Genomic DNA, 57671 nt, shown 5'->3' with positions numbered 1-57671 from the left:
GCGGGGGCGAATCTGCAAAGTCGGCACCCTGCGCGGGCCGGCGAGGTATAGCGCGGCCGGCCTGTCGCGTCATCCCTGTTGGGGTGTCTTCTTGGTGCCTCGCCTGTCGTATCTGTTGGTAAGCCGGGAGATCGGGCCACGCCCTTCGCCATCTGCCCCGGTCGGCGGGGCGATCCGCTGGCGTGGCGACGGATTGGCGTCCCCCGAGGCAGGTACTTGCCGGCGCGTGAGCAGGGGGAAGCTGGCCGGCAGAGCCGGAGATGCCCGCGCCCCCTTCCTCACGGCAAGCCCTTCTGGGCCTCCCCGCGTGGGCTAGGCCTCTTCCACCGCCCGCGGGCTCCGCCGCGTCCCGCGCGCGGCGATGCCGGCGACCAGATCGGCCAGCGAGCCGATGACGTCGAGCGGGATCGGCGACGCGCCCCCCTCTCGTTCTTTACCCCCGCGTTCCTTGTTCTTGGCGTCCGGGAGCACCGCGCGGGCGAAGCCGAGCTTGGCGGCTTCCTTCAGCCGCGCCGGGGCATGCGGCACCGGCCGGGCGGCGCCGGTAAGGCTGATCTCGCCGAAATACACGCTGTCGGCCGGCAGCACCGCCCCGGAGAGCGACGATACCAGCGCCGCCGCCACTGCGAGGTCGGCGGCCGGTTCGGAGATGCGGAAGCCGCCGGCGACGTTGAGATGCACGTCGTGGCCGCCGAGCTTGATGCCGCAGCGCGCCTCCAGCACCGCCAGCACCATGGACAGCCGCGAGGGGTCCCAGCCGACCACCGCCCGGCGCGGCGTGCCGAGGCTGGTCGGCACCACCAGCGCCTGGATTTCCACCAGCACCGGCCGGGTGCCCTCCATGCCGGCATAGACCGCGGTGCCCGGCGCGCCGCGATCGCGGTTGGAAAGGAACAGCTCCGAGGGATTCGCCACCTCTTCGAGCCCCAGCCCGGTCATTTCGAACACGCCGATCTCGTCGGTCGGCCCGAAGCGGTTCTTCTGCGCCCGCAGGATGCGGAACTGATGCGCGCCGTCGCCCTCGAAGGACAGCACCGCGTCGACCATGTGCTCGACGACGCGCGGGCCGGCGATCTGGCCGTCCTTGGTCACATGGCCGACAAGGATGACGGCGGCGCCGGCCTGCTTGGCGTAGCGGATCAGGATCTGCGCCGAGGAGCGCACCTGCGTCACCGTGCCGGGGGCGGATTCGGCGGTGTCGGTCCACATGGTCTGGATGGAATCGATCACCACCATCGCCGGGGTCCTTCCCTGGGAGAGGGTGGCGGCGATGTCCTCGACATTGGTCTCCGCGGCCAGCTCGACGGGCGCGTTCGCGAGGCCGAGCCGCTCGGCGCGCAGCCGCACCTGCTCCACCGCCTCCTCGCCGGAGACATAGATGACGCGGTGGCCGGCGCGGGCGAGCGTCGCCGAGACCTGGATCAGCAGCGTCGATTTGCCGATGCCGGGATCACCGCCGATCAGCAGTACCGAGCCCGGCACGATGCCGCCGCCGGTGACGCGGTCGAATTCGGCGATGCGGGTCTGGGTGCGCGGCGGGCTTTCGCTGGAGCCGGCGAGCGATTGCAGTTCGATCAGCCGGCCCTTGCGGCCGGAGCGGTGGGCGACCGGCAGGCTGACCGTGGCGGGGGATTCTTCGGCGATGCTGTTCCAGGCGCCACAGGCATCGCATTTGCCCTGCCAGCGGGAATGCACCGCGCCGCACGCCTGGCAGATGAAGGACGGTGATTTCTTGGCCATCGGCGGCGGGTCCGTGCGGGTGGGAAGGCGTTCCCCTATGTTGCATGCCGCGCGCTGGGCGCAAGCCTCCCGATCGCGCGGCCTGCTCTCGCGCCCCGCTATTTCCAGCGCCGGTGGAAGCGAGGGCCGAGCGAGGTCAGCACCTCGTAGCCAATGGTCTGCGCGTGCGCTGCAAGGTTGTCGACGCCGATACCCTCGCCAATTAGCGTCGCCCAGTCGCCGGGGCGGACGGCATCGTCCGGGAGGTCGGTGATGTCGACCGTCATCAGGTCCATGGAGATGCGCCCGACGAGCGGGCAGCGCCGGCCGGCGATCGCCACCTCGGCGCCCCGCCGCGCATCCGAGGAGCCGGCGAGGCGGGGAATGCCGTCGGCATAGCCGGCGGCGAGGATGGCGATCCGCGAAGGCCGCCGCGCCGTCTGCACCGCGCCATAGCCGATGGTCCCGCCTTCATGCACCTCACGGATCTGCGCGATCCGCAGGTCGAGCCGCACCACCGGCCGCAGCGGCGCGACATCCCTGCGGGCACGTCCGCCATAGAGCGCGATGCCGGGCCGCACCATGTCGAAATGCAGCGCGTTGTCGCCGAGCGCCGCCGCCGAATTGGCGAGCGAGGCACGCACGTCGGGGAACAGCGCGGCGACGGCGCGGAAGTCCTCCAGCTGGCGGGCGGTGAGCGGGTGGCCGGGATCGTCGGCGCAGGCGAGGTGGCTCATCACCAGCACCAGCGGAAAGCCGAGCTCGTCGCGCCCCTCGGCGAGGTTGATCGCCTCCGCCGGCGACACGCCGAGCCGGTTCATGCCGGTATCGACATGCAGGGCCGCGGGGAGGGGGCGGTCGATCCGGGCGCAATAGGCCCGCCAGCGCTCTATTTCGTCCAGGCTGCCCAGAACCGGCCTGAGATCGTACGCATCGTACGCCTCACTGCACTCGGCGAAGAGGCCGTTGAGCACGAAGATCTCGGCCTGCGGCAGCAGGTTGCGCAGCCGCCGCGCCTCGCAGAGCAGGGCGACGAAAAACGTCCGCGCCCCGGCCGCCCAAAGCGTCGCCGCAACGGGCTCCAGCCCGGTTCCGTAGGCGTCGGCCTTCAGCACGGCGGCGCAGGCAGCGGGAGCCGTGCGCGCGGCAATATCGGTGTAATTATCTGAAATCGCTTGCAGATCGATGGTGAGGCGGCCGCCGGCCTCGGCGCTCTGCACGTTGGAATCAGCCATGGAATACCTCAATCATGCGCGGGTAGGTGATCCTGGCGGGCCAGCGTGGAGAAGCGGGTGAACTGTGCCTCGAACGCCACCTTCACGGTGCCCGTCGGGCCGTGGCGCTGCTTGCCGATGATCACCTCGGCGACGCCCATGGCGGCCTTCATGTCCTGGTCCCACTTGAACCATTCCTCGGTGCCTTCCTTCGGCTCCTTGTTCTTCAGATAGTATTCCTCACGAAAAACGAACATCACCACGTCGGCATCCTGCTCGATCGAGCCGGATTCGCGAAGATCAGAGAGCTGAGGCCGCTTGTCGTCGCGCGATTCGACCTGGCGTGACAACTGGGACAATGCCATGATCGGTATCGCGAGTTCTTTCGCCAGTGCCTTCAAACCGGTTGTGATCTCGGTGATTTCCTGCACGCGACCTTGAGATGAGCTCTTGGATGAACCGGTCAGCAGCTGGAGATAGTCCACGACCATGAAGTCGAGGCCGCGCTGGCGCTTCAGCCGGCGGGCACGGGCGCGCAACTGGGCAATGGAAATGCCGCCGGTGTCGTCGATGTAGAGCGGAATCGTCTGCATCATCTGAGCGCAACTGGCGAGCTTGTCGAACTCGGGCTCGGAGATGTCGCCGCGGCGGATCTTGTAGGAGGCGATCTCGGCCTGCTCGGCGAGAATACGGGTAGCCAGCTGTTCGGCCGACATTTCCAGCGAGAAAAAGCCGACCACCCCGCCATCGGTCGCGCGGATGGAGCCGTCCGGCAGCGTCTCGGATTGGTAGGCCGCCGCGACGTTGAAGGCGATGTTGGTGGCGAGCGAGGTCTTTCCCATCGCCGGGCGGCCGGCGAGGATGATGAGGTCGGAAGGTTGCAGTCCGCCCATCATCTGGTCGAGATCGTCGAGGCCGGAGGCGGTGCCCGACAGGTGCCCTTCGCGCTGGAAGGCGCGGCTCGCCATGTCGACGGCTTCCTTCAGCGCATCGTTGAAGCGCAGGAAGCCGCCATCGTAGCGCCCGGTCTCGGCGAGTTCGTAGAGGCGCTTTTCTGCCTCCTCGATCTGCTGCTGCGGCGTCGAATCAATAGGTGCGTCAAAGGCTTCGTTCACCACCTCCTCGCCGATGGCGATGAGGTCGCGCCGTACCGACAGGTCGTAGATGGTGCGGCCGTAATCCTCGGCATTGATGATGGTGGTCGCCTCGGCGGCGAGCCGGGCGAGATATTGCGGCGCCGTGAGCCCGCCAATGTCGAGCTCGGCGGGCAGGAAGGTCTTGAGCGTCACCGGCGTCGCCACCTTGCCGGCGCGGATCAGGGCGCTGGCGGTCTCGTAGACGGCGGTATGCACCGGATCGAAGAAATGGCGCGGCTGCAGGAAGTCGGAGACGCGATAGAACGCCTCGTTGTTCACGAGAATGGCGCCAAGCAGCGCCTGCTCCGCCTCGATATTGTGAGGAGCCGTGCGGTAATGCGGTTCGGACGCGGCCGCGGGGCGCGCGGGGGAATCGAGCATGACGGTTCCGGGTGCGAGTGATTAGCCGCTAGCTAACGCCGCCCCGGCGCCCGAGTCCGGAGCGAATCGCGCATGGCCATTTTGTCCTGTGGAGCGCCTGTGGAAAGCGGAATCGGCCTTGACCGTGTTCCACCTTCCCTGGCGGTTCCCGACTACTACTCGCCGGCCAGCCGCAGGCCCGGTCGATTCTGCTTCTCCATCGCCTTCAATGCTGCTTCGGCTTCGGTGATGTAGTTGCGGGTCATCGGCACTACGCCCTCGCGCTTGGCGAGCTGGATCTGGAAGATCATCATGCCCTGATGTCGGAACGCCATCTCGGATGCGGCGAGATAGAATTCGAACATTCGTACGAATCTCTCGTCATAGATGCGCTCTACCTCCTCGCGATGGGCGAGGAAGCGTTCGCGCCAGGCCTTCAGTGTCTCGGCATAGTGCAGCCGTAGGAGTTCGACGTCGGTGACAAACAGCCCGGCCCGCTCGATCGCCGGCAGCACCTCGGACAGGGCGGGAATATAGCCACCGGGGAAGATGTATTTGGCGATCCACGGGTTGGTGATGCCAGGACCTTCCGAGCGGCCGATGGAATGGATCAGCGCGACGCCGTCATCCTTCAGCAGCTGAGCGACCTTGGTGAAGTATTCGTCGTAATGGCCGATGCCGACATGCTCGAACATGCCAACCGAGACGATGCGGTCGAACGGGCCGGGGGCATCGCGATAATCCTGCAGCCGGAACTCGGCGCGGTCGGTGAGATTGCGCTCCTCGGCGCGGCATTGGGCAACGCCGAGCTGTTCCTGTGAAAGAGTGACGCCGGTGACGCGGGCGCCGGCATTCTCGGCAAGATAGAGCCCCATGCCGCCCCAACCACAGCCGATGTCCAGCGTGGCGAGATCCGGGCGGTCGAACAGCAGCTTAGCGGCGATGTGGCGCTTCTTGGCGAGTTGGGCGTCGTCAAGCGTCTGGTCCGGGCGCTCGAAATAGGCGCAGGAATATTGCCGGTCGGCGTCGAGAAACAGCGAATAGAGCCGCCCGTCGAGATCGTAGTGATGGGCGACGTTCTTCTGGGCCCTGTCGCGCGGATTGAACTGCGCCAGACGCCGGAACAGAAAACGTAGCTTCATCAATCCCTTGGCCGGTGCGCTCGGCACCTGGAGGCCGACTTGGGACATCAGTAGAGCGAGAATCTCGGCGATGTCGCCACGCTCGATGACGATCCCGCCTTCCATATAGGCCTCCCCGAACTTGAGTTCGGGATCGAGAGCGACCTGCTTCTGCCACGAAGGTGACGTGAAGCGCATGACAGGCGGGCTGCCGCTTCCGTCTCCGAAGATGACTTTCTCGCCTGAGGCGAAGACGACAGTAAGTGAACCACGGCGGATAACGCGCGCGAGCGCGCTCCTGAGCAACCGTTCCATCGGCCGGCTCCACGGTACCAGCAGTCCCGCTCCCGAGACTGCTTGCCCAATCGCGGGGCATGTCTGCATTTGATGCTTTTCATTGCATCACAACATCGCCACCCTCGCAACACTCCGGTTTTCCATTCAGAACGCAAAAAAGCCCGGTCGCGAACGACCGGGCTCAACATTTTGGCGTATGACGTAAGGTTACTTACGTATGGTCAGGCTCAAGCCTGCTCGGCTTCTTCGACCTCGGTCGATTCGATCTCGTCGGCGACTTCCTCGTCCTCATCCTCGTCACGGATGATCGAGAGGTCTTCGCCGCGCGACTGGCGGGCGGCCTCTTCCGCGCTGCGGGCGACGTTCGCACGGACCGTCACTTCCACTTCCGGGTGCAGGGTGACCGGCACGGTGTGGACGCCGATGGTCTTGATCGGATGGTTGAGGACGATCTGCGAGCGAGCGACGGTGAAGCCGGCAGCGGTCAGGCCGTCGGCGAGGTCGCGGCTCGACACCGAACCATAGAGCTGGCCGGTTTCGCCGGCCTGGCGCACCAGTACCACTTCGGTACCGTTGAGCTTTTCGCCGACCTTGGCCGCCTCGTTCTTGAGCTCGAGGTTGCGGGTCTCGAGCTGGGCCTTCATGGACTCGAAGCGGGTCTTGTTGTCCTTGGTCGCGCGCAGGGCCTTGCCCGACGGCAGCAGGAAGTTGCGGGCGAAGCCGTCCTTCACCCGGACCACTTCACCCATCTGGCCGAGCTTGGCCACGCGTTCCAGCAAAATCACTTCCATCTTGGTTCTCCTTCAGTGCATTCGATTCGAAAAATTCATATGTCGTTGGCGGCGGGCGGGCCGCCGCGGCCGCCTTTGCGGGGGAAGCGGGCGCGCACGCCGAACAGGGTTTCGACCAGGCCGAGCAGCGCCAGCGCCGCAAACGGCCAGCCGAGGGCGAGGGCAGCCAGCCACACCGTGCCGATGACAAGGCCACGCCCCGGTGCACCGCGGGTGACCGCATGCACCACGGCGATGCCGAGCAGGCCGAAAGCCAGCAGAAGCGTGGCGGCGAGCAACTCGACCAGCAGGCCGATGAAGCCGGAGGCCACGATCGAGGCGAGGAATGCGCCGGCGAGCAGCGCCGCCGCCGCCTTGGGCAGCACCATCGCCGAGAGGTCCGGCCAGGGACGCATCAGCCGCCCCGACATCCTGGCGACATGGGCGGCAAGCCAGAGATTGACGAGCTGGGTCGCCATGGTCACCACCGCCGCGGCCGGCGGCATCACGGCGACGAGAAGGTCGGCGAGGCGCTCGGCGTCGGGCCCGGCTTCGCCGGCGCGCTCGGTAAGCATGGCGAGAAACAGGCTGCGCAGCGCCGCTTCATATTCGGCAAAGTCGCCGGCAACGAGCGGAATCAGCGAGGCCACCGCCAGGCTGCCGACCACCGCCGCCGCTAGTACCAGGCGGCCGACGGGAAACCATTCAAGCGGCGCGTCCGGCGCGCTCTGCCGCGCCATCAGCGCCAGATAGGCCATGACATAGGCCGGCAGGCCGACGCCGGCGACATAGGCAAGGGTCAGCTCGACGCCGAAGAACAGGCCGGTGAGCACGGCGGCGGTCGACGCGGCGACGAGGGCGGCGAGGTGCGACCAGCCGAGCCCGGCGATCAACACCGGCAGGGGAGCGAGATAGAACAGCGGCACGGCCAAGGCGCTGCCGGTCGCGACGGCGGCAACCATCAGGGCAGACGCCGCACCGGCGCCGAACGCTATGAGCCAAAGCATCATCATCGACGAGCTGTCCCGCTCCTTGGGGCGGTTAGAAGCGGAATCAGAAGTCCGCCTCAGCTGTGGGTCCAACGGGACATCCCGCGGACCGGTCGGAAATATTTCAGGCGAAAGCCCCCGGCATGGTTGCCGGAGGCCGAAAGTCACGCGATCAGCGGATCACGAAAGGCAACAGGCCGAGGAAGCGGGCGCGCTTGATGGCGGCCGCGAGCTCACGCTGCTTCTTGGCGGAAACCGCCGTGATGCGGGACGGTACGATCTTGCCGCGCTCGGAAATATAGCGCTGCAGCAGACGCACGTCCTTATAGTCGATCTTCGGCGCATTGGCGCCGGAGAACGGGCAGGTCTTGCGACGACGGAAGAAGGGACGGCGCGCGCCGCCCGCGGCGGAACCGCCGGTGCTACCGAAAGCCATCATTCACTCTCCACATTGGCGTTGGCTTCTTCGCGGTCACGGCGCGGGGGACGGTCGTCCCGACCACCGCCGAAGCCGCGGCCGCCGCCGCCGAAGCCGCGATCGCCACCGAAGCCGCGCTCGCCACGCTCGCCGCGATCGTCACGATCACGCTTCTGCAGCATCACCGACTGACCTTCCTCAAGCTCCTCGACCCGTATGGTCAGGAAGCGCAGGACGTCCTCGTCGAGCCGCATCTGGCGCTCCATCTCCGCGACGGCCGGAGCCGGGGCGTCGATGTTGAGCAGGGAGAAGTGGGCCTTGCGGTTCTTGCGGATGCGATAGGTGAGCGTCTTCACGCCCCAGTACTCGTTCTTGGAAACGGTACCGCCATTCGCCTCGATCACGCCTTTGAAACGGGCGGTCAATTCCTCGACCTGCTGCGCCGTCACGTCCTGGCGCGCGAGGAACACATGCTCATAAAGAGCCATGTCTCGTGCCTTTCCTTTTGTTTCCGCACTATTGCGGCTATCGTCCCGACGCCGAGCCCTTCGAGCCCCGGAAAGGCTCGAACAATCTCGAAGGCGGGGACACGGGACGCGCGGAACGCACATGGAATTCCGACATCGCGGCAAGCGCGACCGTCCGTTCAGCCCCCGGCCGGGACCGACAGTGCGCGCGCTTATACGCGAAAATGTCGGGAAATCAAGATTGCCGGGGCGGGCCCGCAAGCCTATCCCGGTGCCTTGGTCGCCGTCCGCGAGGGTTGTGCCTGTGGGCGAGCGGCGCCTTCCCGCCGCTTTCGGAGCCGCTCGCGCTTGACAGGGCAGGCGGGCCGGTGTTCCTGCCCGCGCTTAATTCGTTAACCTGCGGACAACATCTGCATGAGCACAGCTTTCGTTTTTCCTGGACAGGGCAGCCAAGTCGTCGGCATGGGCAAGTCGCTCGCCGACAACTTCGCGAGCGCCCGTCTCGTCTTCGCCGAGGTCGACGAAGCGCTCGGCGAGAAGCTGTCCGCGGTGATGTGGGACGGCCCGATCGAGACGCTGACATTGACCGCCAACGCCCAGCCGGCATTAATGGCGACCTCGCTGGCGGCGATCCGCGTGCTGGAGGCGGAGGCCGGGCTCGATCTCGCCCGTGACGCCGCCTTCGTGGCCGGCCATTCGCTCGGCGAATATTCGGCGCTGGCCGCCGCCGGTGCGTTCTCCGTTGCTGACGCTGCCCGTCTCCTGCGCCTGCGCGGTATCGCCATGCAGGCGGCAACTCCGGTGGGCACCGGGGCGATGGCGGCGATCCTCGGCCTCGACTACGACAAGGTGGTCGCGGTGGCCGAGGAAGCGGCGCAGGGCCAGGTCTGCGACATCGCCAATGACAACGCGCCGGGGCAGGTCGTCGTTTCCGGCGACGCGGCGGCCGTCGAGCGTGCCGTCGAGATCGCCAAACGCGAAGGCGCCGCCCGTGCCATTCTGCTTTCGGTTTCGGCCCCCTTCCATTGCCGCCTGATCGCCTCCGCCGCCGAGGCGATGCGTGAGGCGCTCGCTGCGGTTGCCGTTGCGACGCCGAAGGTGCCGGTCGTGGCCAATGTGACTGCCGCGCCGGTAGCCGATCCCGTCGAGATTCGCGATCTGCTGGTGCGCCAGGTGACCGGCACGGTGCGCTGGCGCGAATCAGTGACATTCATGGCCGGCGAGGGCGTGACGCGCCTCGTCGAAATTGGCGCCGGCAAGGTGCTGTCCGGCCTCACCAAGCGCATCGCCCGGCAGGTCGCTTCGACCAATGTAGGCACAGCGGAAGACGTGGCGGGCTTCGCGGTTTCCGCCGCTTCCGCCTGAGCAGCAGGAGTTTTCATGTTCGACCTGACCGGCAAGACCGCTCTCGTCACCGGCGCCACCGGCGGCATCGGCGGCGCCATCGCCACGGCGCTGCATGCGCGCGGTGCCACCGTCGCCATTTCGGGCACCCGCCGCGAAGCGCTGGACGCGCTTGCCGGCGAGCTCGGCGAGCGGGCCGTGGTGCTGCCCTGCAACCTCGCTTCCACCGAGGAGGTGGAGAAGCTGGTGCCGCAGGCTGAGGAGGCGTTCGGGGGCAATCTCGACATCCTCGTCAACAACGCCGGCATCACCCGCGACGCGCTGTTCGTGCGCATCTCCGACGAGGCGTGGGACACGGTGATCGCGGTGAACCTCACCGCCGGCTTCCGGCTGATGCGCGCCGCCGCCCGCAACATGATGCGTCGCCGTTCCGGCCGCATCATCGGCATCACCTCGATCGTCGGCGTTACCGGCAATGCCGGCCAGGGTAATTATGCCGCCGCCAAGGCCGGCATGATCGGCATGTCGAAGGCGCTGGCCAAGGAAGTGGCGGCGCGGGGGGTGACGGTAAACTGCATCGCGCCCGGCTTCATCGCCACGCCGATGACCGACGTGCTCAACGAGAAGCAGCGCGAAGCGATTCTCTCGGCCGTTCCGGCTGCGCGGCTGGGCACGCCGGAGGACATCGCGGCCGCCGCGGTCTATCTCGCCTCCAACGAGGGCGGCTATGTCACAGGCCAGACGCTGCATGTGAATGGCGGAATGGCGATGATCTGACGAAAGCTACTGAAATCCGGGCATTCCAGCGCCGTCCGCGTGCTGGTTTTACCAGATGAAGTGTGCTAACGACCGCCTCGGCTCACAGGGGGCCGGACACCGCGCAGAACAAGCGAGTCGTCCGCGACATCCTCTAATCGGGGCAAATAACAGGTCGTTGTCCGGGGCTTCCGGATGGCGACCGTGATGGAAATAACGTAGCAACCTCCTGATACGGACGAGGGTGAACCGATGAGCGATATTGCCGAGCGCGTGAAGAAAATCGTCGCCGAGCATCTGGGCGTGGAGCCCGAGAAGGTGACTGAGAATGCCAGCTTCATCGACGATCTCGGCGCAGACAGCCTCGACACCGTCGAGCTGGTGATGGCCTTTGAAGAGGCTTTCAATTGCGAGATCCCCGATGACGCCGCCGAGACGATCCTGACCGTCGGCGACGCAATCAAGTTCCTTGAAAAGAACGCCGCCTGAGGGTGGCGAGACGCGGCCGCGATGGCCGGTTTTCCCTCGGGGAGAACGCCGTCGCGGCACGCCGTGCTCCTGGTTCCGGAGAGATTGAATGAGGCGTGTCGTCGTTACCGGCCTCGGCATGGTGACGCCGCTCGGTTGCGGCGTCGAGACCAGCTGGAAGAACATCCTGGCGGGGAAGAGCGGCGCACGCGTCGTCGATAACTTCCAGGTAGATGACCTACCCTGCAAGATCGCCTGCCAGGTTCCGCGCGGCGATGGCTCTGATGGCAGCTTCAATCCCGACCAGTGGATGGAGCCGAAGGAGCAGCGCAAGGTCGACGATTTCATCATCTATGCGATGGCGGCTGCCAAGCAGGCGCTGGACGATGCCGGATGGCATCCCTCGACTTATGAAGAGCAGATCGTCTCGGGCGTGATGATCGGCTCCGGCATCGGCGGCCTGCAGGGCATCGCCGAGACCAGCCTCCTGTTGCAGGAGCGTGGTCCGCGCCGGGTTTCTCCCTTCTTCATTCCCGGGCGCCTGATCAATCTTGCCGGCGGCTATGTGTCGATCGCCCACGGGCTCAAGGGGCCGAACCACGCGGTGGTGACTGCCTGTTCGACCGGGGCTCACGCCATCGGCGATGCCGCGCGCCTGGTCGCGCTTGGCGATGCGGATGTGATGGTGGCCGGCGGCACCGAATCGCCCGTCAGCCGCATCGGCATGGCCGGCTTCGCCGCCTGCCGCGCGCTCTCGACGAGCTACAACGATACGCCGGAGAAGGCCTCGCGGCCCTATGACCGCGACCGCGACGGCTTCGTGATGGGCGAGGGTTCCGGCGTCGTGGTGGTCGAGGCGCTGGAGCACGCGCTGGCACGTGGCGCCAAGATTTATGGCGAGATCGTCGGCTACGGCATGTCCGGCGATGCCTTCCACATTACCGCTCCCTCCGAGGATGGCGATGGTGCCTATCGCTGCATGGGTGCGGCGCTGAAGCGGGCCGGCATCTCTGCCTCCGAGATTGACTACATCAACGCCCATGGCACCTCGACCATGGCGGACGAGATCGAACTCGGTGCGGTGCAGCGTCTGGTCGGCAATGCGGCGGCGACCATTTCGATGTCGTCGACCAAATCGTCGATCGGCCATCTTCTCGGCGCGGCCGGTGCGGTGGAGGCGATCTTCTCGTTGCTCGCCATTCGCGATCAGATCGCGCCGCCGACCATCAACCTCGACAATCCGTCGATGGAAACGCCGATCGATCTCGTTCCGCATAAGCCGCGCGAGCGGCAGGTGGAATATGCTTTGTCGAACTCGTTCGGCTTCGGTGGCACCAATGCGTCTTTGGTGTTCAAGCGCTACGCGCACTGATCGAGCGTCATCGATCGTACCTTAGGGGAGGTCGCGAGCCGGCTTCCCGCTTTCGCCATATTTGGAGGTAGTCTGCCTCCTGCGTTGCGCGGTCCCGCGGACGCTGCGGTCTTATCCTAAGGGTGAGGTCGTGGATTCAGCAAATGCGGCATGGTCCGCCCGGCGGGTTCGACCGATCCGTGCGGTACAGGCTTTTGCGAGGTCGCCATGACAGACGAGAACTCGCCGCCCCCCGGATCCACTCCCGCCGAGACGCCACCCGCTTCGCCGCCGTCGGAAGCCGCGAGTGCTGCTCCGCCTCCGCCGCGGCGTCCCGCCAAGAAGGCGAAGCCAGGCCGCAGGGCATCGGATCGGGCGAATCACCCGCTGGTGGTGGCCGGAAGCGCCGTGTTCACCCTGTTGCTCGTAGCCATCCTGCTCGGTGGGGCGGCGTTCTGGATCGGCAAGTCGCGCTATGTCGCACCGGGTCCGCTGACGGCCGACACCAGGCTGATCATTCCCGGCGACTACGGGCTGATGGACATTGCCGATCTGCTCGCCGCCAAGGGGCTCATCAACGATAAATGGGTCTTCGTCGCCGCGGCGGTGGGCACCCGGTCCTCAGGCAAGCTGAAGGCGGGGGAATATGCTTTCGTTGCCGGTGCTTCCTCGCGGGACGTGCTTGATACCCTCGTGTCCGGCAAGGTGATCGAATACAACCTCACCATCCCTGAAGGACTCACCAGCGACCAGATCGTCCAGCGGCTGGCCGAGTTCGAGGTGCTGTCTGGCACGGTGCGCCAGACCCCGCGCGAGGGCAGCCTGCTGCCCGAGACCTACAAGGTCACCCGCGGAACCTCGCGTGAGGACATATTGCGGCGCATGGCGCGTTCGCAGCAGGCGGTGCTGCAGGAAATCTGGCAGAAGCGCGATCCATCGGTCCCAGTGAAGACCCCGGAGGAACTCGTCATCCTTGCCTCCATCGTCGAGAAGGAGACGGGCCAGCCCGACGAGCGGCCGCGCGTCGCCGCCGTGTTCGTCAACCGGCTCGACAAGAAGATGCGGCTGCAGTCCGATCCGACCATCATCTATGGCCTTGTGCGCGGCAAGGGACGGCTGGAGCGGCCGATCACCCGTGCCGATATCACCACGCCGACGCCGTTCAACACCTACGCTATACCGGGCCTACCTCCGGGGCCGATCGGCAATCCCGGCCGCGCCTCGCTGGAGGCTACTGCCAATCCGGCAAAGACCAAGGACCTCTACTTCGTCGCCGACGGCACCGGTGGGCACGTCTTCGCGGAGAACCTCGAGCAGCACAACCGCAACGTGGCACGGTGGCGGCAGATCGAACGCCAGCAGCCGGCGGCGGCCGGCGTTTCCGGCAATACCGGCGCACCGCCAGCGGATTGAGCGCCATGACGGCTTGAGAGCTACGGCGTCGCTGGCTATGGTCCCGCCCTCCCGAAGAGTTCGGGCGGGGAGTGGGGTTGATGGCGCTGGCCAGTATGACGGGGTTCTCACGTACACAGGGGCTCTCGGGCGCCTGGAGCTGGGCGTGGGAACTCAAATCAGTCAACGGCAAGGGGCTGGACCTGCGCCTGCGCATGCCGGTGGGCTGGGACATCCTTGAAGCGCCGCTCAAAGCCATTGCCGCTGGCCGGCTGTCCCGCGGCAACATCAACGCCAACCTGACCATGACGCGCAGCGATTCGGCCGTCAGCGTACGGGTCAATGAAGAGGTGTTGCGTGCGGTGGCGGCCACGGTTTCGCGGATCAGCCGCGAGATGGGCGCGCCGCCAGTACAACTGGAAAGCCTGCTTGGCCTTAAAGGGGTGCTGGAAATCGCCGAAGCCGAGGACACGCCGGAACAGCGCAAGGCGGCGGAGGCGGCGGTGACTGCCGGCTTCGAGGCGGCGCTCCATGCGCTCATCGACATGCGCGCCAGCGAGGGAGCAGCCCTCGGTGCCGTCCTCAACGAACGCCTCGACGGCATCGAGCGGCTGACGGCGGCGGCCGAAGCCAATCCAGCCCGTCAACCGGAAGCGATCCGCGCCAAACTCGCCGAGCAGATCGCCGCATTGACCGGCGGCGGCAAGGCCTTCGATCCGGATCGGCTGCATCAAGAGGCGTTGCTGCTTGCCAGCAAGGTCGATGTGCGCGAGGAACTCGACCGGCTGGTCGCCCATGTGGCGGCCGCCCGTGCCATGCTGGCCGAGGGTGGACCGGTGGGGCGGCGGCTCGATTTCCTCGCCCAGGAATTCAACCGCGAGACCAATACCCTGTGCTCCAAGGCCAATGACGTGTCGCTGACGGCGATCGGGCTTGAGCTCAAGGGGATCGTCGAGCAGTTCCGCGAACAGGTCCAGAATATCGAGTGACGCGCATGATCCCGGCCCGAACCGAAATCTCCATCGCCCGGCGCGGGCTGATGCTGGTGCTGTCCTCGCCGTCCGGGGCCGGTAAGTCGACCCTGGCGCGGCTGTTGCTGGAGAAGCACCCCGAGATCCATCTCTCGGTGTCGGTGACGACGCGCGAGCGCCGGCCGAGCGAGGTGGAGGGGATCCACTATCACTTCGTCAGCCGTGATCGCTTCGAGCGGCTGCGCGATACCAATGACCTGCTCGAATCGGCGGAGGTGCACGGCAATTTCTACGGCACGCCGCGCGAGCCGGTGGAGGCGGCGCTTGCCGCGGGCCGCGACGTGCTGTTCGACATCGATTATCAGGGCACGCTGCAGCTGTACGAGAAGATGCGCTCCGACATTGTTGGCGTGTTCATCCTGCCGCCGTCGGCCACCGAGCTGAAGCAGCGGTTGGAGCGCCGCGCCGAGGACGCCTCCGGGGTGATCGAGAAGCGGCTGAAGAACGCCCGCACCGAGATTGCCCACTGGACGGAATACGACTACGTGCTGGTGAATCAGGATCTCGACAGGACCTTCACTTCCCTGCGCAACATCCTTGCCTCCGAGCGTCTGCGCCGCGAGCGCCAGCTCGGCCTGCCGCCGATCATCGAGCGGTTGGACGAGGAACTGGCTGGGCTCACAGACTGACAGATACCTTGCCGGTGCGCAGCGCGGTGAACGCGTTGGCGAGAGCGACGAAGCCTTCCACCGACACCTGCTCGGCGCGTTCGGTCGGCTCGATGCCGGCGGCTTCCAACAAGGCGAGCGGATCGACGCCGAGGCTCTTCAGGCTCTGGCGCAGCATCTTGCGGCGCTGGCCGAAGGCCGCCTCGGTGACCCGCTCCAATATCCGCCTGTCGCAGGGCAGGGGCACGGTCCGCGGCACGATATGCACCACCGAGGACGTGACTTTCGGCGGGGGTACGAAGGCGGAAGGCGCCACATCGAAGGCGATGCGCGCCGTGGCTCGCCAGCCGGTGAGCACGGCTAGACGCCCATAGTGATCGGAGCCGGGCGTGGCGACGATGCGTTCGGCCACCTCGCGCTGGAACATCAGCGTCAGGCTCTCATAGAAGGGTGGCCAGGGCTCGGCCGAGAGCCAGCCGACAAGCAGTGGCGTGCCGATATTGTAGGGCAGGTTGGCGACGATGCAGGATCGGCCCGCGGCCCGCGGCGCGAAGTCGGTGGCGAGGGCGTCCCCCTCGATGATCTCCAGCCGGCCGGGATAGTGCGCAGCGACCTCATTCAGCGCTGCGATGCAGCGCGCGTCTCTCTCGACCGCCACTACGTGCTTCGCGCCGAGAGCCAGCAAGGCACGGGTAAGGCCGCCAGGACCCGGTCCGACCTCGAACACTGTCATCTCCTCCAGCGTGCCGGCTGTGCGGGCAATGCGGGAGGTGAGGTTGAGGTCGAGCAGGAAATTCTGACCGAGCGACTTCAGCGCGGACAGGCCGTGGCTGCGGATGACGTCGCGCAGTGGCGGCAGGTCGTCGATGGCGCTCATTCGGCGGCGTCCGCCCTGGCGTCGGCGCCGGCGAGGCGGTCGGCGAGGCGGATTGCCTCGATCAGGCTCGACGGATTGGCGCGCCCGGTGCCGGCAATGTCGAAGGCGGTGCCATGATCGGGCGAGGTGCGCACGAAGGGCAGGCCGAGGGTGACGTTGACTCCGGTATCGAAGGCCAGCGTCTTCACCGGCGCCAGCACCTGATCGTGATAGGCGCCGATGACGACGTCATAGGTCCGTCGCGCCGCGGCGTGGAACAGCGTGTCGGCCGGCAGCGGTCCGCGCGCATCGATTCCGAGGGCGCGCAGGGCATCAACGGCGGGCCGTGTGATTTCCTCGTCTTCGCGACCGATGGTGCCGTCTTCACCGGCATGCGGATTGAGCCCGCATACCGCGATGCGCGGGGCGGCGATGCCGAAGCGTCGGATGAGGTCGGCGGCGGCTATGCGCCCGGTCTCCACCAACAATTCGACGGTGAGAAGGCGCGGAACGTCGGTGATCGGCACATGGATAGTGGCCGGGATGACCGCCAGTTCAGGCGACCAGATCATCATCACCGGCCGCGGCGCCGGCGTGCCGCACAGATGCGCGAGATACTCGGTGTGACCGGGAAAAGGGAAGCCGTTGGCATAAAGCACCGACTTGGCGATCGGATTGGTGACGATCGCCCGTGCCTGGCCGTTGCGGACCAGAGCAACGGCGGCATCGATGGCAGCCTGCGCTGCCGGGCCGCTCGACGCGTCGGGCCGGCCGGGTGTCGCGGTGACGGTTGGCCCGGTGGGAACGACCGGGAGGGCGGCTGCAAAAGTGGCCGCGGCGTCGTGTGGGTCAGCCTCGACAATATCGAGCGCAAGACCGAGATGCTTGGCGCGGGCGGCGAGGCAGGCCGGATCGCCGGTGACGAAGAAGGGCGGCAGCCGCAGCTCTTGCCGTCGCAGCCAGGCCGCCAGCACGATGTCCGGCCCGATACCCGCCGGTTCGCCCAACGACAGCGCGAGCGGGGAGGAGAGGGCGCTCATCGACGCGTGTCAGCGATACTGGATCATGGCGCTCTTGCGCGCTTCCGCAAGCAGGCGGGCCGATTGGGTCTCGAACTGCTTGCTCTGCAGTTCGTTGCGGACCTCGCGCTTCTGCGCACTCTCGCCGACGACCTCGCGGCGGCTACAGACGGCAACCATCTCGATGCCGGCCTGCGTCACCTCCGGCTGGGTGGTCTGGCCGACCGGAGTATCGTCCATGATCTTGCGCAACGCCGGAGGCATGTCGGCCGAGGTGCGGATTACCGGATCACGCACCACGGTCTCGCGCAGCTGGCGGGCGGCGGCGACGCCGGCGTCGCAGTCGGTGAAGGACCGGCGCAGAGCATTCGCCTCGGCTATGCGCTGCGAGCGCAGTGCCGGCGGGGCGGTACGCGAGACGACGAGGACGATCTGGCGCACGGTGTATTCAGTGGTGCGCTGGGCCTTGGCGACATCGGCGCCCTTGGCGTTCAACGCGGCGAAGATGTCGGAATCGCGCACCGTGGTCGCCGACGAGAAGCGCCCGCGCACATAGTTGTTCCACACATAGTCCGCCCGCATCTTCTGCTTGAGGATGCGGGCATCGATACCTGCCTGCGACAGCGCCTGGGTGAGCTGCTCGGATGTACGGCCGGAACGGCTCGCCATGTTGGCGAACATCTTGTTCACTTCCGCGTCATCGATGGTGATGCCATAGCGATTGGCGGTGAATATCTTCAGCCGCTCGTCGATCAGCTCCTCCAGGGACTGCTTGCTGTTCAGCGACCGGCGTTCGGTAAGCTGGATGAGCTTGATGCGCTGGCTGACGTCGAAGCTGGTGATGGGGTCACCCTGCACCATCACGACGATCTGTTGAGCCTTGGCCGGTGAGGGGGCCAGGAACGCTGGCAATGCAAGGCCGGCGCATAGCAGGGCCGCGCGGGAAATGCCCTTGAATGAACGGGACGCGGGGGTCGAATGGATGCGCGAAACCTGCTTGCGATGACCCTTCGTAAGCATAGCGCAACCCTTCTCCCTTTTTCCGGCGGACCCTACCGCGATCATGGCTGTTCTGGCCGTTGGTTGTGGCGTCAATGCGACGCTCCGGACGGCGTCGTCACTCGGACGAAGAACTGTCGCCGACGCCGGTCGAGAAGCCGACAGTCCCGAGCGTACGCAGGGTGAGGGTCAGCAGCACGGTGTCGACGCGCTCACGGTTGCCGCTCTCGGTATAGTCCGACTTGTAGCTCAGGGTGATGCCGAAGCACTCGTCCATGTAGCTCACGCCGAACAGCGTGTAGTCGATCTCATCGACCTGGAAATTGTAGCGGGCGGCTGCCTGCAGGCTCCAGTTCTGGTCGATCTTGTAGCTGCCGGTGCCCAGCACGCCCTCGCGCTGCTCATAATAGCCGAGCAGCGGCTGAGCGGCATAGAGACCGTAGATGGCGCCGACCGTCAGCTTGTTGATGGTGGCGCGGCCTTCGACCTCGTAGCGCTCGACCGCCCAGTCGTCTTCGGCGAAGCGGAAGCGGTTGATCAGAGCGAAATTCTGCGTCGGGGCGTAGTAGAGGCGTGCCACATAGTCGGACAGGTCGTCGTCGAGACCGGATTCGAGGCCGGTATTGGCCATGTCGCCGATCGCGTACGAGTTCTGCCCGGCCAGCTGATAGGACTGGCCGATGAGCGCGTTCACCTGCCCGACGCCGCCGATGAAGGCGTTGTACTGGATGCCGTAGTTGACACGGCTGCCACCCTCGACCCGGTCGTAGCCGGAGAACTTGTTGATCTCGAACAGGTTGGTGTCGTCGAAGATCAGGCTCTGCGCGTCTTCATTCGGGAACTGCCCGATGTCGGTCTCATTCGGCCGTACGATGATCTGGGCGATCGGCTCGATGGTCTGGGTGCCCCACTTCTCGGTGGACATGAAGGGGTAGCGATATTCGAGGCCGATGGCGGGCATGGCGCGGACGAGCGACTGGTCGCTGCTCGACAGCCACGGATAATCCTGTTCCTCGGCCTGCACCGAGGCGACATCCACCTGGGCGTTGAGGAACGGCGTCCACATCTGGCCGGCATCGTCGATGAAGGTGCGGCGCCAGTTCGCGACGCCCGACAGACGCGTATAGCTGCCGGCCATGCCGCGCATCAGGCAGTCCTGGCGCTGCTGGGCGGGGTCGGCTCCGACGGCGTTCAGGTCGCACTCGTTGGTTGCGCCCTGAATGATCTCCGGCACGACAAACGCCGCGGAGGTGGCGCGCAGGTCGACTTCCTGGCGGGTCAGGGCGGTAAAGTTGAAATCGTAACTGAACTCGCCGCCGAATACCGACTGGTCGAGGGTCTTGCTGTAGTCCAGGACGCCGACGATCGGCAGCTGGTCCTGGTCGTCATATTCCGTGAGGCCCTGGAAATACATGCCGCGCAGATCGAAATAGGACCGGTCTCCCTGACCGACCAAATAGAGCTGCGAGGTGACCTCTTTTACATTGTCGTTGATGAACTGGTAGTCTTCGAGGAAGGTCTTGTCTGACGTCAGCCAGCCGTCCCAGCCCCAGTACCAGTTCTGGTTGATGTTGAAGCGGCCATGCGTCTCGACGAAGCCGCGATTGTCGCGATAGCCCGGCGTCCCAAGGAACTCGTCCTTGTCCATCTGGTCAATCCAGGCGCCGCGCACGCTGTAGGTTCCGGTCTCCAGCCGGTGGCGGAATTCGGCGTCGAGCACCACACCCTGCTTGGAGACGAGGAGCGGCGAGAACGTCACGTCCATATTGGGCGCGATGTTCCAGAAATACGGCACCGTGCCGCCGAAGCCGATCTCGGACGTATTGATGAACTGCGGCATCAGGAAGCCCGACTTGCGTTTGACGGTCGGGTCCGGAGCCTCGAGATAGGGCACCCATGCAATCGGAACGCCGAGAAACTCCAGGCTGGCGTTCTGGAAATAGATGGTCTGCTCTTTTTCCTTGTGGATGATGCGCGCAGCCTTGATCTGCCAGAGTGGCGGCTTTTCCGGATTCGTTTTGCACGGTTCGCAGGGCGTGTAGGCGCCGCTGGTGAGCACCGTGGTGTCACCGCCCTCGCGATCGGCGCGAGCCGCGGCGAAATGCAGGTTATCCGGCGTGTCGATACGCAGCGAGTTGACGAAGCCGTCAGCGAAATTTTCCGACAGATTGAGGCTCTCGGCGGCGATGACCTTGCCGTCCTTGTCCTTCAGCCGCACGCCGCCTTCCGCCTTCAGACGGTTGTTGGCACGATCATAGACGACGCGTTTCGCCTCAAGCACGGCGCCGTCGTAATAGATCTGCACGTTGCCGTCGGCGATGACCTCGTTGCGGTTGTAGTCATAGACCAGCTCATCCGCCGTCACCAACATCTTGGCGTTCGGATCGGTCTGGCGCTGGGTCAGCAGCTCGCGAGCGGCAGCGGTGTTTGCCTCCTGGGCAATAGCTCCGCCTGCCGGAGCGAAGACGCCCAGCGCACTGCACAAAATCGTCGAGAACAGCCAACTGGCGAGGCGCCTGCGATGCCCTTCGGACACCGGGGTGACCTTGCCAATGTAGCCGGCTGGTACGCGGCCGACCTTCATCCGTCCTCCCGGTGAAGCAGGATGAGAACCCCCATCAATGCCCCAACGACTGCTGGAAACCACGCTGCGATAATGGGATGCACGATCCCAACCTCACCAAGATCCTCGGCGAGCTTGGTCGATACATAAAGCAGAAACCCCGCGGCCACGCCACCGAGAATCGTCTGCCCGATGCCGCCGAAGCGGAACACGCGCAGGCTGACCGATGCGGCGATGAGGACCATCGCCAGCAGCAGAACCGGCCGTGCCAGAAGGCTTTGATACTGCAACCGATAGCGCTCGGCACCGAAGCCGACGCGGGTCGCCGCCTCGATCGCCTCAGGCAGATCCCAGAACGACACGGTCTCGCTCTGCAGGGTCTCCTGCACCTGATCGGGGGTGAGATTGGTTGCGACCATGTAGGTATCGTAGTTCTGAATGCCTATCGTGGGGGTAAGGACCCGCACTTCGTTGAGTCGCCAGGCCCCCGCTTCCAGAACGGCGTTGCGGGCCTCGATCCGTTCCACCAGCTTTCCATCGGAACCGAACAAGAAGACGTTAACGCCGGATAATTGGCGCCCGCCCCCGGTCTGGGCGGCTGCCTCGATGATGGCTTGGCCGTCGACGCTCTGTTGGCGGATCCAGAAGCCGCTATTGGTCGAGGCGAACAGGCCGGTCTGGCGGTTGAATATCTCCGCTTCGATGCGATTCGCACGCTCCTTGAAGTCGGCGGATATCGGATTGTAGAGCGTGGTCGAGAGAATCCCGAGCGCCACCGCGCAGATCGCTGCCGGCGAGATGAACTGCCAGGCCGAGATGCCGGCGGCGCGCGCCACCACCAGTTCCAGCCGCCGCGACAGGGTGAGGAACGTGCCGATGGCGCCGAAGAGCACGGCGAAGGGCAGCAACTGCTCGGTGAAGAATGGCGCCCGGTAGATGGTGAGCAGGAACAGGGTCAGCGTGTCGATGTCCCTCTCGCCCACGCGCCGCGACATCTCGAGGAAGTCGATGAGCATGATGAGGAACACGCAGCCGAAAAAGATGCCGAGCACCGAATTCAGGAATCGGCGGGCGAAATAGATTCCGAGCGTGCGTCCGATCACCGCATCGCTCCCATCGTCCGAATGATACGCATGCGGGTCAGTTCACGGTCTCGCGCACGACGCGCTGGGCGAGGGCATCGAGCCGGCGCCGAATCGCCTCGGGCATCCGTGGCTTGAAGCGGCCACTGAGCGAGAGCGCCGAGCCGACGATGACGAGGATCGGCACCAGATAGACGAAGGGTACCAGGCCGGCATTGTTGCGCACCTGCTGAATGAGCCCGAAGCTGAGCACCTGCAGGGTGATCACAAAGGGCGCGGTGGCGGCGAGGGCGAGCCCGCGTCCTTCGCGGGTCGTGCGGGGCTCCGCCAGCGCCGCCGCCGCGATGCCGAAGAAGGCAAGCACATAGAGCGGCAGCGACAGCCGACGGTGGATCTCCTCGGTGAAGCGGCCGGGATCGCGTTGATACGCCGGATCGTCGGCGGGAGGGCTCAGCAGTTCGCGGAAGCTGCGTTCCGGCGCGCGATAGACCGGGCTGTCGCTCCCGGCGGTGAAGGGCGACAAGTCGAAGGCGTAGCGCTGGAACTCGACGACGTTGCTGTCCTGCTTGCCAGGGGTGCGGCGGTGGATCGCGCCTTCCTCGAGAATCAGGAACGTGCCTTTCTCGGTGTCGACGATCTGCCCGCGATCAGCGAGATAGGTGCTGATTTCCTCGGGGTTTCGCGCGTCGTTAATGAAGATGCCGCCCAGCACGCCGGTGGTGTTGCGCTCCCGCACGTTGAACACCATGCCCGGTGCCAGGGTGGTGAAGCGTCCCGGCTGGGCGATGAAGGCGACCACGTCCGCGCGTACGCGCGTGATCTCATAGCGGAACTGCCGCAGAGCCGCCGGCACCAGCTCCATGGAAAGAGCGGTGCAGAGTGCGGCGACCAGGACCGCCAATATGATCAGCGGGCGCAGGAACCGGATGGTCGAGATGCCGGCGGCGCTGGAGACGACGATCTCCGAATCGCTGTTCATGCGGAACAGTGTGTGGGCGACCGCGAGGAACAGAGCTGCCGGCGCCAGCGCCAGCACCAGCGCCGGCAAGGCGAGGCTGGTGATGAAGACGAAGGCAAGGATGGTCTGCCCCTGGGTCGTCATGATGTCGAGTTCGCGCAGCGCCTGGGTGATCCAGATCATGCCGGCCAGCACGGCCAGCGTGCCGACGAACGCCGTGCCCGCCGAGCGGAACACGTAGCGATCAAGGCGGGTCATCAATGGGCGTTCCTCATCATACCTTCCGAAACGTCCCCTGCGACCATCGTGCACCGAGGTGCGCGACCTCTTTCTCCACGATGAATAAGCGGGCTCGCCGCCCGGTGCAAATCCCGCTGGGTGCGAGGCTGTTAACTCCGGTCGACGGTGCCTCTCGTCGTCAGGTCGCGAATGGTCTAAACAGGCCCAATGGCTCAAACCTGCCAGTACAAAGGTGCCCGATTATGGCCGACGGCGTGAAGATCAGCTTTGCCAAATTTCCTGCGACCCTCGATGGCTTCAGCGTGCTGCTGGCCGCTTCGGGCGCGGCGGGCGGGCGGGCTGGCCTGTCGGTGGTAGCCGAAGCGCTGGTAGCGCCGGCCGGCGATCTTCTCGAACGCGCCGGAGCGGCGGACCGCTTCGACGGCAAGAGCGGAACCGTTCTCGATCTTCTGGCGCCGGCCGGGCTTTCCCTGCCGCGTCTTCTCGTGTTCGGCGTCGGCAAGGCGCCCGATCTCCGGCCGATCGATTGGCTGACGCTTGGCGGCGCCATCATGGGCAAGCTACCGGATTCGGCCGGCGATGTCGGCATCCTGGTCGATCTTCCCGGCGTGGAGGTGAGCGCCCAGGCCGCGGCGGAGGTGGCGTTGGGCCTGAGGCTGCGCGCCTATGCCTTTGATCGCTACAAGACGAAAAAGAAATCCGAGGACGCGTCCGGCAAGCTGCGCGTTACCCTTTATGTCAGCGACGATGTCGCGACCAAGCGTGCGTGGAAGAAGCGCGAGGGAATCGGCGAGGGCGTGGTGATCGCCCGCGATCTCGTGAACGAGCCCGCCAATGTGCTCACCCCGACCGAGTTCGCCCGCCGCGCCGGCGACCTCGCCAAGGTCGGCGTCGATGTCGAGGTGATGGGCGAGAAGGACCTGAAGAAGATCGGCATGCGTGCGCTGCTCGGTGTAGGGCAGGGCTCGGATGAGGAAAGCCAGGTGGTGGTGATGCGCTGGAACGGCGGCAAGAGCGATGCCGCCCCGGTCGCGTTCATCGGCAAAGGCGTCGTGTTCGACACTGGCGGCATCTCCATCAAGCCGGCCGCCGGCATGGAAGACATGAAGGGCGACATGGCCGGCGCCGCCTGTGTGGTCGGACTGATGCATGCGCTCGCGCGCCGCAAGGCCAAGGTGAACGCCGTCGGCGTCATCGGCCTCGTCGAAAACATGCCGGACGGCAAGGCGCAGCGGCCTGGCGACATTGTCACCTCGATGTCGGGCCAGACCATCGAGATCATCAACACCGATGCCGAGGGCCGGCTCGTGCTCGGCGACGTGCTCTGGTACACCAAGGAGCGTTTCAAGCCGCGCTTCATGGTGAACCTTGCCACGCTCACCGGCGCCATCCTGGTGGCGCTCGGCACGGAGAATGCCGGTCTGTTCTCGAATGACGACGCTCTCGCCGCCAGCCTCCACGAAGCCGGGCTCGAGACTGGCGAGAAGGTGTGGCGCATGCCGCTCTCGCCCGAATACGACAAGCTGATCGATTCGAAGTTCGCCGATATGAAGAACACCGGCGGCCGTTTCGGCGGCTCGATCACCGCCGCGCAGTTCCTTCAGCGCTTCGTCGGCACGGTGCCGTGGGCGCATCTCGACATTGCCGGCACGGGCATGTCCTCGCCGCAGAGCGAGATCAATCGCAGCTGGGGCGGTGGCTGGGGCGTGCGGCTGCTCGATCGCCTGGTGGCGCACCAGTACGAGGATTGAGCCGGGGGCGCAGCCGTGACGGAGGTCTTCTTCTATCACCTGAAGGAACGGCCGCTGGAAGCGGCGCTGCCGCAACTGCTCGAAAAATGCATCGAGCGGGGCTGGCGCTGCATCGTGCAGGCTTCCTCGCCCGAGCGGGTCGATGCACTTGATCAGCATTTATGGACCTACGCCGAGGCTTCCTTTCTTCCGCACGGCACCGACCGGCAGCCGGAACCGCAGCGACAACCCGTGTTGCTGACCGAAGGCGCGGGCAATCCGAATGGCGCGCAGGTCCGCTTTCTCGTCGAGGACGCCACGCTCGACGACGCCTCGCCCTATGTGCGGGTGATACATATGTTCGACGATAGCGACCCGGCCCGGATCGAGCGTGCCCGGCACGGCTGGCGCGCCGCCCGGGCCGCGGGGCACGAGGTTGCCTATTGGCAGCAGGATTCGCAGGGACGCTGGACGCGCAAGTAAGGCGGGCGGCCGAATCCAACTGCGGCGTGGTCTGGGCGGGTGCCTTCCGCAGCCTGTGGATGACCTCGGCGCGGCGTTAATGAACGGTTAAGCTTACTCATTGATTTCAAAAAGCTTTCCGTTTTCGCCCTTTTCAGGCGGACCTACTCCGTTGCCTCCCTCAAAATGTGTCTGGAGCGCAACACCTGCCCGCGGAATGCCCTTTCGTCGCCCAATTCCGGCACTTTGGCTTTGCGCCCCGAAACCGATTCAAACAATATCGTCTGCGGATGCCGTGCTTCACGTGCGGTGGCTCCTGACAATCGAAAACCCAACATTGTCCAATTTGGGGGAGAATGAAGTGAAGACGGTCATGAAGAATATCCTGCTCGGCTCGGTGGCTGGGCTCGCGATGGTCGGGACTGCTGCGGCGGCCGATCTGCCTGTGAAGGCGAAGGCTGCGGAATATGTGAAGATCTGCTCGACCTACGGCGCGGGCTTCTACTACATTCCGGGCACCGATACCTGCCTGAAGGTCGGCGGCTTCGTGCAGGCCGACTATTACTACCAGGACTACGACTACCTGAACAACGCTGACTTCCAGTCCTCCTACTTCCGCACCCGCGGCACCATCCGTCTGGATGCCCGCACGCAGACCGAGTACGGCACCCTGCGTTCGTTCATCGACCTGCGCGCCACCTACGGCGACGGTCTCGGCAACGTCTACGGCGACGGCGGCGACTCCACTGCCCTCAACCTCGACAAGGGTTACATCCAGTTCGCTGGTTTCACCTTCGGTAAGGTTCAGTCGTTCTTCGACTACTATGCCGACAACAACGTTTGGGGCTTCGACTCCCCGGCGCTGACCGCCGACACCAACGTGACCGCGGCTGCCTACACCGCCGACTTCGGCGGCGGCTTCACGGCCACCATCTCGATCGAAGACGACTCTTCGCGTTCGAACGGCGACAGCCTCGGCAACGTCGCTCAGCCCGATATCCCGGCGCTGATCGGCAACATCAACTACGAAGGCGAGTGGGGCGGCTTCCAGATCGCCGGTGCCGTTCGTCAGCTCGACGACAGCTACTACGACCCCTTCGGCATCACCACCGATGACTCGGTTGGTTGGGCCGTTCTCGGCGGCGTGAAGTTCAACCTGCCGACCCTCGGCGAAGGTGACACGCTGTACATCGAAGGTGCCTACGGCAGCGGTGCGGTCGGTTACACCGGCATCAACGGCGGCTTCTCGACCATCAGCGGCCAGCTGGCTCAGGACCTCTACTACAACTCGGTCACCAACACCCTCGAGACGGGTGATGCCTGGACGATCGCGGCCGAACTCACCCACTTCTTCACGCCCCAGGTCTTCGGCGTGCTGTATGGCAACTACGGCCAGCTCAGCGCTCCGTCTGCGGCTGTCGATTTCGGTGGTTACTCCGACTACAACATCTGGTCGCTCGGCGGCAGCCTGAACTGGTCGCCGGTGAAGAACCTGCTCTTCGTCGCCCAGTACACCTTCATGCAGACCGACTACGACAACCCGGTCCTGAACGACTACGGTTCGTTCATCGACAGCTCGAACGCCCAGCAGGTCATCCTGTCGGTGCGTCGTACCTTCTGATCCTTTCGGGTCTGAATGCCTTGGAAACCCCGGCCTTGTGCCGGGGTTTCTTTTTTGTCGAATGCCGTTGCCGTGCTGTCGGAAATGCCGATAGGTGATCCTCGCCGGCTCGATGAGGCGGAGCAGGGATCTCGGCCGCCCTTGCCGGCACATCGTTGCAGACTTTTTTCTGGCACCTTTGTCGAGACGGGTTGTCCTGAAGCCGAGTCTCAGCGTCACACGGCTTATCGCTCCGCACGCAAATTCCGTTCGCCTGCCATGAGGGCATGTCTTGCGCGCATCGATGGCAACGGGGATAGACGTGGAGATTCCGCGTCATGGCTCCTTGGGAGCTGCCGGACTTTCTCAGGACTGGAAATATCGGCTGTGCCGGAATGCCGGATCGCGACGTCAGTCGCCGGCCGCTTCCAAGGCGTCGATTTCGGAAGAAAGCGTGATCCAGCTCTCTTCCTCGCTGCCGAGCTTTCCGCTCTGCTCGCTTCGCTGCCGCCCCAGTTCGGCAGCCTTTTGCGGGTTCTTGATATAAAGCGATGCATCGGCAAGCTGGCTGTCGAGTTCGGCGATCTGCCGCTCCAGCCGTGCCATGCGTGCTTCTACATCCTTCAGTTTCTTGCGCAGTGGCGCCGCTTCGGCCCGCCGGCGTGCCGCGATCTGGCGGGAGGTATCCAATTTGGGGAGGGAGCGTTCATCCTTGCGATCGGAGCGACGCAACACCAGCTTGCGATACTCGTCGAGATCGCCGTCATAGGGTGCGACGGTCCGGTCGGCGACCAGCCAGAGCCGCTCGGCACAGGCATCGAGCAGCGAGCGATCATGGCTGACCAGAATCACCGCTCCCGGATAGTCGTTGATTGCTTCGACCAGCGCCTGCCGGGCGGCGATGTCGAGATGGTTGGTCGGCTCGTCCAGAATCAGCAGGTGCGGGCCGTGAAAGGCGGCGAGCCCGAGCAGCAGCCGAGCCTTCTCGCCGCCTGACAGGGACGAGACCGGTGTATTGGCCGCAGGGCCGGAAAAGCCCAGTTCCGCCGCCCGTGACCTCACCTTGGCCTCCGGCGCCTCGGGCATCAGCCGGCGGATGTGGTGAAAGGCGCTTTCATCCGCCACCAACTCGTCGAGTTGATGCTGGGCCAGATAGGCGATGTCGAGGCCCGCGGCCCGAACCATGCGTCCGGCAAGCGGCTCCAGCCGGCCGGAGATCAGTTTGGCAAAGGTGGACTTGCCATTGCCGTTTGGTCCTAGCAACGCGATGCGGTCGTCATGGTCAATGCGCAATGTGAGGTTGCGCAGCACCGGATTGCCGGGTTCGTAGCCGACCGATACGCCGTCCAGCGTCAGGATGGGAGGGGAGGGGATGCGTTCGGGATGGCGGATCGAGATCGCCGCCGATGCTTCGCCGACCTCTTCGGCGATAGGCTCCATCCGAGCCAACGCCTTGAGGCGCGATTGCGCCTGTCGTGCCTTGGTCGCCTTGGCGCGGAAGCGCTCGACGAAGGCTTCCATATGCCGGCGCTTGGCTTCCTGCTTGGCACGCAGCTTCTGGTTCTGCTGCAGCTTCTCGGCGCGCTGGCGCTCGAAGGAATCGTAGCCGCCGCGCCAGAGCTGGAGCTTGCCGCGGTCGAGATGCAGGATGAACGAGACGGACTCGTTCAACAGTTCGCGGTCGTGGCTGACGATCAGGACGGTGCGCGGATAATGGGCGAGATAGTCCTGCAGCCAGAGCGTGCCTTCGAGATCGAGATAGTTGGTCGGCTCGTCGAGCAGCAACAGATCCGGCTCGGCGAACAGGATGGCGGCGAGGGCGACGCGCATGCGCCACCCGCCGGAAAATTCCGAGCAGGGACGCTGCTGTGCGGTGTCGTCGAAACCGAGGCCGGCGAGGATGCGAGCGGCGCGGGCCGGCGCGGCATGCGCGTCTATATCGACGAGCCTGGTTTCGATTTCGGCGATCCGGGCCGGATCGGTGGCGGCCGCGCTTTCGGCGATAAGCTGCGCCCGCTCGATATCGGCGGCGAGCACCACGTCGATCAGTCTCTCCGGACCGGCGGGGGCTTCCTGGGCTACCTGGCCGATGCGGGCACCGTTGGGGATACGGATCTGACCGCTCTCCAGCGACAACTCGCCGGTGATGGCGCGGAACAGCGTGGTCTTGCCGGTGCCGTTGCGGCCGACAAGGCCGACCCGCGCGCCTTCCGGTATGGCGGCGGAAGCGTGGTCGATCAGCAGGCGGCCCGCGAGGCGCAGCGATATGTCGTCGAGTGTGATCACCCGTGCCTTTTGCCTTGCCCGACGAGCCGGGGCAAGTGCGTTAGCTGCCGGCGGCGCGATCCGGATGCCGGTTCTGCTTTCGCGCTGTAAGGCGATCAGATCCAGCGACGGGGTGGCGGCATTGGCGAGAAACCAGCTTAGCAGAGCGTGCGCCTGTCCGCGATGATGGGTCTGGTGATTGAAAAAATTACCCAGTGCGATGTCGGGCGGTTGCGCGAATGAAGCGCCGGAACTGTTGGTGTAGCGGATGTCGGCGGCCAGGGCTGGCCCGTCGAGAGTCGCGACGAAAGCGTTGATCCAGCTATCCTCGGTGGTACGGGCTTGGCTCCGTGCATGGAGATTCTCGAACAACGGGGCATCGAGGCGGGAAGGCTCTTCGCCCTCGCCGGTGAAACGCTTCATCCATATGCGATCAGCAACCAGTAAATGATTGAGTTTCCTGTCAGGCGCCGTGAGAAACTGGATCGCGGCATGGGGAACTGGGATCCCTCCTGAGCGAGGAGGTCCTGATGGAAGCCGTCGCGAAGAAGCCGCACAGCGATCGTGAAGGCGATCGGGTTGAGGTGATGAATGAGCCGGACGAGGTCGCGGCGATGCTGTGGCTGAATGAGCTGGGTTGGGGCGTCCGGCGGATCGCGCGCGAGCTCGGGTGCAGCCACATGACAGTGCGCCGCTATGTTGCGGCCGGGAGGGTGGGCGCGCGCGAGGGTGACGGTGCTGGTCGGCGACGACGGGATCGTCGTCAGCCATGGCGGGGCCGAGGACGCCCGTCATAAAGCGCGCTGCGGCCACGGCGAGCGGGCCATCCGTCCCGAGCATCTCGACGGCATCGTCGGTGCCACCGGCAAGGCGACGGCGCCGCCTACCGCTAGATCGCCAACGGCGACGCGATGCTCGTCGGTGAATGGGCGAGGTCTTCGGCGATCCGGTGGTGCCTCCGCCATCCGCGACCGCCTGCTCCACCACAGCCACGTCGTCGCCATCCGCGGCGACAGCTACCAGCGGTGCCCGAGAACCCTGAAACCGCATGAAGCCGAAAGGGGGGGCAGTTCCTGATGTCGCCCCCGGTCCGGTTCCTGATGTCGTTTGACAGGGTGCCGCGCACCGAATCAAAGAAAGCTTCACGATTCTGCGTGTACTGAAGCGAGTTTAGCCGCGCTGCAGCATGATAAATTCGCCGATTCTCCCACGAATTTCAGTTCGATAGGTTGGAATAACAGCGTGTAATCATCTGATTAAATCGATCGGTGAGATTCTTCTCAATATCGAAGGAATCATCCCGCTTGACGGAAGCCATCGCGAGGAATCTTCTGCTGCTCTGGGGGCATTTCTTGGGGATTGGTGGCGCTTCTTCGCCGCCAATCGGGGCGCTGACCATGAAGAAATATCTCGCTGAATTTATCGGTACCTCGGTCCTGGTGCTTTTCGGCTGCGGCTCGGTTGTCGTGACTGGCCTCGCCGAAGTCTCCCATATGTGGTTTCTGGCGGTGGCCTTTGCCTTTGGCCTGTCGGTCACGGCAATGGCCTATGGTATCGGCCCAATTTCCGGCTGCCATATCAATCCGGCGGTGAGCCTCGGCGTATGGGCGGCAGGCCGCCTGTCGGCCAGCGACCTCGTGGCCTACATCATCGCCCAGGTCCTGGGCGGCATCTTCGGCGCGGCGCTGCTCTACCTCCTCATGTCCGGCAAGATCGGTGGCTATGATGTCGCAGCATCCGGCCTCGGCCAGAATGGCTGGGGCGAAGGGTTCGGGCGCGGTTTCGGGATCAGTACCGCCATCCTCGCCGAACTGATCGGCACCTTCGTCTTCCTGGTGGTGATCCTCGGCGCCACCAGCAAGGCCGGTACCACCCCGGTCGCAGGCCTCGCCATCGGTTTGACCCTGGTGTTGATCCACATCGTATTCATCCCTGCGACGGGTGTGTCGGTCAATCCGGCGCGCAGCATCGGCCCCGCGCTTTTCGTCGGTGGGAAGGCGCTTGAGCAACTCTGGCTGTTCGTGGTGATCCCACCCATTGGTGGCCTGCTGGCCGGGCTGCTGTTCCGCGCCAAGGTGCTGGAAGACTAATCGCTCTTCGTAAGAAAACGGGCGGCGGATGCAACTCTACCGCCCATTGCCATTTTGGCCGCGTCGTCCGGGCCTCTTGGCGGCGCCAACGTACCGGGCCGGCTGCTGGCAGGAAGTTCCGCTCCCGCTCCGGCACGGGTGCCGCGCGGCCGCATTGCAGGCGGTGAGCCGTAGCGGGACATCTGAAAAACTGAAAGCCCCGGCTCGTGGAGACGAGCCGGGGCAGCTTCAGCGCGGATCCGGGGTCGGCGGAACGGAAAGCGCCGTAGTCGGCCGATTTCGATCGGCAGGTTTCACGGTAGTGACGAGCCATGGAATGCGGGCTGAACGCGCCGTTGGCTGGCATTCATCTTGAGAGTTGCGGTGAGACCCTGATGGCTCAGCCGGCAAAAAAATGCCCCGGCTTCCTGGGGGAGAAGCCGGGGCGCTATGGGCTCGCGTGGGGCTTGGGGGAGTGGGATGCCGCGAGCCTAACCGTAAATCTCTCAGTAACAGACGGCGCGTTCGATCTGCCGCATCTGGCCGGCGTCGCTCACCCAACGCGTCTGCACCACGCAATCGCCCGCTACAGGGTCAAGGGGCAAATTCACTGTGCTGACAACGGGTGCGGGCTTGAAATAGCCGGTGGCGGATGCGCCGCCCACGAAGACAGCGGTCAGCGCCATGAGCGCCGCGACAGACCCGATGACAAATGCTTTCGTCATGACACACGCCTCCGCCATCCGGCGAAGCAGTGCCGCCGGCATCTATCTCTTCGAAACGCGACCCAATTTGATCAAATCGACTGCACCGCCGTCTTTCGATGTTGAACGCAACGTAGGGTGACCACCGGCCTGCTCCCTGTCATCAGCGTTAACGCGGACTTAACGTGTGGACGCGCCACAAAGTTCCAAGGGGAGTTCAGCAAGTCGTGATCGACCGCATTTCCCGGTTGCCTGTGGCGTCGGCATCATCTTGTCGCGGCAGCGCAGCATCGCTATAAGCCGCAGCGAAATTACTTCTCCCACTTTTGAGGAAAGAACGTCATGGCGCTTGAGCGCACCTTTTCGATCATTAAGCCCGATGCGACCCGCCGCAACCTGACGGGCGCGGTCAACAGCTACATCGAGAAAGCCGGCCTGCGCATCATCGCGCAGAAGCGCATCCTGCTGACCAAGGCCCAGGCCGAGACGTTCTATGCCGTGCACAAGGAGCGCCCTTTCTTCGGCGAGCTCGTGGAGTTCATGATCTCCGAGCCGATCGTCGTGCAGGTGCTGCAGGGCGACGACGCCGTCGCCAAGTACCGCGAAGTGATGGGCGCCACCAATCCCGCGAATGCTGCGGAAGGCACAATCCGCAAGGATTTCGCTCTTTCGGTCGGTGAGAATTCTGCTCACGGCTCCGACAGCCTGGAGAATGCGGCGATCGAAATCGCGCAGTTCTTCTCCGGCAATGAAATCGTCGGCTGAGCGACGCACTTATCCGCGTCGTCCGTCGTCGAATTCGCGCCCCGTCCGGGCTGACCCGGGCGGGGCGTTTTCTTTTCATCGGTTGACGAAAGCTTGGGTTGGCGACGGCCTGCGGCTGTTGCGGCGGCACCTGCTGTCAGGAAATTTCCCGACATAGGGTTGGCCACTCCATAGATTATTATGTATGTTCCTCGAATGGGCGCTGCGGGGGTCCGGCCACAGGAGAAGTGGCCCGCAGCGGGGATGCCGATTTGGCGCGCCAAGAGCGCCCGGGAGTGGGCCCGCCGGAGCCACCTCCTCTTGCCTCACCGTAATACGGCGCGCCAACGCCGAGGGAACCATAAATATGTCTCGTCCGCGGGCGGACGGGCGGTGAGGGGAATCAACATGAGCTATCTTGAGCCGTTATTTTGGCTCGCGCTGGTCAAGATCATCTGGATCAACGTGCTGCTGTCGGGCGACAACGCCGTGGTCATCGCCATGGCGTGCCGGTCGCTGCCCGACCATATGCGTCGCTGGGGCATGATCCTCGGCGCCGGCGTGGCGGTGGGCATGCGTATCGTCTTCACGGCGATCATCGCGTTGCTGCTCGGCCTGCCCTGGCTGCGCATCGTCGGCTCGCTGGCGCTGATGTACATCGCCGTCGACCTGGTGGTGCCGGAAGGCGAGGACGGCGAGGGCGGCGTGCAGGCGCATGACAGCCTTTGGCGCGCTGTCGGCACCATTGCCGTGGCCGATCTGGTCATGAGCCTCGACAATGTCGTTGCCATCGCCGCAGTTGCCGACGGCAATTGGGTGCTGATCATCATCGGCCTTGTCATCTCCATCCCGATGATCGTGGCCGGTGCTGCGCTGATCATGTCGCTTCTGTCGCGGTTCCCCGCGCTGGTGTGGGCCGGCGCCGCGCTGCTCGGCTGGGTGGCCGGCGAGATGTTCGTGTCGGACATCAAGATCGCCGAGTATCTGGGCGAGGCCTTCGTTCATAATTTCGAATATCCGGCGGCGGCTCTCGGTGCGGCGCTGGTTCTGGCGATCGGCTGGTTCATGGCCCGCCGTGTCGCGGGTTCGGCTCGGCACGACGCGACGCATTAAGGTTTGCGATTCCTCTTCCGGTTTGCGCCCGTAGCTGTAAAGGTTGCGGGCGCCTTCCGTTGATGGAGAGGTGGCTGGTACAAATAATTCCAGATGCCAGATCCTCTCCATCGGAGGGCGGATCGTTCCACTCATTCAGACTTTAAAGACCTGAGAGGACGCGATGGATTTTTCTAGTCCCATTTTCTGGGTGTCGTTGTTGCAGATCATCTGGATTGATCTGCTGCTGTCCGGCGACAATGCCGTCGTCATCGCATTGGCATGCCGCTCACTGCCCGAGAAGCAGCGCAAATGGGGCATTCTGCTCGGCGCGGCTGCCGCGGTCGGTCTGCGCATCATCTTCGCGCTTGCCGTCTCCTACCTGCTCGGCGTGCCACTGCTGAAGGTGGTGGGTGCGCTGCTGCTGTTCTGGATCGCCATCAAGCTGGTGCTCGACGAGGGCGGCGATGGCCATCATGTCGAGAGTGCCGACAGCCTGTGGAAGGCGGTACGCACCATCGCCATCGCCGACGCGGTGATGAGCCTCGACAATGTGGTGGCGATCGCCGCTGCGGCGCGCGGCCATGCCGAACTGTTCATCTTCGGCCTGCTGCTCACCATCCCGCTGATCATCTTCGGCTCGCAGTTGATCCTGAAGCTGATCTCGCGCTTCCCGGCACTGATCTGGTTCGGCGCGGCGTTGCTGGGCTGGATCGCCGGCGAGATGCTGGTGAGCGACAAGGTGGTGCTGGAGACCATGCAGACCATGATGCCGCAAATGGTTGAAACCATTGCCGATCCAGAGGATCCGGTGGGGCTCAAGCCGGCGGCGCTGCCGCATTATCTCGCGGCAGTGATCGGGGCGGTCTTCGTTGTCGCCTTCGGCTGGATCGCGAAGAGCCGGCGTTCGGAGGCGGCGGTTTCCGGCTCGCACTGAGCCCTATCGCCGTTTCAATAACAGAGGCGCTCCGCTACGATGGTGGCGGAGCGCTTTTTCATGAATCAGCACACGTCCACCGCGAAGATCTCGCCCGTCCGCATCGGCCATTCGGCGTGCCCGCATGACTGCCCCTCGACCTGCTCGCTGGAAATCGAGATATCCGGCAATAGGATAGGTCGGGTGCGCGGCTCGCGGGGCAATACCTTCACCGCGGGTGTCATCTGCGCCAAGGTGGCGCGCTATGCCGAGCGGGCGCATCATCCCGACCGGCTGACCCAGCCGCTGAGGCGGACCGGGCCGAAGGGGTCGGGGGCCTTCGCGCCGATTTCCTGGGACGAAGCGCTTGATATCGTTGCGGAAAAATTCCGCGAGGCCGAGGCGGCGCAGGGGCCGGAAGCGGTGTGGCCGTATTATTATGCCGGCACCATGGGTCTCGTCATGCGCGACGGTATCAACCGGCTGACCCATGCCAAAGGATATTCGCGTTTCTTTTCAACGATCTGCGTCAATCCTGCCTGGTCCGGCTTCATGGCCGGGGCCGGGCGGCTGTCCGGGCCTGATCCGCGCGAGATGGGTCGGGCCGATCTCAACATCATCTGGGGTACCAATCCGGTCTCGACCCAGATTAATGTGATGACTCATGCGGTTAGGGCGCGCAAGGAACGCGGCGCTCCGATCGCGGTGGTGGATGTGTACCGCTCGCCGACCATGGAGCAGGCGGATATCCCTCTGCTGATCCGTCCCGGCACCGATGGGGCGCTGGCCTGCGCTGTCATGCATGTGCTGTTTGCCGAGGGCTACGCCGACCGTGCCTATCTCGCCCGCTATGCCCGTGACGCGGTGGCATTCGAGACGCATCTTTCGACCCGGACGCCGGAATGGGCGGCGGCGATCACCGGGCTGTCGGCAGCGGAAATAATTGATTTTGCTCGTTTTATCGGCCGGACGCCCAGGACGTTCATCCGTGCCGGCTACGGCTTCACCCGCTCGCGCAACGGGGCGGTGAACATGCATGCGGTGACCTGCATCCCCACCGTTACCGGCGCCTGGCAGCATGAAGGGGGCGGGGCTTTCCACTCCAATTCGGCGATCTTCGGCTGGAACAAGAGCCTGATCGAGGGCACCGATCTGCTGTCCGGTGAGATGTACAGTCGGACCGATCCGGTGTCCGGTCAGCCCAGAAGCACGCGCCAACTCGACCAGTCGCGGATCGGCGCCATATTGTGCGGCGAGGAGGAGGCGCTCGCCGGCGGTCCGCCGGTGACGGCGATGCTGATCCAGAACACCAACCCGGTGACCATCGCCCCCGAGCAGGAGAAGGTGCGCGCCGGCTTCGCCCGCGAGGACCTGTTCGTGGTCGTGCACGAGCAGTTCATGACCGAGACGGCGGCCATGGCCGACATCGTGCTGCCGGCGACCATGTTCACCGAGCATGACGATATCTATCAGGGCGGCGGCAACCAGTATGTCACCCTCGGCCCCAAGCTGGTGGAGCCGCCGGGGGAATGCCGCTCCAACCACGAGGTGATCTGCGCGCTGGCCGAGCGGCTGGGGGCGCGGCATCGCGGCTTCGAGATGAGTTCGTGCGAGATCGTCGACTGGACCTTGCAGGCGACCGGGCGCGGCACGGTCGAGGAACTGGAGCAGGCGCACTTCCTCGACGTGCAGCCGGATTTCGAGACGGCGCATTTCCTCAAGGGCTTCAACTGGCCGGACGGCAAGTTCCGGCTGAGCCCGGACTGGGCCAAGGTGCCGTTCAAGTCGCCGGGCAAGTTCGGGCCGGTCGCCGACATGCCGAGCTTCCCCGACCATTGGGCGGTGATCGAGGAGGCGACGCCGGAATTCCCCTTCCGGCTGGTGACGGCGCCGGCGCGGAACTTCCTCAATTCCACCTTCACCGAAACCCCCGGCTCGTTGGCCCGCGAGAAGCGGCCGACGCTGATGATCCATCCCGAGGACGCCGCGGCGCTCGGCATCGCCGCCGACGACGCGGTGGAGGTGACCAGCGCGCGCGGCTCGGTGATCCTGCACGCGGTGCCGTTCGACGGGCTGCGGCGCGGGGTGGTGGTGGCGGAATCCATCTGGCCGAATGGCCGGCATGTCGGCGGGCGCGGCATCAACACGCTGACCGGCGCCGACCCGGTAGCGCCGGTCGGCGGTGCGGCGCTGCATGACAACCGGGTGCGGATCACGCGGGTGGCGTGAGGCAGCGCATCCATCCGGACGTCTGCGCCGGGCTTCGCCGCTTTAAACGACGCGACGATTTCCTGTCGGTCATGAGAGGTCTGTCCTGTTTGACCGCGCGACGATCCGGGCGGTGAAGCTCAGCGATCTGCCGGGCTTCTCAGCCTGCTGGGTCATCTTGTACCCGGAGGACACCGATCCCGAACCGGCAAGAAGCGAGGCATCATGGTCGGCCATGTTTGCTTCGGGATTGATCACTCCGCTCCTTGCCGAATTGGACGGTGTTCTGGTCTCCGGTTGCGTGCTCGTCATCGTTGCCAATCTCACGCGCGGTGCCCGACGTTCGAAGTGATCGAAAATATGGCCACGCATCGCGACCATCGGCGCAAAGGTTTCGGGCGGACGGTGCTTGCGGAAGAAGCCGGAAACCCTGCGCTTCTATGAAGGGCCCGGGTTTATTCGCGGCAGGACGGCGTTCCCGGCACGTCGGATCCAGCGTTCAGGCCCCGAGCGTGAGCGGCGCGGAGCGGCCGGCCGATGGAACCTGCCGCGGTCTCGCGCGTCTAGGAGGTAACTCCCCGACGCCCGGATGCCCCCATGCAGTTCAATGTCTCCTCCCGCCTCGATTATGAGGTGCGTTCGACCACCGTCTTCGTGCTGAATGTCGAGGCCGCGGCCTTGCGCAACCAGAAGGTGCTTGCCGAGAACCTGGTGCTGGAGCCGCCGCTGGCGCTCGATCGCCATGTGGCGAATGACAGCGGCACCCGCTTCGTGCGCGTCATCGCCGAGCCCGGCACGTTCAGCGTCGGCTATCACGGCCATATCGAGCTCAACATGCACGATGCCGATCCGGCGACGGTGCCGGAAGTGGCGATCGCCGAGCTGCCGCTGGAGGTGGCGCCTTATCTCAATCCCAGCCGCTATTGCCAGTCCGACCTGCTCGGCCGTTTCGCCCAGCGCGAATTCGGCGGCCTGCCGCCCGGCCATTCGCGGGTGACGCAGATCTGCAACTGGATCTATGAGCATGTCGACTATGTGCGCGGTGCTTCCGACGCGCAGACCTCGGCCTATGACACCATGGTGCTGCGCGCCGGTGTGTGCCGCGATTTCGCCCATCTCGGCATCAGTTTCTGCCGGGCGCTCGGCATTCCCGCCCGTTTCGCCAGCGCCTATGCCTGGCAGCTCGAGCCACCCGATTTCCACGCGGTGTTCGAGGCCTATCTCGGCGACAGCTGGTACCTGTTCGACCCGACCCGGCAGGCGGCCTTGCAGGGGCTGGTGCGCATCGGCGTCGGCCGCGACGCGGCGGATGCGGCTTTCGCCACCATACACGGCGATGCGGAGATGACCGGTATGCAGGTGAGCATCGCTCCTGCCGATGACGAGGCGGCCGGCGAGGAGCCGACGGTGCGGGCGGTGGGGATCGCGTGAGGCGGTGGCCGGTCAACCGGCCGGCGGCACCACCAGGGCGTGGCCGGCGAGCTCGAATTCGTCGATGCGCACCACATTGCCCTCGATGCGGGCGCGACCCTCGCAGACCAGGCGCAGCGCCGCCGGGTAGATGACGTGTTCCTGCGCCAGCACGCGGGCGCCGAGGGTGTCGGCGTCGTCGCCTTCCAGCACCGGCACCGCCGCCTGCATGATGATCGGGCCGACATCCATCTCCGGGGTGACGAAATGCACGGTGCAGCCGTGGATCTTCACCCCCTCCGCCAGCGCCCGCTCATGGGTGTGCAGACCCTTGAAGCTGGGGAGCAGGGCGGGATGGATGTTGATCATCCGGCCGGCCCATTTGCCGGTGAAGCCGGGGGTGAGCAGGCGCATGAAGCCGGCGAGGCAGACCAGATCGATCTGTTCCTCCTCCAGCGCCGCATCGAGGGCGGCGTCGAAGGCGATGCGGTCGGACTTGCCGGCGGCGTCGCGGAACGCCGTGTGATCGATGGCGCGGGTCGGGATGTTGCAGGCCTGTGCGCGGACCAGGCCATGCGCCTCCGGGCGGTTGGAGATCACACAGGCGATCTCGCCGGGAAAGCCGGGGACGGCCGCCGCCTCGATCAGCGACATCATGTTGGAGCCGCGCCCGGAGATCAGCACGGCGATGCGGGGCGTGCTCACAGGGGGAGGTCCAGGTCGAGCGCGCCGTCATAGACGACATGCGCCGCACCTTCGCCGGGCTCGATGGCGCCGAGATGGATCACTTCCTCGCCCTGATCGGCGAAGGCGTCGGCCACCGTCTCGGCATGCTCGCAGGCGCAGACCACCACCATGCCGATGCCGCAATTGAAGGCGCGCAGCATCTCCTCCGCCGCCACGCCGCCGGTCTGCGCCAGCCAGCGGAACACCGGCGGGAGCGGCAGGCCGTCGAGGTCGATGCGGCCGATGGTGCCCTTGGGCAGCACGCGCGGCAGGTTCTCGGTGAGGCCGCCGCCGGTGATGTGGGCGAGCGCCTTCACCTTGCCGGTCTCGCGGATCACCGACAAAGCGGGCTTCACATAGAGCCGGGTCGGGGTGAGCAGCGCCTCGCCGAGCGACTGCCCGGCATGGAACGGGGCCGGGGCGTCCCAGCCAAGGCCGGAGAGCTCGACGATGCGGCGCACCAGCGAATAGCCGTTGGAATGCACGCCGGAGGAGGCGAGGCCGAGCAGCACGTCGCCGGGGGCGATATCGGCGCGCGGCAGCAGCTCGCCGCGCTCCACCGCGCCGACCGAGAAGCCGGCCAGATCATAGTCGCCCTCGGCATACATGCCGGGCATTTCGGCGGTCTCGCCGCCGATCAGCGCGCAGCCGGATTCGGTGCAGCCCTTGGCGATGCCGGCGACGATCTTGGCGCCGACCTCGGGGGCCAGCTTGCCGGTGGCGAAATAGTCGAGGAAGAACAGCGGCTCGGCGCCCTGCACCACGAGGTCGTTGACGCACATGGCGACGAGGTCGATGCCGATGGTATCGTGGCGGCCGGTCTCGATGGCGATCTTCAGCTTGGTGCCGACGCCATCGGTGGTGGCGACGATCAGCGGATCCTTGAAACCGGCGGCCTTGGGATCGAACACGCCGCCGAAGCCGCCGATATCGGCATCGGCGCCGGGGCGGCGGGTGGCCTTCACCAGCGGCTTGATGAGGTCGACGAGCCGGTTGCCGGCGTCGATGTCGACGCCCGCGTCACGATAGCTGAGACCCTGGCCGTTGCCGCTCATGTTGCGCCCCTCTTCAGGAAAGCACGCGGATTAACCGCTTATCGGGCGGGGGGCAAGCAGGCGCGGCCTCAATGACGGCCGGCGCGGTCGATGCCGAGCGCCATGAGCCCGGCCGCCAGCCCCCAGAAGGCCGAGCCGATGCCGAGCATCGACACGCCGGAAGCGGTGACGGCGAGCGTCAGCACCGCCGGGAAGCGGCGGGCGCCGTCGCTCATGGCGGTGCCGAGCGCGTTGACCAGCGGTCCCAGCAGGGCGAGGCCGGCAAAGGCGGCGATGAGGCCGGAGGGCAGGGCGGTGATCAGCGCCACCAGCGAGGCGCCGCCGATCGCCAGCACCACATAGGACAGCGCGTAGAACGGGCTGGCCGGCCAGCGCCTGGCCGGATCGGGATGGGTATCCGGCCCGGTGCAGATCGAGGCGGTGATGGCGGCGAGATTGGTGCTCAGCGAGCCGACGAAGGCGGTGACCAGCGAGGCGAGGCCGGTGACGGCGAGAATCGGCGGCGTGGGCGGCCGGTAGCCGGCGGCCTGCAGCACCGCGAGGCCGGGCAGGTTCTGCGAGGCCATGGTGACGATATAGAGCGGCACGCCGATGCCGATCAGCGCCTCCATGTCGAAATGCGGCCAGATGATCGTGAGGGCGGGGGCGGGGAAGACGTCCGGCAACGGCCCGACGCGGCCGAGGAAGAAGGCGAGCGCGATGCCCAGCGCCAGGATCATCAGCACCGCGCCGAACGGGCTGATGCGCCGGGCGATGAGGAACATCGCGATGAGCGGCAGCACCAGCAGCGGATCGGCCTGCGCGGAGGTGAAGACGGCGGTGCAGAAGCGGAACAGCACGCCGGCCAGCATGGCGGCGGCGATGGCGACCGGCAGGCGCTGCACCAGCGCGCCGAGCGGCTTCACCGCGGCGGTGGTGAGGATGAGCACGGCGGCGAGCAGGAAGGCGCCGACCGCGCTGTGCGGGGTGAGGCCGTGCGAGCCGGCGATCAGCGCCGCGCCCGGCGTCGACCAGGCGGTGATGATCGGCATGCGGTAGCGCCAGCCGAGCACCGCCGAGGTCACCGCCATCGACAGGCACAGGCCGATCACCGCCGAGGAGGTCTGCGCCGGGTCGGATCCTACCGCCTGCGCGGCGGCGATGATGAGGGCAAGCGTGCCGCCGAAGCCGACCAGCGCGGCGACGACGGCAGAGGTGACGACGGAGGCGCGCAGGGTCGGGGAGGGACCGGCGGAGGAAGGCTCGGCGGGGGCGTGCATGGGCGGGCACCACGGCAGGCGGCAGGATGCCGTCTTGTGCCACGCCGGGGCGGCGGCGTCACGGTGGGACTTCGCCCGGACGGTGCGCGCGAGCCTGGGTTGGTCGGGAGCGGGATGATGCCGTCTCCCAATGGGGCGGGGGAGATGGAGAGTGGGAAGGAGATGGCACGGCTCCGGTGAGGCATCCTCTCGGCGGCCGGACCGGAATTTTCATTGCCTCGATGATCGCCCCATCGCGGGGGGCCAGCTTGGCCGGGCTTGAAGCAGCGCGGCCGGGCAGGGTGCGCGGCCGGGCACGCTGGAGGTCTCTCTTTTCGAGGCTCGCATCTCTCGCAGCTGAGAGCCTGACAGCTGGTTTCCTCTCCCCGCCGGACCTCGGCTGTTGCCGATTTCGGCTCTGGCAGAGTCCAAACCGGAAATATCCGGCTTGGACAGAGAGATGGACCGCGAAGCGGGTCGGTGAAGGGCGAGGTCATAGGGAAGCGTCGAAGACCCCTCACCCCAGCCCTCTCCCCGACGGGGAGAGGGAGAAAAGCGCGATGGTTGTGCGGTTCTCCGCTTACGGGGCCGATTCTCGGCGGCCTCTGTGAGGCGGTCTCTCAGCCGAGGCGGCCGAGGGGGATGATCTCCGGCGCGCGGTCGTCGAGCGGTCCGCCGCTCCAGTCGCCGAGCCAGCGCTCGACAGTGAGACCGGCATCGGCGATCAGCCGGGCCAGCTCGTCGCGCGGGGTGAAGCGGATGCGGCTGGCGGCAGTAAGTTCGCGGCCATCGGCAAGCCGGTAGAAGGTTTCATAGGTGACGATGCCGGTTGCCGCATCATGGACGGCGCTGTTCCACGCCTCGACCTCGCCATGGCGGGGATGGGACACGCGGCGGCGCGAATTATGCGGCTGCCACTCCTCCCACTCCCGGCAGGCCGGGTTGCGGCTGTCGAAGATGAACCGGCCGCCGGGGGCCAGATGGCGGGCGATGGTGGCGAGGGCGGCGCGCTGGTCGTCTTCGCCGAGGAATACCTGAAAGGCATGGCCGGTCATCACCACCAGATCGAACCGGCGGCCGAGATCCAGCCGGCGGGCATCCGCCTCGATCCATTCGACGTCGGCGCCGCCCGGACGGGCGCGGGCGATATCGAGCATGGCGGCGGCCGGATCGACGCCGACGCGCCGCGGCACGTCGAGGCCGGCGAGGAAGCTGCCGGTGCCGCAGCCGAGATCGAGCACGGAGCCGCCGCCGCGCGCCAGCGCCGTGCAGAAGTCGACATCGGCGCCGCCTTCGTTCTCGGCATCGTAGAACGTCACCAGCGCGGCATCGGTATAGAGCGGGTCGTCGTGCGGCATCGGGGCCTGCTGGGTTCCTCGGCGGCGGGACGGGCAGGGAAGCCGCCGGCCGCCGGGCCTGTCAAGCGCGGCCGTCTGCCGTGTCGCGTGGGAGATGGGCGCCGTTAGGGGACACCGGCGTGGGACAGCCACCGCCCGCCGCGACCGGCCACGCCGCGAGTACCCGGCCGGCGGGGAGCCATCGGCGCCCTCCGATCTCTCTCGCGCGTTCGTCCGTCGCGCGCGAGAGAGATCGGAGGGCGCGCAGGGCCGGCGGCTTGCACCGTCCGGGCAAGGCCGGCCGTGAAACTGCCGGCCGCCGGGTCCGTCAGGTCCGGCCGTCCGCCGTCTTGCGGAATGGGTGCGGGTAGCGCCGAGGCCGGGGGAATACTGCTCTCATCCGTGCATGCTCAAAGGCTTCCTCGGTCCGCGCCGGCACATGCGCGGGCACGGCCGGCCTGCATAACGGCTTTCCGCCTTGGCAAGCCCCCCGGCGCGCACTATGTCGGCAGGGAGGAGCCTCACCCGACGTGAACCTGCCCAACGCCATCACCATCCTGCGCTTGTTCGCCGTGCCGGCGGTGGTGTGGGCCATCGCCGACGACCGCATCGCGCTGGCCTTCTGGATTTTCCTCGCCGCCGGCATCTCCGACGCGGTGGACGGCTTCATCGCCAGACACTTCAACATGCAGAGCGAGCTTGGCGCCTATCTCGATCCGGTGGCGGACAAGGCGCTGCTGGTGTCGATCTATGTCGCGCTGGCGCTGACCGGCCAGGTGCCGGGCTGGCTCACCCTCGCCGTGGTGGTGCGTGACGTGGTGATCGTCAGCGCGGTGGCGGCCTCCTGGGCGATGGAGCAGCCGGTGACGATCCGGCCGCTGATCGTCTCCAAGCTCAACACGGCGGCGCAGATCGGCTTCGCGGCGCTGATGCTGGGGGCCACCGGCTTCAGCATCCCGCTCGGCAACGCCTATGAGGTGGGGCTGGTGCTGGTCGCCGGCCTCACCGCGATCTCGGCGCTCGCCTATCTTTTCGAGTGGAGCCGGCATCTCGCCCGCTGAATTGCGGGGAGACGCGATCGCGCCGCAATAATTCCTGATATCAATGCGGGTGACGAAGCGTGAGAGCAGGGATCGGTCGAACCGCATGATGTGGCACAAGCAGGTAACGTTCTGGCTGAGCTTTCTGACGGCCATCGTGCTGATCTGCTGGCTGCTCTCGGGGGTGCTGCTGCCCTTCGTCGCCGGCCTCGCCCTCGCCTATTTCCTCAACCCGGTGACGACGCATCTGGAACGGCTGGGCGTCAACCGGCTGGTGGCGTCGCTCGCCGCCATCGCCCTGACGCTGCTGCTCGGCATCCTGCTGCTGCTGCTGGTGGTGCCGATCTTCGGCGCCCAGTTCTCCGCCTTCCTGGAGCGGCTGCCGGAATACATCGTCAAGTTGCAGAACATGGCGACCGGGGAGGGCGCGCGCTGGCTTAAATCAGTGGTCGGCGACCGGTTGCCGAACATCCAGCAGAGCCTGAGCCAGCTGGTGTCGCAGGGCGCCTCCTACATACTCGGCTTCGTGCAATCGATCTGGACCGGCGGGCAGGCGCTGCTCTCGCTGTTCTCGCTGGTGGTCATCACCCCGGTGGTCGCCTTCTACCTGCTCAATGACTGGAACGGCATGGTGGCCAAGGTGGATTCCTGGCTGCCGGTGAAGAACCGCGACAAGATCCGCGAACTCGCCCGCGAGATGGACCGCGCCATTGCCGGCTTCGTGCGCGGCCAGTCGCTGGTGTGCCTGATCCTCGGCGCCTTCTACGCGGTGAGCCTGACGCTGACCGGGCTGAATTTCGGCTTCGTCATCGGCCTGGTCTCCGGCATCATCACCTTTATTCCCTATGTCGGCTCGCTGACCGGCCTGCTGCTCGCCGGCGGCGTCGCCATCGTGCAGTTCTTTCCCGACTACTCGATGATCGGCCTCGTGATCGGCATCTTCGTGTTCGGCCAGTTCGTCGAGGGCTACATCCTGTCGCCGAAGCTGGTGGGCGACAGCGTCGGGCTGCATCCGGTGTGGCTGATGTTCGCGCTACTCGCCTTCGGCTATCTGCTCGGCTTCCTCGGCCTGCTGCTCGCCGTGCCGCTCGCCGCCGCGGTGGGGGTGCTGGCGCGATTCGCCATCCGGCAGTATCTCCAAAGCCCGCTCTATACCGGCGAGGACGAGGGCGAGCCCGACGCCGGCTCTGAGGTCCGCTGATCCATGTCCGTGCGCGATGCCTCCACACGCCAGCTGCCGCTGGACCTGCCGCCGGTGGAGAACCGCACGCGCGCCGATTTCCTTGTCGGCCCGGCGAACGAGCCGGCGCTGGCGCTGATCGACCGCTGGCCGGACTGGCCGGCGCGGGCGGTGGCGATCACCGGCCCGGCCGGCGCCGGCAAGTCGCATCTCGCGGCGCTGTTCGCCGAGGCGAGCGGCGCGCCGGTGCTGCCGGCGGCGCAACTGACCCGCGAGACGGTGCCGGCGGCGCTGGCGGCCAGGGCGCTGGTGCTGGAGGATCTGGGCGAGGGCATGCTGGACGAGGCGGCGCTGTTCCATCTGCTCAATCTGGTCGGCGAGCAGAGCGCACATCTCCTCGTCACCTCCCGCCACCTGCCGGCGGCGCTGGCCGAAACCTTGGCGACGCGCGACCTCGCCTCGCGGCTGCGGGCGATGCCGGCGGTGCGGCTGGGGGCGCCGGACGACGCGCTGCTGGCGGCGGTGGCGGTAAAACTGTTCGCCGACCGGCAGATCACCCCGGACGAGGCGCTGATCGGCTATCTGATGGCGCGGGTCGAGCGCTCCTATGCCGCCATCGGCGCGCTGATCGCCGAACTCGACCGCGAGGCGCTGGCGCGCAAGCGCCCTTTGACCCGCGCACTGGCCGCGGAACTACTGCGCAAGCAGACTGGATCAGGCTCGGACGACGACGGCGACGACAGCCGCGACGCCGATGAAAGGGATTGACCCGAGTTGAAGCGTTCTATGTCATCCAGCCGTCATGAAGCCCGGCGACCTTCCCGCCGGAAAAAGGCACCGCTGATCCTCGACAGCGTCCACGAGACGGAGCCGACAGCCGTGATGGAGACCGAGGTGAACACCACCGACGCGAACGCGACCGAGCCGGCCGTCATCGAGCGGCAGCTCGAGGAAGACCTGATGGCCTCGCCGGAGCGCTTCATCAATCGCGAGCTGTCCTGGCTGCAGTTCAACCGCCGCGTGCTGGAGGAGGCCTCCAACCGGGCGCACCCGATCCTGGAGCAACTGCGCTTCCTGTCGATCTCGGCGAACAATCTCGACGAGTTCTTCATGGTGCGCGTCGCCGGCCTGAAGGAACAACTGCGCGAGGGCTTCACCGGCAAGAGCCCGGACGGGCTGACCCCGGCCGAGCAACTGCCGCTGATCGCCGCCAACGTCGCCGAGCTCGGCCATGACCAGCAGGGGCGCTGGCGCGAGCTGCGCAGCGAGCTGGTGGGTGCCGGCATCGTGCTGGTGGACGGTGCCGAGGTGCAGAAGAGCGACCGGACGGTGCTGGACGACTTCTTCCTCACCCGCGTGTTCCCGGTGCTGACGCCGCTTGCCATCGACCCGGCGCATCCGTTCCCCTTCATCCCCAATCTCGGCTTCTCGCTGGCGTTGCAGCTGGCGCGCATCCATGACGGGCGGACGATGAACGCGCTGATCCGCGTTCCGGCCAAGATCGACCGCTTCATCCGGCTGCCGGACGGCGAGGGCGGGGCGGCGCGCTTCATCACGCTGGAGCAGATGATCGGCCTGTTCATCGGCCGCCTGTTCCCCGGCTACCAGGTGAAGGGCCATGGCAGCTTCCGCGTCATCCGCGACAGCGACCTCGAAGTCGAGGAAGAGGCCGAGGACCTGATGCGGCAGTTCGAGACGGCGCTGAAGCGCCGCCGCCTCGGCCAGGTGATCCGCATGGAGGTCGACGCCGCCATGCCGGAGGAGCTGCGCAATTTCGTCGCCCGCGAACTGGGCGTCGCCGAGGACGAGATCTTCCTGGTCGACGGCGTGCTGGCGCTGAACGAATTCAGCCAGCTGGTCGGCATCGACCGGCCGGACCTCAAGTTCAAGCCCTACAATCCGCGCTTCCCCGAGCGCATCCGCGACCATGCCGGCGACTGCTTCGCGGCGATCCGCGAGAAGGACCTCGTCGTCCACCATCCCTTCGAATCCTTCGACGTGGTGGTGCAGTTCCTGCGGCAGGCGGCGCGCGACCCCAATGTGGTCGCCATCAAGCAGACGCTGTATCGCACCTCCTCCGACAGCCCGATCGTCAAGGCGCTGGCCGAGGCCGCCGAGGCCGGCAAGTCGGTGACGGCGCTGGTGGAGCTGAAGGCGCGCTTCGACGAGGAGGCGAACATCCGTTGGGCGCGCGACCTGGAACGCGCCGGCGTGCAGGTGGTGTTCGGCTTCCTGGAGCTGAAGACCCACGCCAAGCTGTCGCTGGTGGTGCGGCGCGAGGGCGGTTCGCTGACCAGCTACTGCCATGTCGGTACCGGCAACTACCACCCGATCACCGCGCGCATCTATACCGACCTGTCCTTCTTCACCGCCGACCCGGTGATCGGCCGCGACGTGGCGCGGATCTTCAACTTCATCACCGGCTATGCCGAGCCGGCCGAGCTCGAGGCGATGTCGGTGTCGCCGCTGACGCTGAAATCGCGCATCCTCGACCATATCGACGCCGAGATCGGCTTCGCCAAGGCCGGCAAGCCGGCGGCGATCTGGCTGAAAATGAACGCGCTGGTCGATCCCACCATCATCGACGCGCTCTACCGGGCGAGCCAGGTGGGGGTGGCGGTGGACATCATCGTGCGCGGCATCTGCTGCCTGCGCCCCGGCGTGCCCGGGCTTTCCGACAATATCCGGGTGAAATCCATCGTCGGGCGCTTCCTCGAACACCCGCGCATCTACTGCTTCGGCAACGGTCACGGCCTGCCGCATGCCGAGGCGGCGGTGTATATTTCCTCCGCCGACCTGATGCCGCGCAACCTCGACCGGCGCGTCGAATCGCTGTGCCCGATCACCAATCCGACGGTGCACATGCAGATCCTCGACCAGATCCTGGTCGCCAATTTCGAGGACAACCAGCAGAGCTGGCGCGTCTTGCCGGATGGTTCCTCGCAACGCATCGTTCCCGACGAGGGTGTCGAGCCCTTCAACGCGCAGCAGTACTTCATGACCAATCCGAGCCTGTCGGGACGTGGCAAGTCGCTCAAGGATTCCTCGCCGCGCAACCTCATCCGCCGCCGCGGCCGCAATACGTGACAGCATGAAAAACGTGATCCACGAGGCCTCCACCGGCCTCGTCTCAGGTACCCCGGTGGCGGTGATCGACATCGGTTCCAATTCGGTGCGCCTCGTCGTTTATGAACGGCTGGCGCGCTCGCCGACGCCGATCTTCAACGAGAAGGCCTCCTGCGCCCTCGGCCGCGAGGTGGCGACCACCGGCCGGCTGAACACCGAGGCGGTGGCCAAGGCGCTGGCGGCGCTGCGGCGCTTCCGCGGCCTGTGCGACCGTATGGGCGTCGGCACGGTGTGGGTGATCGCCACCGCCGCCGCGCGCGATGCCGAGAATGGCGGCGAGTTCATCGCCGCCTGCAACGAGATCTGCCGCACCGAGGTCGAGCTGCTCTCCGGCAAGCGCGAAGCGCAGCTCTCGGCGCTCGGCATCATCTCCGGCGTCCACCATGCCAATGGCGTGGTCGGCGATCTCGGCGGCGGCTCGCTGGAGCTTGCCGACGTGCATGGCCAGCATATCGGCTCGGGGGTGACCTTCCAGCTCGGCGGGCTGGCGCTGCAGGAGCGCTCCGGCCGTTCGCTGAAGAAGGCCGACAAGATCGTCAAGGATGCGCTGGCCAAGGAATCGCGGCTGGAGCACCTGAAGGGCCGCACCTTCTACGCGGTCGGCGGCACATGGCGCGCGCTGGCGCGGCTGCACATGTTCCAGCGCGGCTACCCGCTGCACGTGATGCACGGCTATGTCATCCCGGCCAAGGAGGCGCTGGAATTCGTGCGCCTGATCCGTCGGGTGCCGATCGACACGCTGTCGCGCATCGACACCGTGTCCGACGTGCGCCAGCCGCTGCTCGGCTATGGCGCGGTGGTGCTCGAGCACATATTGCGCATCGGCAAGCCGGAATCCGTCTACATCTCGGCGCAGGGCGTGCGCGAGGGACTGCTGTTCGAGGAACTGGACGAGGCGGAGCGCAAGGTCGACCCGCTGATCGCCGCGGCGGCCGAGCTCAACGAGCTGCGCTCGCGCTCGCCGCGCCATGGCGAGGAGCTGTTCGCCTGGACCGACCAGTTCATGGCCTCGTCCGGCATCGAGGAGAGCCATGAGGAAAAGCGGCTGCGCCACGCCGCCTGCCTGCTCGCCGATATCGGCTGGCGGGCGCATCCCGATTATCGAGGCGAACAGAGCCTCAACCTGATCGCCCATGCCTCCTTCATCGGCCTCGACCATCCCGGCCGCGCCTTCCTGGCGCTGGCGATCTATTACCGGCACATGGGGCTGATCGACGAGGATCTCTCGCCGCGCATCCGCGAGCTGGTCTCGACGCGGCTGCTCGACCGGGCGCGTATTCTGGGGGCGGCGATGCGGGTCGGCTACATCCTGTCTGCCGCCATGCCGGGCACGCTGCCGGTGGCGCCGATGACGGTCGACAAGGGCAAGCTGGTGCTGCGTCTCGAGGACGATCTCGCCCCGCTGGCCGGCGAGCGGGTGACCAGCCGGCTGCGCACGCTGGCCCGGCTGGTCGGCCGCGAACCGCTGGTGGTGACCTAGGCGCCCAAGGCCGCGGCCGGCGCGGCCGTTGCCACTCATCGATGGATAGGCGCCGGGTCAGCGCGCGGCGCGCCAGCGCGGCCGGGCTAGGGCGCGCCGGGCTAGGGCAGGTGCAGCAGCACCGGCAGCGTGCCGTCCACCTGCAGCATGCCGATCACCTCGAACATCGGCATGGCGAGGATGAAGGGCAGGGCATCGATGAGGGTGCGCACCACGCGGCGCGGCTGGATCTCCAGCACCGGCTCGTCGTGCCACAGCGCCGGATCGGGCAGGAAGCGCGGCACGCGGCGGCAATAGGCGGCGTAGGGCGCGCCGAACAGCACCAGCAGCGCCGCCTCCTCCTTGCGCACCACGCCATGGAAAACCGCATAGGCGATGGCCAGGAAGGCGAGGGCCAGCACCACGCTGCCGCTGCACGCGCCCATGCCGAAGGCGCCGATGAAGGAAAACACATAGAGCGGGTTGCGCACGATGGAGAACGGCCCGCGCTGCACCAGATCCTTCATCTTGCGCCCGCCAATATAGAGCGAGGACCAGCAGCGGCCGAGGATGGCGATCAGCACCAGGCTGAAGCCGATATTCTCCACCCATTCCTGAACCGGGCCCTGCCAGTCCCAGATCGAGCGGACGAAGGGAAACAGCGCCAAGGCGGGCAGGGCGATAAGGAAGATCGTCCGCCGCCGGGCATGCTGCACCCGCGACAATTCGGGCATGGGCGCGCCCGCATGCGGCGGAAGATCCAGCGTGTACGCCATGTGCACTCCTTGAAACCTGAAGCCGGCCGGCGATGCGCCGGACCGCAGGTATCAAGGTGCTCGATTCGGGCCGTGTTCCGGCTCTTCCATGACGTAATTGAGATCAGCCACACGCCGCGCCGATTGCAGGCGTGGCGCGATCTTCCCCGGCGGCGTTCAGCCCTCGCCGGGGTCTCGCGGCGGCCTCATTCGGCCGGGCGTGGGAGCGCGATGACCCGCCCGCGCTGCATGGCCAGCGCCAGGCGGCCATCCTTCAGCGCCAGCGCCTTCTCGCCGAACAGCTCGCGCCGCCAGCCGGCCAGCGCCGCCACCTGCGGCTCGTGGTCGGCGGCGATGCGCTCGAGGTCGTCCACCGTGGCGATCACCTTGGCGGCGACGCCGTGCTGCTCGGAGGTCATGCGCAGCAGCACCTTCAACAGTTCCACCGTCGCCGAGGCGCCGTTGGAGAGCGGGCGCTCGCGCTCGATCTCCGGCAGCGTCTTGGGGTCGCGCGCGAGACCGGCGCGCACCGCCTCGAGGATCTGCTCGCCGGTGCGCGAGCGCTCGAAGCCCTTGGGGATGGAGCGCAGGCCGGCAAGGCGCTCGGGCGTGGTCGGGTGCTGGGCGGCGATCTCGCCGAGCACCTCGTCCTTGAGGATGCGCGAGCGGGGGATGTCGCGCGCCTGCGCCTCGCGCTCGCGCCAGGCGGCGACCTCCATCAGCACGGCGAGGTCCTTCGGCTTGCGCACCCGCGAGCGCAGCCGCTCCCAGGCACGTTCCGGCTCCTGGCGGTAGGTGTCCGGCGAGATGAGCACCGCCATCTCCTCGGTCACCCATTCGCTGCGGCCGCGCTTGACGAGATCGGCGTCGAGCTTGCGGTAGACGTCGCGCAGATGGGTGACGTCGGCCTCGGCATAGGTGATCTGGGCGACGGAGAGCGGGCGGCGCGACCAATCGGTGAAGCGCAGCGACTTGTCGAGCACGGCGCCGGTGAGCCGCTGCACCAGCTGGTCGTAGGAAATGCTGTCGCCATGGCCGAGCACCATCGCCGCCACCTGGGTGTCGAACACCGGATGCGGGATGATGCCGGCGAGGTGCCACACGATCTCGATGTCCTGCCGGCCGGCGTGGAACACCTTCAGCACGTTCTCGTTCGCCATCAGCGCGAAGAGCGGGGCGAGGTCGATTCCCTCGGCGATGGCATCGACCACCACCGCTTCCTCGGTCGAGGCGAGCTGCACGACGCAGAGCTTCGGCCAGAAGGTGCTTTCGCGCAGGAATTCGGTGTCGACGGTGACGAAGGGATGCCGGGAAAGGCGTTCGCACGCGGCGGCGAGGGAATCAGTGGTGGTGATCATGTCCATAGTGGCAATTTCATAGCCGAAGAAACGATCGGAAACGACCGTGAATTCGCCATGACCTAGCGAAAGCGTTAACCATGTCGCGCTAGTTTCCGCCGGCACGAGCGCCCGGCTGAAGGTCGCTCCCCCAAGAGGAATCCCCGACCATGAAGAAGACGCTCTTCGCTCTCTCCCTTGCGGCGGCTGTCGCCGCCAGTGTTCCGGCCTCGGCGGCCGAGCGCGTGGATGCCGGCGTGCTGGTGTGCAGCGTCGGCGCCAGCGTCAGCATGATCGTCTCCTCGAAGCAGGAGCTCAGCTGCACCTTCAAGCCGGTGAACGGCCCCGACGCCAACTATAAGGGCGTGATCAGCCGGGTCGGCCTCGATCTCGGCGTGACCGGCGCCGGCATGATGACCTGGGGCGTCGCGGCGCTGACCAAGAACGTGTCGCCGGGCGCGCTGGCCGGCAAATATGCCGGCGTCTCCGCCGATGTGGCGCTCGGCGTCGGCGTCGGCGCCAATGCGCTGGTCGGCACCGACAAGTCGATCGCGCTCAACCCGGTCTCGGTCGAGGGCAATATCGGCGCCTCGCTGGCGCTGGGCGTCGCCGAGATGACGCTGACCTATCTGCCGTGATAAATTTGATGGTCCGGCCCGAAAGGCCGGACCATTCTGTGCTTGTGGGCAGTGGTGCGGACGGGCGCGGGGGCGTGCATGTACTCTCTGGCCAATGGCCATGATGCGTTGTCCATCGCCCCCAACCTGCTGCTGGCGGTCGCGCTCGGCGCGCTGGTCGGCGTCGAACGACAGTTCCGCCAGCGGTTCATCGGACTGACGACCCATGCGCTGGTGGCGCTGGGCGCTGCCGCCTTCACCTCCCTCGCCGTACTTATCGAGAGCGGCTCGGATGTGCGCATGGGCGGGCAGGTGGTGACCGGCATCGGCTTTCTCGGCGCCGGCCTCATCATGCGGGACGGGCTCAGCGTGCGCGGCCTGTCGAGCGCCGCCACGGTCTGGGCGACCGGCGCCATCGGCACGCTGGCGGGCTACGGCTTCTATATCGGTGCGTTGGAGACGACGGCGCTCGTCGTGCTCATCAACCTCGCCTTGCCGCGGCTCGGCGGCGTGCTGGAACGTTTCGCGCCGGAGCGCGAGGCGGTGGAGCGCTTCTATGTCATCGAGCTCAAATGCTCGGCGCAGGATGAGGCGGAAATGCGCGCCCGCCTGCTGAAGGCGATGCAGGTGCACGAATTGCGGCTGCACGCGCTGGAAAGCCATGCGCTGGCGACGACGGCGGAGGTCGAGGTCGAGGCGATCGTCTATAGCCGCCGGGAAGAGAACGAGCTGGTGGAGAGGCTCGTCGGCGAACTCAGCGCCTCGCCGCTGATCTTCGCGGCAAAATGGACCTCGACCGCGCCGCCGGAATGATGCCGCCCCATTCGAGCCGGGTTGGAGATTGACAAACCGCGTGGGTGCATGCACCCCTCCGCGCGCTCAGGTGAGCGCCCCAATGGGCCCATCGGGGCGTTTTCGTTCGTCCGCCGTTCCGGTTTGAGGTTACGCCATGCATCGCTATCGCTCGCACACCTGCGGGGCCCTTCGCTCAGGCGATGTCGGCGCCACTGCGCGGCTCTCCGGCTGGTGCCACCGCATCCGCGACCATGGCGGCGTGCTGTTCATCGATCTGCGCGACCATTACGGCCTGACGCAGGTGGTGGTCGACCCCGACAGCCCGGCCTTCAAGCTCGCCGAGACCGTGCGCGCCGAATGGGTGATCCGCGTCGACGGGCGGGTGCGCAACCGCCCCGAGGGCACCACCAATGCCGAGCTGCCGACCGGCGAGGTCGAGCTCTACGCCACCGAGATCGAGGTGCTCGGCCCCGCCGCCGAGCTGCCGCTGCCGGTGTTCGGCGACATCGATTATCCTGAGGAGACGCGGCTGCGCTACCGCTTCCTCGATCTGCGCCGCGAGAAGCTGCACAAGAACATCATGACGCGCGGCGCCATCATCGACGCCATGCGCACCAAGATGAAGGGGCAGGGCTTCTTCGAGTTCCAGACGCCGATCCTCACCGCCTCCTCGCCCGAGGGCGCGCGCGACTTCCTGGTGCCGAGCCGCATCCATCCCGGCACCTTCTACGCGCTGCCGCAGGCGCCGCAGCAGTACAAGCAGCTGATCATGATGAGCGGCTTCGACCGCTACTTCCAGATCGCCCCCTGCTTCCGCGACGAAGACCCGCGTGCCGACCGGCTGCCGGGCGAGTTCTACCAGCTCGACCTCGAAATGAGCTTCGTCGAGCAGGAAGACGTGTTCGCCGCCGTCGAGCCGGTGATCACCGGGGTGTTCGAGCAGTTCGCCGAGGGCAAGCCGGTTACCAAGGAGTGGCCGCGCATTCCCTATGCGGTGTCGATGCGCAAATACGGCACCGACAAGCCGGACCTGCGCAACCCGCTGGAAATGCAGGAAGTCTCCGAGCATTTCCGGGGTTCGGGCTTCAAGGTGTTCGCGCGCATGTTGGAGGACCCGAAGAACGAGGTGTGGGCGATCCCCGGCCCGACCGGCGGCTCGCGCGCCTTCTGCGATCGTATGAACTCATGGGCGCAGGGCGAGGGCCAGCCGGGGCTCGGCTACATCATGTGGAGCCAAGCGGAACATGACCTTAAGGGTACAGTGACTTTTCCGAGCGGTAGGCAAGAACTTCGCGTGGACCAGACTCAAGGCCAAATTGTCGGTCGCGGCCCGCTCGCCAACAATATCGGCCCGGAGCGCACCGAGGCGATCCGCGCGCAGCTCGGCCTCAAGGCCGGCGACGCGGCGTTCTTCGTCGCCGGCAATCCCGAGAAGTTCGTCAAATTCGCCGGCGCGGCGCGCACCAAGGTGGGCGAGGAGCTGAAGCTGGTCGATTTCGACCGTTTCGAGCTGGCCTGGATCGTCGACTTCCCGTTCTACGAGTGGAGCGAGGAAGACAAGAAGGTCGACTTCTCGCACAACCCGTTCTCCATGCCGCAGGGCGGGCTGGAGGCGCTGAAGACGCAGGACCCGCTCACCATCAAGGCGTTCCAGTACGACATCGCCTGCAACGGCTACGAGATCGCCTCCGGCGGCATCCGCAACCATCGTCCCGAGGCGATGGTGAAGGCGTTCGAGCTCGCCGGCTATGACGAGGAGACGGTGAAGGAACGCTTCGGCGGCATGTACCGGGCGTTCCAGTATGGCGCGCCGCCGCATGGCGGCATGGCGGCCGGCGTCGACCGCATCGTCATGCTGCTCTGTGGCGTGTCGAACCTGCGCGAAATCTCGATCTTCCCGATGAACCAGCAGGCGCAGGACATTTTGATGGGGGCGCCCTCGCCGGCGACGCCGAAGCAGCTGCGCGAGCTGCACATCCGCACCAACCTGCCGGAGAAGTGAGCCGGGGCGCTTCGCCGCCAACGCGCCGATCACGCCATGCTGACCAAGCCGCGTCCCGCAAGGGGCGCGGCTTTTTCATGTGCGGCGAACCTTCGGGGGCGCCGGGGCGCTCAGGGCGTGTCCACCACCTGCACGTTCACCTGATCGATGAGGCTCGCCGGGTCGTTGCGCAGCGCCTCGATCGCGGTCAGCAGCGGCAGCGTCTGCGCGCGCGGGGTGATGCGCAGCGACAGCGTGCTCATCGGCTTCTGCAGGAAGCCGATGAAGGCCTGTACCGCCGGATCGAGGTCCGGCCGGTCGCCGGCCATCGGGCCGAGCAGCATCTCCGCGAAGCCGGCGAAGAGCTGGCGCAGCATCTCCGGCGGCACGCCCTGCTCGCGCGCCGCCTCGGCGAGCTTCTGGTCGTAGAGGCCGGAATCGGTCAGCGTCAGCTGCACCATGTCGACATTGGCCGCCATCGCGGCGCCGAGCGCCGCCGTCGGGTCCGGCGAGAAGGCGGCGGCCTCCACATTGCTCAGTCGCGCCGCGCCGTGCAGGGCGAAGGAATCCGACATCTCGGCATAGACCGGCTCGACGACGACGGCCTTGTCGCCGGGATTCCAGCGCGCAGCGATATCGACCGACAGGCTGGCGCGCGAGACGCCGTCCGGCACCATGAGCGCCATCGGGCTGCCCGGCGGCAGGCCGGCGGTGGGGCCGGAACCGCGCAGCTTGAAGGCGAGGCGGGTCGGCACCGCGCCGTCGGCGGCATCCCAGGACAGCGACAGCGTGTCGAGCCGTGCCGGCTCCGTCGTGTCGGGAATCGGCGCCTCGAGACCGGAGACCTCCACGCTGGCGAACATGCCGATCAGCGCGATGAGCGTCGCCGGATCGCGGGCGAGCGCCGGGCTGGTCGCCACCTGCGCCGCGAAGCGCAGCGTGTTGCCCGGGTGCAGGCCGCCCAGCGCCAGCCGGTCGAGCCGGAACACCGCGCCATCCGCCTCCTTGCCGGTCAGTCCCTCGACGGCGAGCAGGTCGAGCCGGCCATCGTCGAGCTTGCCGAGGGCGATGGACCTGACGGCGACGGTGGGGCCGTCCTTCTCCCGGGTCTCCAGCCCTTCGAAGCTGGCGCTGCCGATACGCAGCGCGTCATAGGCGCCGGCGATGCCGGTGAGCAGGTCGGCGATCTCCTGCGGGGCGGGCTCGCGGCCCTGCGCCGCCACGTCGCTGATGCGCTGGCCGATGGTGAACAGCTCTTCCGCCGGAACGCCGGAGGGCTGGAGAGCGACGTCGCGCACGCTCATCACCGCCCATTGCTCGGTGGTGCCGTTCTCGGCGTTGAAGCGGTAGTCCTGCGCGCGCAGCGAGCCGTAGACGATGCGGAAATCGGTCTCGCGCCGCCGCCGCTCCGGGTCCAGCAGCGCCAGCAGCGGCACGATGTCGATGTTCTCGGCGACAACCGCGCCCATCTCGCCCTGCGCCGCCACCGCCGGGGTGCCGCCGATCTGCAACTTGGTGGATTCCACCCCGATGCGGGCAATCTTGCCGCCCTCGAAACGCTCGAGCGTCATCGGGCCGTAGGTGGCGTCGGTCTCCACCCGCGTCGTCGCCTCGCCGGTGGCGGTCGAGGTGGTGGAGGCGGGAATGTCGATGCGCCCGATCCGCGTGGCCTCGACGATGGCGAGCACCAGCGGCCAGGGCTGCGGGCTGGCGACGGCGACCTGCGCCGGGCCGACGAAATCGGTGAGCGAGACCAGCGGCGCAACGAAGCGGCCATGCACCTTCGGCGCCAGCGGCAGCGGGCCTTCCGCCTCCAGATTGCGAATCTCCACTTCGCGGGCGGCGACGCGGCCGGCGGCCGGCTGGTCGAGCCCGCGGGCGGAGAGCAGGGCGATGCGCACCGTGCCCTGGCCCGGGGCCTCCACGGAGAGGTCCTTCACGTCGAGACGGCGGTCGAACACGTCGAAATCGACGTCGCCGTGGCGGGCGGTGACGCCGTCGGCCGCCAGCGAGGCGATGAGCGTGTCGATCTGCCTCCGGGCTTCGTAGTCGGCATAGAAGATGAGCCCGAAATAGCCGGCGCCACCGGCCAGCAGAAGCGCCGCAAGGGCGACAAGAAACGTCTTACGCATGAGGCCGTGACCCGAGACCGGTTTTCCCGCGCCGGCGGTCATTCGCCGCCGGCTGCCGCCCCACCATAGCCAACCGTCGAAAGACCAGCATTACAAATTCGGAAAGTCGTTGTACCTCCGCCCGGAATGCCTATTCTCCGCGCAGAATTTCCGGGTAGGGAAACATTCAATGGCCTCTTACATCTCCGACGACCTTCGCTCGGGTGCGATGGTCTATCACCGGCTTCCGCGTCCGGGTAAGCTTGAAATCCAGCCGACCAAGCCGCTTGCCAACCAGCGCGACCTGGCGCTCGCCTACACGCCCGGCGTCGCCGCGGTGTGCGAGGCGATCGCCGCCGACAAGTCGCTGGCCGCCGAACTGACCACCAAGCAGAACCTTGTCGCGGTGGTCTCCAACGGCACGGCGGTACTCGGCCTCGGCAATATCGGGCCGGAAGCCTCCAAGCCGGTGATGGAGGGCAAGGCGGTCCTGTTCAAGAAGTTCGCCGGCATCGACGTGTTCGACATCGAGATCAGCGCCCTCGAGATCGACCAT

At 66.4% G+C, this 57671-nt stretch carries 48 protein-coding genes and 2 pseudogenes; 26 read left to right on the top strand and 24 right to left on the bottom strand.

Annotated features, from left to right (window positions below; genetic code table 11):
* Window positions 1–312: 312 nt before the first annotated feature.
* The 8 genes from radA to rpsF form a co-directional block, all read right to left on the bottom strand.
* Window positions 313–1740, bottom strand: coding sequence for a DNA repair protein RadA (gene radA / locus KHC24_RS11940; protein WP_213363501.1), 1428 nt, complete (start codon window positions 1738–1740; stop codon window positions 313–315).
* Between the two features lie 98 nt (window positions 1741–1838).
* Window positions 1839–2954: an alanine racemase gene (gene alr / locus KHC24_RS11935; RefSeq protein ID WP_213363500.1), complete on the bottom strand. Its 1116-nt coding sequence runs from the start codon at window positions 2952–2954 to the stop codon at window positions 1839–1841.
* Window positions 2955–2962: 8 nt separating this feature from the next.
* Window positions 2963–4450, bottom strand: coding sequence for a replicative DNA helicase (locus KHC24_RS11930; RefSeq protein WP_213363499.1), 1488 nt, complete (start codon window positions 4448–4450; stop codon window positions 2963–2965).
* 155 nt (window positions 4451–4605) lie between these two features.
* Window positions 4606–5865, bottom strand: a complete 1260-nt coding sequence (locus KHC24_RS11925; RefSeq protein ID WP_213363498.1) for an SAM-dependent methyltransferase — start codon at window positions 5863–5865, stop codon at window positions 4606–4608.
* Window positions 5866–6074: 209 nt separating this feature from the next.
* Window positions 6075–6638 carry a 50S ribosomal protein L9 gene (gene rplI / locus KHC24_RS11920; protein ID WP_213363497.1) on the bottom strand — a complete coding sequence of 188 codons (564 nt, stop codon included), beginning with the start codon at window positions 6636–6638 and terminating at the stop codon, window positions 6075–6077.
* 35 nt (window positions 6639–6673) lie between these two features.
* Window positions 6674–7579, bottom strand: coding sequence for a DUF2232 domain-containing protein (locus KHC24_RS11915; protein ID WP_246546837.1), 906 nt, complete (start codon window positions 7577–7579; stop codon window positions 6674–6676).
* A 199-nt stretch (window positions 7580–7778) separates the two neighbouring features.
* The gene (gene rpsR / locus KHC24_RS11910) at window positions 7779–8042 is read right to left on the bottom strand and encodes a 30S ribosomal protein S18 (RefSeq protein WP_213363885.1); all 264 of its coding nucleotides are present in this window, start codon (window positions 8040–8042) and stop codon (window positions 7779–7781) included.
* On the bottom strand, window positions 8042–8512 hold the full coding sequence (gene rpsF, locus KHC24_RS11905; RefSeq protein ID WP_213363495.1) for a 30S ribosomal protein S6: 471 nt from the start codon (window positions 8510–8512) through the stop codon (window positions 8042–8044). The genes rpsR and rpsF overlap by 1 nt, the downstream gene beginning before the upstream one ends.
* A gap of 393 nt (window positions 8513–8905) precedes the next feature.
* On the opposite strand from rpsF, the gene fabD reads away from it, so the two are divergent.
* The 7 genes from fabD to gmk all read left to right on the top strand — a co-directional run bounded on the left by fabD (window position 8906) and on the right by gmk (window position 15462).
* The gene (gene fabD / locus KHC24_RS11900; protein WP_213363494.1) at window positions 8906–9856 is read left to right on the top strand and encodes an ACP S-malonyltransferase; all 951 of its coding nucleotides are present in this window, start codon (window positions 8906–8908) and stop codon (window positions 9854–9856) included.
* A gap of 15 nt (window positions 9857–9871) precedes the next feature.
* The gene (gene fabG / locus KHC24_RS11895) at window positions 9872–10612 is read left to right on the top strand and encodes a 3-oxoacyl-[acyl-carrier-protein] reductase (protein WP_213363493.1); all 741 of its coding nucleotides are present in this window, start codon (window positions 9872–9874) and stop codon (window positions 10610–10612) included.
* A 231-nt stretch (window positions 10613–10843) separates the two neighbouring features.
* A complete protein-coding gene (locus KHC24_RS11890) occupies window positions 10844–11080 on the top strand; it encodes an acyl carrier protein (RefSeq protein WP_013165911.1) in 237 nt (78 codons plus the stop codon).
* Between the two features lie 88 nt (window positions 11081–11168).
* Complete coding sequence (gene fabF, locus KHC24_RS11885; RefSeq protein WP_213363492.1) at window positions 11169–12431, top strand: beta-ketoacyl-ACP synthase II; 1263 nt, start codon at window positions 11169–11171, stop codon at window positions 12429–12431.
* A gap of 387 nt (window positions 12432–12818) precedes the next feature.
* The gene (gene mltG / locus KHC24_RS11880; protein WP_271180670.1) at window positions 12819–13823 is read left to right on the top strand and encodes an endolytic transglycosylase MltG; all 1005 of its coding nucleotides are present in this window, start codon (window positions 12819–12821) and stop codon (window positions 13821–13823) included.
* Between the two features lie 80 nt (window positions 13824–13903).
* A complete protein-coding gene (locus tag KHC24_RS11875) occupies window positions 13904–14791 on the top strand; it encodes a YicC/YloC family endoribonuclease (protein ID WP_213363490.1) in 888 nt (295 codons plus the stop codon).
* A gap of 5 nt (window positions 14792–14796) precedes the next feature.
* Window positions 14797–15462 (top strand): guanylate kinase, encoded by a 666-nt coding sequence (gene gmk / locus KHC24_RS11870; RefSeq protein ID WP_213363489.1) that lies wholly within the window; start codon window positions 14797–14799, stop codon window positions 15460–15462.
* Here gmk and rsmA read toward each other — a convergent pair.
* The 6 genes from rsmA to lptF all read right to left on the bottom strand — a co-directional run bounded on the left by rsmA (window position 15452) and on the right by lptF (window position 23176).
* Window positions 15452–16318, bottom strand: coding sequence for a 16S rRNA (adenine(1518)-N(6)/adenine(1519)-N(6))-dimethyltransferase RsmA (gene rsmA, locus KHC24_RS11865; protein WP_213363488.1), 867 nt, complete (start codon window positions 16316–16318; stop codon window positions 15452–15454). The genes gmk and rsmA overlap by 11 nt on opposite strands.
* On the bottom strand, window positions 16315–17337 hold the full coding sequence (gene pdxA, locus KHC24_RS11860; protein WP_213363487.1) for a 4-hydroxythreonine-4-phosphate dehydrogenase PdxA: 1023 nt from the start codon (window positions 17335–17337) through the stop codon (window positions 16315–16317). Before pdxA ends, rsmA begins: the two co-directional genes overlap by 4 nt.
* 9 nt (window positions 17338–17346) lie before the next feature.
* Window positions 17347–18177, bottom strand: coding sequence for a peptidylprolyl isomerase (locus tag KHC24_RS11855; RefSeq protein WP_246546835.1), 831 nt, complete (start codon window positions 18175–18177; stop codon window positions 17347–17349).
* Window positions 18178–18433: 256 nt separating this feature from the next.
* Window positions 18434–20899 carry an LPS-assembly protein LptD gene (locus KHC24_RS11850; protein WP_213363485.1) on the bottom strand — a complete coding sequence of 822 codons (2466 nt, stop codon included), beginning with the start codon at window positions 20897–20899 and terminating at the stop codon, window positions 18434–18436.
* Window positions 20896–21981 carry an LPS export ABC transporter permease LptG gene (lptG, locus tag KHC24_RS11845; protein ID WP_213363484.1) on the bottom strand — a complete coding sequence of 362 codons (1086 nt, stop codon included), beginning with the start codon at window positions 21979–21981 and terminating at the stop codon, window positions 20896–20898. The genes KHC24_RS11850 and lptG overlap by 4 nt, the downstream gene beginning before the upstream one ends.
* Before the next feature lie 37 nt (window positions 21982–22018).
* The gene (gene lptF, locus KHC24_RS11840; RefSeq protein ID WP_213363483.1) at window positions 22019–23176 is read right to left on the bottom strand and encodes an LPS export ABC transporter permease LptF; all 1158 of its coding nucleotides are present in this window, start codon (window positions 23174–23176) and stop codon (window positions 22019–22021) included.
* A 224-nt stretch (window positions 23177–23400) separates the two neighbouring features.
* Between lptF and KHC24_RS11835 the strand changes: the two genes are divergently transcribed.
* The 3 genes from KHC24_RS11835 (at window position 23401) to KHC24_RS11825 (ending at window position 26971) form a co-directional block, all read left to right on the top strand.
* Complete coding sequence (locus KHC24_RS11835) at window positions 23401–24909, top strand: leucyl aminopeptidase (RefSeq protein ID WP_213363482.1); 1509 nt, start codon at window positions 23401–23403, stop codon at window positions 24907–24909.
* Window positions 24910–24924: 15 nt separating this feature from the next.
* On the top strand, window positions 24925–25371 hold the full coding sequence (locus KHC24_RS11830) for a DNA polymerase III subunit chi (protein WP_213363481.1): 447 nt from the start codon (window positions 24925–24927) through the stop codon (window positions 25369–25371).
* A gap of 340 nt (window positions 25372–25711) precedes the next feature.
* Window positions 25712–26971: a porin gene (locus tag KHC24_RS11825; protein ID WP_213363480.1), complete on the top strand. Its 1260-nt coding sequence runs from the start codon at window positions 25712–25714 to the stop codon at window positions 26969–26971.
* A 390-nt stretch (window positions 26972–27361) separates the two neighbouring features.
* On the opposite strand, the gene KHC24_RS11820 is transcribed toward KHC24_RS11825, so the two are convergent.
* Window positions 27362–29236, bottom strand: a complete 1875-nt coding sequence (locus KHC24_RS11820; RefSeq protein ID WP_271180688.1) for an ABC-F family ATP-binding cassette domain-containing protein — start codon at window positions 29234–29236, stop codon at window positions 27362–27364.
* Window positions 29237–29386: 150 nt separating this feature from the next.
* A pseudogene (locus KHC24_RS25700) lies at window positions 29387–29986 on the bottom strand (DinB family protein); the annotation flags it as partial.
* Between the two features lie 626 nt (window positions 29987–30612).
* On the opposite strand from KHC24_RS25700, the gene KHC24_RS11810 reads away from it, so the two are divergent.
* The gene (locus KHC24_RS11810) at window positions 30613–31305 is read left to right on the top strand and encodes an MIP family channel protein (RefSeq protein WP_213363884.1); all 693 of its coding nucleotides are present in this window, start codon (window positions 30613–30615) and stop codon (window positions 31303–31305) included.
* A 485-nt stretch (window positions 31306–31790) separates the two neighbouring features.
* Here the strand turns inward: KHC24_RS11810 and KHC24_RS11805 are convergent, their stop codons facing one another.
* A complete protein-coding gene (locus KHC24_RS11805; RefSeq protein ID WP_213363477.1) occupies window positions 31791–32009 on the bottom strand; it encodes a hypothetical protein in 219 nt (72 codons plus the stop codon).
* A gap of 321 nt (window positions 32010–32330) precedes the next feature.
* On the opposite strand from KHC24_RS11805, the gene ndk reads away from it, so the two are divergent.
* From ndk to KHC24_RS11775, 6 genes are all read left to right on the top strand, one after another.
* Window positions 32331–32753, top strand: a complete 423-nt coding sequence (ndk, locus tag KHC24_RS11800) for a nucleoside-diphosphate kinase (RefSeq protein ID WP_213363476.1) — start codon at window positions 32331–32333, stop codon at window positions 32751–32753.
* Window positions 32754–33140: 387 nt separating this feature from the next.
* Window positions 33141–33845: a TerC family protein gene (locus KHC24_RS11795; protein ID WP_213363475.1), complete on the top strand. Its 705-nt coding sequence runs from the start codon at window positions 33141–33143 to the stop codon at window positions 33843–33845.
* A 163-nt stretch (window positions 33846–34008) separates the two neighbouring features.
* Window positions 34009–34761 carry a TerC family protein gene (locus KHC24_RS11790; protein WP_213363474.1) on the top strand — a complete coding sequence of 251 codons (753 nt, stop codon included), beginning with the start codon at window positions 34009–34011 and terminating at the stop codon, window positions 34759–34761.
* Window positions 34762–34821: 60 nt separating this feature from the next.
* Window positions 34822–36969: a molybdopterin-containing oxidoreductase family protein gene (locus KHC24_RS11785; RefSeq protein WP_213363473.1), complete on the top strand. Its 2148-nt coding sequence runs from the start codon at window positions 34822–34824 to the stop codon at window positions 36967–36969.
* A gap of 112 nt (window positions 36970–37081) precedes the next feature.
* Window positions 37082–37300, top strand: coding sequence for a hypothetical protein (locus KHC24_RS11780; RefSeq protein ID WP_213363472.1), 219 nt, complete (start codon window positions 37082–37084; stop codon window positions 37298–37300).
* Window positions 37301–37545: 245 nt separating this feature from the next.
* Window positions 37546–38379 carry a transglutaminase-like domain-containing protein gene (locus KHC24_RS11775; RefSeq protein ID WP_213363471.1) on the top strand — a complete coding sequence of 278 codons (834 nt, stop codon included), beginning with the start codon at window positions 37546–37548 and terminating at the stop codon, window positions 38377–38379.
* Window positions 38380–38391: 12 nt separating this feature from the next.
* Here KHC24_RS11775 and purN read toward each other — a convergent pair whose 3' ends face one another.
* The 4 genes from purN to KHC24_RS11755 form a co-directional block, all read right to left on the bottom strand.
* Complete coding sequence (purN, locus tag KHC24_RS11770) at window positions 38392–39063, bottom strand: phosphoribosylglycinamide formyltransferase (protein ID WP_213363470.1); 672 nt, start codon at window positions 39061–39063, stop codon at window positions 38392–38394.
* Complete coding sequence (purM, locus tag KHC24_RS11765) at window positions 39060–40139, bottom strand: phosphoribosylformylglycinamidine cyclo-ligase (protein ID WP_213363469.1); 1080 nt, start codon at window positions 40137–40139, stop codon at window positions 39060–39062. The genes purN and purM overlap by 4 nt, the downstream gene beginning before the upstream one ends.
* 68 nt (window positions 40140–40207) lie before the next feature.
* On the bottom strand, window positions 40208–41353 hold the full coding sequence (locus KHC24_RS11760; RefSeq protein ID WP_213363883.1) for a benzoate/H(+) symporter BenE family transporter: 1146 nt from the start codon (window positions 41351–41353) through the stop codon (window positions 40208–40210).
* Window positions 41354–41997: 644 nt separating this feature from the next.
* Window positions 41998–42735: a class I SAM-dependent methyltransferase gene (locus KHC24_RS11755; RefSeq protein ID WP_213363468.1), complete on the bottom strand. Its 738-nt coding sequence runs from the start codon at window positions 42733–42735 to the stop codon at window positions 41998–42000.
* 509 nt (window positions 42736–43244) lie between these two features.
* Here KHC24_RS11755 and KHC24_RS11750 point away from each other — a divergent pair.
* The 5 genes from KHC24_RS11750 (at window position 43245) to KHC24_RS11730 (ending at window position 49540) form a co-directional block, all read left to right on the top strand.
* Complete coding sequence (locus KHC24_RS11750; RefSeq protein WP_213363467.1) at window positions 43245–43775, top strand: CDP-alcohol phosphatidyltransferase family protein; 531 nt, start codon at window positions 43245–43247, stop codon at window positions 43773–43775.
* 85 nt (window positions 43776–43860) lie between these two features.
* Entirely contained in the window at window positions 43861–44955 is a 1095-nt protein-coding gene (locus KHC24_RS11745; RefSeq protein ID WP_213363466.1) for an AI-2E family transporter, read from the top strand.
* Between the two features lie 3 nt (window positions 44956–44958).
* The gene (locus tag KHC24_RS11740) at window positions 44959–45702 is read left to right on the top strand and encodes a P-loop NTPase family protein (protein ID WP_213363465.1); all 744 of its coding nucleotides are present in this window, start codon (window positions 44959–44961) and stop codon (window positions 45700–45702) included.
* A 114-nt stretch (window positions 45703–45816) separates the two neighbouring features.
* A complete protein-coding gene (locus KHC24_RS11735) occupies window positions 45817–48021 on the top strand; it encodes an RNA degradosome polyphosphate kinase (RefSeq protein WP_213363881.1) in 2205 nt (734 codons plus the stop codon).
* Between the two features lie 4 nt (window positions 48022–48025).
* Window positions 48026–49540: a Ppx/GppA phosphatase family protein gene (locus KHC24_RS11730; RefSeq protein WP_213363464.1), complete on the top strand. Its 1515-nt coding sequence runs from the start codon at window positions 48026–48028 to the stop codon at window positions 49538–49540.
* Between the two features lie 101 nt (window positions 49541–49641).
* Here KHC24_RS11730 and KHC24_RS11725 read toward each other — a convergent pair whose 3' ends face one another.
* On the bottom strand, window positions 49642–50295 hold the full coding sequence (locus KHC24_RS11725) for a methyltransferase family protein (protein WP_246546834.1): 654 nt from the start codon (window positions 50293–50295) through the stop codon (window positions 49642–49644).
* 185 nt (window positions 50296–50480) lie between these two features.
* Complete coding sequence (rnd, locus tag KHC24_RS11720) at window positions 50481–51638, bottom strand: ribonuclease D (protein WP_213363463.1); 1158 nt, start codon at window positions 51636–51638, stop codon at window positions 50481–50483.
* A gap of 143 nt (window positions 51639–51781) precedes the next feature.
* Here rnd and KHC24_RS11715 point away from each other — a divergent pair, with 143 nt between their 5' ends.
* From KHC24_RS11715 to aspS, 3 genes are all read left to right on the top strand, one after another.
* Window positions 51782–52249: a DUF992 domain-containing protein gene (locus KHC24_RS11715; RefSeq protein ID WP_213363462.1), complete on the top strand. Its 468-nt coding sequence runs from the start codon at window positions 51782–51784 to the stop codon at window positions 52247–52249.
* 78 nt (window positions 52250–52327) lie between these two features.
* Window positions 52328–53041 carry an MgtC/SapB family protein gene (locus KHC24_RS11710; protein WP_246546831.1) on the top strand — a complete coding sequence of 238 codons (714 nt, stop codon included), beginning with the start codon at window positions 52328–52330 and terminating at the stop codon, window positions 53039–53041.
* Window positions 53042–53177: 136 nt separating this feature from the next.
* Window positions 53178–55025, top strand: coding sequence for an aspartate--tRNA ligase (aspS, locus tag KHC24_RS11705; protein ID WP_213363461.1), 1848 nt, complete (start codon window positions 53178–53180; stop codon window positions 55023–55025).
* A 110-nt stretch (window positions 55026–55135) separates the two neighbouring features.
* On the opposite strand, the gene KHC24_RS11700 is transcribed toward aspS, so the two are convergent.
* Window positions 55136–57136: a hypothetical protein gene (locus tag KHC24_RS11700; protein ID WP_213363460.1), complete on the bottom strand. Its 2001-nt coding sequence runs from the start codon at window positions 57134–57136 to the stop codon at window positions 55136–55138.
* A gap of 169 nt (window positions 57137–57305) precedes the next feature.
* Here KHC24_RS11700 and KHC24_RS11695 point away from each other — a divergent pair.
* Window positions 57306–57671, top strand: a pseudogene (locus KHC24_RS11695) (NADP-dependent malic enzyme); the annotation flags it as partial.

Origin of the sequence: Ancylobacter defluvii (genome assembly GCF_018390605.1) — a bacterium.
Taxonomy (GTDB): Bacteria; Pseudomonadota; Alphaproteobacteria; order Rhizobiales; family Xanthobacteraceae; genus Ancylobacter; species Ancylobacter defluvii.
This window is presented reverse-complemented; position numbering and strand designations above follow the sequence as displayed.

What these genes read in the sequence shown, in the direction of transcription:
- radA (WP_213363501.1), bottom strand. Translation starts at nt 1,740, where the DNA reads ATGGCCAAGAAATCACCGTCCTTCATCTGCCAGGCGTGCGGCGCGGTG.
- alr (WP_213363500.1), bottom strand. Translation starts at nt 2,954, where the DNA reads ATGGCTGATTCCAACGTGCAGAGCGCCGAGGCCGGCGGCCGCCTCACC.
- KHC24_RS11930 (WP_213363499.1), bottom strand. Translation starts at nt 4,450, where the DNA reads ATGCTCGATTCCCCCGCGCGCCCCGCGGCCGCGTCCGAACCGCATTAC.
- KHC24_RS11925 (WP_213363498.1), bottom strand. Translation starts at nt 5,865, where the DNA reads ATGGAACGGTTGCTCAGGAGCGCGCTCGCGCGCGTTATCCGCCGTGGT.
- rplI (WP_213363497.1), bottom strand. Translation starts at nt 6,638, where the DNA reads ATGGAAGTGATTTTGCTGGAACGCGTGGCCAAGCTCGGCCAGATGGGT.
- KHC24_RS11915 (WP_246546837.1), bottom strand. Translation starts at nt 7,579, where the DNA reads ATGGTTGCCGCCGTCGCGACCGGCAGCGCCTTGGCCGTGCCGCTGTTC.
- rpsR (WP_213363885.1), bottom strand. Translation starts at nt 8,042, where the DNA reads ATGGCTTTCGGTAGCACCGGCGGTTCCGCCGCGGGCGGCGCGCGCCGT.
- rpsF (WP_213363495.1), bottom strand. Translation starts at nt 8,512, where the DNA reads ATGGCTCTTTATGAGCATGTGTTCCTCGCGCGCCAGGACGTGACGGCG.
- fabD (WP_213363494.1), top strand. Translation starts at nt 8,906, where the DNA reads ATGAGCACAGCTTTCGTTTTTCCTGGACAGGGCAGCCAAGTCGTCGGC.
- fabG (WP_213363493.1), top strand. Translation starts at nt 9,872, where the DNA reads ATGTTCGACCTGACCGGCAAGACCGCTCTCGTCACCGGCGCCACCGGC.
- KHC24_RS11890 (WP_013165911.1), top strand. Translation starts at nt 10,844, where the DNA reads ATGAGCGATATTGCCGAGCGCGTGAAGAAAATCGTCGCCGAGCATCTG.
- fabF (WP_213363492.1), top strand. Translation starts at nt 11,169, where the DNA reads ATGAGGCGTGTCGTCGTTACCGGCCTCGGCATGGTGACGCCGCTCGGT.
- KHC24_RS11875 (WP_213363490.1), top strand. Translation starts at nt 13,904, where the DNA reads ATGGCGCTGGCCAGTATGACGGGGTTCTCACGTACACAGGGGCTCTCG.
- gmk (WP_213363489.1), top strand. Translation starts at nt 14,797, where the DNA reads ATGATCCCGGCCCGAACCGAAATCTCCATCGCCCGGCGCGGGCTGATG.
- rsmA (WP_213363488.1), bottom strand. Translation starts at nt 16,318, where the DNA reads ATGAGCGCCATCGACGACCTGCCGCCACTGCGCGACGTCATCCGCAGC.
- pdxA (WP_213363487.1), bottom strand. Translation starts at nt 17,337, where the DNA reads ATGAGCGCCCTCTCCTCCCCGCTCGCGCTGTCGTTGGGCGAACCGGCG.
- KHC24_RS11855 (WP_246546835.1), bottom strand. Translation starts at nt 18,177, where the DNA reads ATGGTGCAGGGTGACCCCATCACCAGCTTCGACGTCAGCCAGCGCATC.
- KHC24_RS11850 (WP_213363485.1), bottom strand. Translation starts at nt 20,899, where the DNA reads ATGAAGGTCGGCCGCGTACCAGCCGGCTACATTGGCAAGGTCACCCCG.
- lptF (WP_213363483.1), bottom strand. Translation starts at nt 23,176, where the DNA reads ATGACCCGCCTTGATCGCTACGTGTTCCGCTCGGCGGGCACGGCGTTC.
- KHC24_RS11835 (WP_213363482.1), top strand. Translation starts at nt 23,401, where the DNA reads ATGGCCGACGGCGTGAAGATCAGCTTTGCCAAATTTCCTGCGACCCTC.
- KHC24_RS11810 (WP_213363884.1), top strand. Translation starts at nt 30,613, where the DNA reads ATGAAGAAATATCTCGCTGAATTTATCGGTACCTCGGTCCTGGTGCTT.
- KHC24_RS11805 (WP_213363477.1), bottom strand. Translation starts at nt 32,009, where the DNA reads ATGACGAAAGCATTTGTCATCGGGTCTGTCGCGGCGCTCATGGCGCTG.
- ndk (WP_213363476.1), top strand. Translation starts at nt 32,331, where the DNA reads ATGGCGCTTGAGCGCACCTTTTCGATCATTAAGCCCGATGCGACCCGC.
- KHC24_RS11795 (WP_213363475.1), top strand. Translation starts at nt 33,141, where the DNA reads ATGAGCTATCTTGAGCCGTTATTTTGGCTCGCGCTGGTCAAGATCATC.
- KHC24_RS11790 (WP_213363474.1), top strand. Translation starts at nt 34,009, where the DNA reads ATGGATTTTTCTAGTCCCATTTTCTGGGTGTCGTTGTTGCAGATCATC.
- KHC24_RS11785 (WP_213363473.1), top strand. Translation starts at nt 34,822, where the DNA reads ATGAATCAGCACACGTCCACCGCGAAGATCTCGCCCGTCCGCATCGGC.
- KHC24_RS11775 (WP_213363471.1), top strand. Translation starts at nt 37,546, where the DNA reads ATGCAGTTCAATGTCTCCTCCCGCCTCGATTATGAGGTGCGTTCGACC.
- purM (WP_213363469.1), bottom strand. Translation starts at nt 40,139, where the DNA reads ATGAGCGGCAACGGCCAGGGTCTCAGCTATCGTGACGCGGGCGTCGAC.
- KHC24_RS11755 (WP_213363468.1), bottom strand. Translation starts at nt 42,735, where the DNA reads ATGCCGCACGACGACCCGCTCTATACCGATGCCGCGCTGGTGACGTTC.
- KHC24_RS11745 (WP_213363466.1), top strand. Translation starts at nt 43,861, where the DNA reads ATGATGTGGCACAAGCAGGTAACGTTCTGGCTGAGCTTTCTGACGGCC.
- KHC24_RS11740 (WP_213363465.1), top strand. Translation starts at nt 44,959, where the DNA reads ATGTCCGTGCGCGATGCCTCCACACGCCAGCTGCCGCTGGACCTGCCG.
- KHC24_RS11735 (WP_213363881.1), top strand. Translation starts at nt 45,817, where the DNA reads ATGGAGACCGAGGTGAACACCACCGACGCGAACGCGACCGAGCCGGCC.
- KHC24_RS11730 (WP_213363464.1), top strand. Translation starts at nt 48,026, where the DNA reads ATGAAAAACGTGATCCACGAGGCCTCCACCGGCCTCGTCTCAGGTACC.
- KHC24_RS11725 (WP_246546834.1), bottom strand. Translation starts at nt 50,295, where the DNA reads ATGGCGTACACGCTGGATCTTCCGCCGCATGCGGGCGCGCCCATGCCC.
- rnd (WP_213363463.1), bottom strand. Translation starts at nt 51,638, where the DNA reads ATGGACATGATCACCACCACTGATTCCCTCGCCGCCGCGTGCGAACGC.
- KHC24_RS11715 (WP_213363462.1), top strand. Translation starts at nt 51,782, where the DNA reads ATGAAGAAGACGCTCTTCGCTCTCTCCCTTGCGGCGGCTGTCGCCGCC.
- KHC24_RS11710 (WP_246546831.1), top strand. Translation starts at nt 52,328, where the DNA reads ATGTACTCTCTGGCCAATGGCCATGATGCGTTGTCCATCGCCCCCAAC.
- aspS (WP_213363461.1), top strand. Translation starts at nt 53,178, where the DNA reads ATGCATCGCTATCGCTCGCACACCTGCGGGGCCCTTCGCTCAGGCGAT.
- KHC24_RS11700 (WP_213363460.1), bottom strand. Translation starts at nt 57,136, where the DNA reads ATGCGTAAGACGTTTCTTGTCGCCCTTGCGGCGCTTCTGCTGGCCGGT.